The sequence below is a fragment of the Gilliamella sp. B3367 genome (genome assembly GCF_026536825.1).
In the GTDB taxonomy this organism is placed as follows: domain Bacteria; phylum Pseudomonadota; class Gammaproteobacteria; order Enterobacterales; family Orbaceae; genus Gilliamella; species Gilliamella apicola_E.
Genome location: NZ_JAFNNJ010000002.1, coordinates 1 through 57,671, shown reverse-complemented (window position 1 = coordinate 57,671; position 57,671 = coordinate 1). Strand labels below are relative to the sequence as shown.

The 57,671-nt window shown below is 34.9% G+C and carries 54 protein-coding genes; 11 read left to right on the top strand and 43 right to left on the bottom strand.

What is annotated here, in order from left to right; translation table 11 throughout:
- The first annotated feature begins 8 nt into the window (after positions 1-8).
- The gene (locus J3U23_RS03140) at positions 9-1,100 is read left to right on the top strand and encodes a phosphoethanolamine transferase (RefSeq protein WP_267338427.1); all 1,092 of its coding nucleotides are present in this window, start codon (positions 9-11) and stop codon (positions 1,098-1,100) included.
- A gap of 120 nt (positions 1,101-1,220) precedes the next feature.
- On the opposite strand, the gene J3U23_RS03135 is transcribed toward J3U23_RS03140, so the two are convergent.
- The 23 genes from J3U23_RS03135 to J3U23_RS03025 form a co-directional block, all read right to left on the bottom strand.
- Entirely contained in the window at positions 1,221-1,574 is a 354-nt protein-coding gene (locus J3U23_RS03135; protein ID WP_065734494.1) for a PTS glucitol/sorbitol transporter subunit IIA, read from the bottom strand.
- A gap of 18 nt (positions 1,575-1,592) precedes the next feature.
- On the bottom strand, positions 1,593-2,618 hold the full coding sequence (locus J3U23_RS03130) for a PTS glucitol/sorbitol transporter subunit IIB (RefSeq protein WP_267338425.1): 1,026 nt from the start codon (positions 2,616-2,618) through the stop codon (positions 1,593-1,595).
- A 12-nt stretch (positions 2,619-2,630) separates the two neighbouring features.
- Positions 2,631-3,152: a PTS glucitol/sorbitol transporter subunit IIC gene (locus J3U23_RS03125; protein WP_065734496.1), complete on the bottom strand. Its 522-nt coding sequence runs from the start codon at positions 3,150-3,152 to the stop codon at positions 2,631-2,633.
- Positions 3,153-3,197: 45 nt separating this feature from the next.
- Positions 3,198-3,584: a transcriptional regulator GutM gene (locus J3U23_RS03120; RefSeq protein ID WP_267338424.1), complete on the bottom strand. Its 387-nt coding sequence runs from the start codon at positions 3,582-3,584 to the stop codon at positions 3,198-3,200.
- 79 nt (positions 3,585-3,663) lie between these two features.
- Positions 3,664-4,911, bottom strand: a complete 1,248-nt coding sequence (locus J3U23_RS03115) for an NAD(P)H-dependent oxidoreductase (RefSeq protein ID WP_065734498.1) — start codon at positions 4,909-4,911, stop codon at positions 3,664-3,666.
- Between the two features lie 217 nt (positions 4,912-5,128).
- A complete protein-coding gene (locus J3U23_RS03110; protein WP_065734499.1) occupies positions 5,129-6,076 on the bottom strand; it encodes a sugar-binding transcriptional regulator in 948 nt (315 codons plus the stop codon).
- Positions 6,077-6,557: 481 nt separating this feature from the next.
- Positions 6,558-7,508 (bottom strand): transaldolase, encoded by a 951-nt coding sequence (tal, locus tag J3U23_RS03105; protein ID WP_267338422.1) that lies wholly within the window; start codon positions 7,506-7,508, stop codon positions 6,558-6,560.
- Positions 7,509-7,531: 23 nt separating this feature from the next.
- Positions 7,532-8,179, bottom strand: coding sequence for a ribulose-phosphate 3-epimerase (gene rpe / locus J3U23_RS03100; RefSeq protein WP_267330933.1), 648 nt, complete (start codon positions 8,177-8,179; stop codon positions 7,532-7,534).
- A gap of 9 nt (positions 8,180-8,188) precedes the next feature.
- Positions 8,189-10,192, bottom strand: coding sequence for a transketolase (tkt, locus tag J3U23_RS03095; protein ID WP_267338420.1), 2,004 nt, complete (start codon positions 10,190-10,192; stop codon positions 8,189-8,191).
- A gap of 13 nt (positions 10,193-10,205) precedes the next feature.
- The gene (locus J3U23_RS03090; RefSeq protein WP_267338419.1) at positions 10,206-10,883 is read right to left on the bottom strand and encodes a ribulose-phosphate 3-epimerase; all 678 of its coding nucleotides are present in this window, start codon (positions 10,881-10,883) and stop codon (positions 10,206-10,208) included.
- Between the two features lie 7 nt (positions 10,884-10,890).
- Positions 10,891-11,331 carry a ribose 5-phosphate isomerase B gene (rpiB, locus tag J3U23_RS03085; protein WP_267338418.1) on the bottom strand — a complete coding sequence of 147 codons (441 nt, stop codon included), beginning with the start codon at positions 11,329-11,331 and terminating at the stop codon, positions 10,891-10,893.
- 109 nt (positions 11,332-11,440) lie between these two features.
- Positions 11,441-12,472, bottom strand: coding sequence for a zinc-binding dehydrogenase (locus tag J3U23_RS03080; protein WP_065734504.1), 1,032 nt, complete (start codon positions 12,470-12,472; stop codon positions 11,441-11,443).
- A gap of 4 nt (positions 12,473-12,476) precedes the next feature.
- Positions 12,477-13,526 carry a galactitol-1-phosphate 5-dehydrogenase gene (locus J3U23_RS03075; protein ID WP_267338417.1) on the bottom strand — a complete coding sequence of 350 codons (1,050 nt, stop codon included), beginning with the start codon at positions 13,524-13,526 and terminating at the stop codon, positions 12,477-12,479.
- 58 nt (positions 13,527-13,584) lie between these two features.
- The gene (locus J3U23_RS03070) at positions 13,585-14,859 is read right to left on the bottom strand and encodes a PTS galactitol transporter subunit IIC (protein WP_065734506.1); all 1,275 of its coding nucleotides are present in this window, start codon (positions 14,857-14,859) and stop codon (positions 13,585-13,587) included.
- 66 nt (positions 14,860-14,925) lie between these two features.
- Positions 14,926-15,207 carry a PTS sugar transporter subunit IIB gene (locus J3U23_RS03065; protein WP_065734507.1) on the bottom strand — a complete coding sequence of 94 codons (282 nt, stop codon included), beginning with the start codon at positions 15,205-15,207 and terminating at the stop codon, positions 14,926-14,928.
- Positions 15,208-15,227: 20 nt separating this feature from the next.
- Positions 15,228-15,701, bottom strand: a complete 474-nt coding sequence (locus tag J3U23_RS03060; RefSeq protein ID WP_267330931.1) for a PTS sugar transporter subunit IIA — start codon at positions 15,699-15,701, stop codon at positions 15,228-15,230.
- A gap of 5 nt (positions 15,702-15,706) precedes the next feature.
- On the bottom strand, positions 15,707-17,821 hold the full coding sequence (locus J3U23_RS03055; RefSeq protein ID WP_065734509.1) for a BglG family transcription antiterminator: 2,115 nt from the start codon (positions 17,819-17,821) through the stop codon (positions 15,707-15,709).
- A gap of 299 nt (positions 17,822-18,120) precedes the next feature.
- Positions 18,121-20,127, bottom strand: a complete 2,007-nt coding sequence (gene tkt, locus J3U23_RS03050; protein ID WP_267338415.1) for a transketolase — start codon at positions 20,125-20,127, stop codon at positions 18,121-18,123.
- A 115-nt stretch (positions 20,128-20,242) separates the two neighbouring features.
- Positions 20,243-21,193 carry a transaldolase gene (tal, locus tag J3U23_RS03045; RefSeq protein WP_267338414.1) on the bottom strand — a complete coding sequence of 317 codons (951 nt, stop codon included), beginning with the start codon at positions 21,191-21,193 and terminating at the stop codon, positions 20,243-20,245.
- 766 nt (positions 21,194-21,959) lie between these two features.
- Positions 21,960-22,196, bottom strand: a complete 237-nt coding sequence (locus J3U23_RS03040) for a FeoC-like transcriptional regulator (RefSeq protein ID WP_267338413.1) — start codon at positions 22,194-22,196, stop codon at positions 21,960-21,962.
- Between the two features lie 15 nt (positions 22,197-22,211).
- The gene (feoB, locus tag J3U23_RS03035; protein WP_267338412.1) at positions 22,212-24,512 is read right to left on the bottom strand and encodes a Fe(2+) transporter permease subunit FeoB; all 2,301 of its coding nucleotides are present in this window, start codon (positions 24,510-24,512) and stop codon (positions 22,212-22,214) included.
- Positions 24,509-24,787 (bottom strand): FeoA family protein, encoded by a 279-nt coding sequence (locus J3U23_RS03030; protein WP_218060022.1) that lies wholly within the window; start codon positions 24,785-24,787, stop codon positions 24,509-24,511. The genes feoB and J3U23_RS03030 overlap by 4 nt, the downstream gene beginning before the upstream one ends.
- Before the next feature lie 149 nt (positions 24,788-24,936).
- Positions 24,937-25,332: a nitrous oxide-stimulated promoter family protein gene (locus tag J3U23_RS03025; RefSeq protein ID WP_267331391.1), complete on the bottom strand. Its 396-nt coding sequence runs from the start codon at positions 25,330-25,332 to the stop codon at positions 24,937-24,939.
- Positions 25,333-25,383: 51 nt separating this feature from the next.
- Here J3U23_RS03025 and J3U23_RS03020 point away from each other — a divergent pair, with 51 nt between their 5' ends.
- Positions 25,384-26,214 carry a shikimate 5-dehydrogenase gene (locus J3U23_RS03020; RefSeq protein WP_267338410.1) on the top strand — a complete coding sequence of 277 codons (831 nt, stop codon included), beginning with the start codon at positions 25,384-25,386 and terminating at the stop codon, positions 26,212-26,214.
- Between the two features lie 203 nt (positions 26,215-26,417).
- Here the strand turns inward: J3U23_RS03020 and J3U23_RS03015 are convergent, their stop codons facing one another.
- The 6 genes from J3U23_RS03015 to coaE all read right to left on the bottom strand — a co-directional run bounded on the left by J3U23_RS03015 (position 26,418) and on the right by coaE (position 32,184).
- Positions 26,418-27,371 carry a carbohydrate kinase family protein gene (locus tag J3U23_RS03015; protein ID WP_267338408.1) on the bottom strand — a complete coding sequence of 318 codons (954 nt, stop codon included), beginning with the start codon at positions 27,369-27,371 and terminating at the stop codon, positions 26,418-26,420.
- Positions 27,372-27,793: 422 nt separating this feature from the next.
- Positions 27,794-29,551, bottom strand: coding sequence for a 30S ribosomal protein S12 methylthiotransferase accessory factor YcaO (gene ycaO / locus J3U23_RS03010; RefSeq protein WP_267338406.1), 1,758 nt, complete (start codon positions 29,549-29,551; stop codon positions 27,794-27,796).
- 31 nt (positions 29,552-29,582) lie between these two features.
- Entirely contained in the window at positions 29,583-30,602 is a 1,020-nt protein-coding gene (gene tsaD / locus J3U23_RS03005) for a tRNA (adenosine(37)-N6)-threonylcarbamoyltransferase complex transferase subunit TsaD (RefSeq protein WP_267338405.1), read from the bottom strand.
- Positions 30,602-30,814: a DNA gyrase inhibitor YacG gene (gene yacG, locus J3U23_RS03000; RefSeq protein WP_065734517.1), complete on the bottom strand. Its 213-nt coding sequence runs from the start codon at positions 30,812-30,814 to the stop codon at positions 30,602-30,604. Before yacG ends, tsaD begins: the two co-directional genes overlap by 1 nt.
- 25 nt (positions 30,815-30,839) lie before the next feature.
- Entirely contained in the window at positions 30,840-31,577 is a 738-nt protein-coding gene (gene zapD / locus J3U23_RS02995; protein ID WP_065734518.1) for a cell division protein ZapD, read from the bottom strand.
- Positions 31,570-32,184, bottom strand: coding sequence for a dephospho-CoA kinase (gene coaE, locus J3U23_RS02990; RefSeq protein WP_267338404.1), 615 nt, complete (start codon positions 32,182-32,184; stop codon positions 31,570-31,572). The genes zapD and coaE overlap by 8 nt, the downstream gene beginning before the upstream one ends.
- A 323-nt stretch (positions 32,185-32,507) precedes the next feature.
- On the opposite strand from coaE, the gene lexA reads away from it, so the two are divergent.
- Positions 32,508-33,134, top strand: a complete 627-nt coding sequence (lexA, locus tag J3U23_RS02985; RefSeq protein WP_065734520.1) for a transcriptional repressor LexA — start codon at positions 32,508-32,510, stop codon at positions 33,132-33,134.
- A 51-nt stretch (positions 33,135-33,185) separates the two neighbouring features.
- On the top strand, positions 33,186-33,566 hold the full coding sequence (locus J3U23_RS02980; RefSeq protein WP_065734521.1) for a hypothetical protein: 381 nt from the start codon (positions 33,186-33,188) through the stop codon (positions 33,564-33,566).
- Positions 33,567-33,645: 79 nt separating this feature from the next.
- Here J3U23_RS02980 and hisM read toward each other — a convergent pair whose 3' ends face one another.
- From hisM to J3U23_RS02965, 3 genes are read right to left on the bottom strand one after another with little or no spacing between them, the layout of a single operon-like run.
- Complete coding sequence (gene hisM / locus J3U23_RS02975; protein ID WP_267338403.1) at positions 33,646-34,365, bottom strand: histidine ABC transporter permease HisM; 720 nt, start codon at positions 34,363-34,365, stop codon at positions 33,646-33,648.
- Between the two features lie 12 nt (positions 34,366-34,377).
- Positions 34,378-35,061 (bottom strand): ABC transporter permease, encoded by a 684-nt coding sequence (locus J3U23_RS02970; protein WP_065734523.1) that lies wholly within the window; start codon positions 35,059-35,061, stop codon positions 34,378-34,380.
- A 5-nt stretch (positions 35,062-35,066) separates the two neighbouring features.
- Positions 35,067-35,855, bottom strand: a complete 789-nt coding sequence (locus J3U23_RS02965) for a lysine/arginine/ornithine ABC transporter substrate-binding protein (protein WP_267338402.1) — start codon at positions 35,853-35,855, stop codon at positions 35,067-35,069.
- Positions 35,856-36,189: 334 nt separating this feature from the next.
- Here J3U23_RS02965 and yccS point away from each other — a divergent pair, with 334 nt between their 5' ends.
- Positions 36,190-38,280 (top strand): YccS family putative transporter, encoded by a 2,091-nt coding sequence (gene yccS / locus J3U23_RS02960; RefSeq protein ID WP_267338401.1) that lies wholly within the window; start codon positions 36,190-36,192, stop codon positions 38,278-38,280.
- Positions 38,281-38,306: 26 nt separating this feature from the next.
- Here yccS and J3U23_RS02955 read toward each other — a convergent pair whose 3' ends face one another.
- The 4 genes from J3U23_RS02955 to yejK are packed head-to-tail and all read right to left on the bottom strand — an operon-like array spanning position 38,307 to position 41,762.
- Positions 38,307-38,864, bottom strand: a complete 558-nt coding sequence (locus J3U23_RS02955; RefSeq protein ID WP_267338400.1) for a hypothetical protein — start codon at positions 38,862-38,864, stop codon at positions 38,307-38,309.
- 46 nt (positions 38,865-38,910) lie between these two features.
- On the bottom strand, positions 38,911-39,915 hold the full coding sequence (locus J3U23_RS02950) for a hypothetical protein (protein ID WP_267338399.1): 1,005 nt from the start codon (positions 39,913-39,915) through the stop codon (positions 38,911-38,913).
- Positions 39,912-40,754 (bottom strand): deoxyribonuclease IV, encoded by an 843-nt coding sequence (nfo, locus tag J3U23_RS02945; RefSeq protein ID WP_065561737.1) that lies wholly within the window; start codon positions 40,752-40,754, stop codon positions 39,912-39,914. Before nfo ends, J3U23_RS02950 begins: the two co-directional genes overlap by 4 nt.
- 9 nt (positions 40,755-40,763) lie before the next feature.
- Positions 40,764-41,762, bottom strand: coding sequence for a nucleoid-associated protein YejK (yejK, locus tag J3U23_RS02940; protein ID WP_065734527.1), 999 nt, complete (start codon positions 41,760-41,762; stop codon positions 40,764-40,766).
- A gap of 178 nt (positions 41,763-41,940) precedes the next feature.
- Here yejK and J3U23_RS02935 point away from each other — a divergent pair, with 178 nt between their 5' ends.
- Positions 41,941-43,329 carry an MATE family efflux transporter gene (locus tag J3U23_RS02935; RefSeq protein ID WP_267338398.1) on the top strand — a complete coding sequence of 463 codons (1,389 nt, stop codon included), beginning with the start codon at positions 41,941-41,943 and terminating at the stop codon, positions 43,327-43,329.
- Between the two features lie 55 nt (positions 43,330-43,384).
- On the opposite strand, the gene J3U23_RS02930 is transcribed toward J3U23_RS02935, so the two are convergent.
- Together J3U23_RS02930 and J3U23_RS02925 are read right to left on the bottom strand one after the other, a co-directional pair.
- Positions 43,385-44,278: a hypothetical protein gene (locus tag J3U23_RS02930; RefSeq protein WP_267338397.1), complete on the bottom strand. Its 894-nt coding sequence runs from the start codon at positions 44,276-44,278 to the stop codon at positions 43,385-43,387.
- A gap of 392 nt (positions 44,279-44,670) precedes the next feature.
- Positions 44,671-45,537, bottom strand: coding sequence for a YicC/YloC family endoribonuclease (locus tag J3U23_RS02925; RefSeq protein ID WP_065734530.1), 867 nt, complete (start codon positions 45,535-45,537; stop codon positions 44,671-44,673).
- 151 nt (positions 45,538-45,688) lie between these two features.
- Here J3U23_RS02925 and rph point away from each other — a divergent pair, with 151 nt between their 5' ends.
- The 3 genes from rph to J3U23_RS02910 all read left to right on the top strand — a co-directional run bounded on the left by rph (position 45,689) and on the right by J3U23_RS02910 (position 48,325).
- Entirely contained in the window at positions 45,689-46,405 is a 717-nt protein-coding gene (rph, locus tag J3U23_RS02920; protein WP_065561744.1) for a ribonuclease PH, read from the top strand.
- 13 nt (positions 46,406-46,418) lie between these two features.
- Positions 46,419-47,066: an orotate phosphoribosyltransferase gene (gene pyrE, locus J3U23_RS02915; RefSeq protein WP_065561745.1), complete on the top strand. Its 648-nt coding sequence runs from the start codon at positions 46,419-46,421 to the stop codon at positions 47,064-47,066.
- Between the two features lie 146 nt (positions 47,067-47,212).
- Entirely contained in the window at positions 47,213-48,325 is a 1,113-nt protein-coding gene (locus J3U23_RS02910; protein ID WP_267338396.1) for an SIMPL domain-containing protein, read from the top strand.
- A gap of 69 nt (positions 48,326-48,394) precedes the next feature.
- On the opposite strand, the gene J3U23_RS02905 is transcribed toward J3U23_RS02910, so the two are convergent.
- Positions 48,395-49,135, bottom strand: a complete 741-nt coding sequence (locus tag J3U23_RS02905; protein ID WP_267330917.1) for a GntR family transcriptional regulator — start codon at positions 49,133-49,135, stop codon at positions 48,395-48,397.
- A 137-nt stretch (positions 49,136-49,272) separates the two neighbouring features.
- On the opposite strand from J3U23_RS02905, the gene J3U23_RS02900 reads away from it, so the two are divergent.
- Together J3U23_RS02900 and J3U23_RS02895 are read left to right on the top strand one after the other, a co-directional pair.
- Positions 49,273-51,144, top strand: coding sequence for a beta-glucoside-specific PTS transporter subunit IIABC (locus J3U23_RS02900; protein ID WP_267338395.1), 1,872 nt, complete (start codon positions 49,273-49,275; stop codon positions 51,142-51,144).
- Between the two features lie 13 nt (positions 51,145-51,157).
- Positions 51,158-52,594: a 6-phospho-beta-glucosidase gene (locus J3U23_RS02895; protein WP_220224873.1), complete on the top strand. Its 1,437-nt coding sequence runs from the start codon at positions 51,158-51,160 to the stop codon at positions 52,592-52,594.
- 81 nt (positions 52,595-52,675) lie between these two features.
- Here the strand turns inward: J3U23_RS02895 and dinB are convergent, their stop codons facing one another.
- The 4 genes from dinB to J3U23_RS02875 form a co-directional block, all read right to left on the bottom strand.
- Complete coding sequence (dinB, locus tag J3U23_RS02890) at positions 52,676-53,731, bottom strand: DNA polymerase IV (protein WP_065734535.1); 1,056 nt, start codon at positions 53,729-53,731, stop codon at positions 52,676-52,678.
- Positions 53,732-53,804: 73 nt separating this feature from the next.
- Entirely contained in the window at positions 53,805-55,499 is a 1,695-nt protein-coding gene (gene cptA / locus J3U23_RS02885; RefSeq protein ID WP_267338394.1) for a phosphoethanolamine transferase CptA, read from the bottom strand.
- A 313-nt stretch (positions 55,500-55,812) separates the two neighbouring features.
- Complete coding sequence (locus tag J3U23_RS02880; protein WP_267338392.1) at positions 55,813-56,313, bottom strand: hypothetical protein; 501 nt, start codon at positions 56,311-56,313, stop codon at positions 55,813-55,815.
- Positions 56,314-56,505: 192 nt separating this feature from the next.
- Positions 56,506-57,671 (bottom strand): hypothetical protein (locus J3U23_RS02875; protein ID WP_267338391.1); only part of this gene is annotated, 1,166 nt, incomplete at its 5' end.

Below are 57,671 nucleotides of genomic sequence, written 5' to 3'. Positions count from 1 at the left end.
CTTTAATAATGGATAATTTCAAATATCCCGTATTTGAGTTTTGCTTCGATTTATATTCAAGTGCAAAAATATATCAGACTGAAAAGGCTGAACAACTTAGACAAATACAACAACCCAATACAATACCCATTGTTTCTGTCAATCCTAAACATAAAACCTATGTTGTTATCATTGGTGAAAGTGTTCGTAAAGATTACATGAGTGCTTATGGCTTTAAATATGATAATACTCCTTTCACCAATAAAAATGCCTCGGTGATTTGGGACGGATTAATTGTTCCTGCATCAAATACCCAATCTTCAATTCCACATTTAATTAGTCAGTCTAGCTATTTAGATGATAATGAAGTCAATGCTCAATTAAATAATAATATTATTGCTATTGCTAATGATGCTGGATTTGAAACCTATTGGCTATCTAATCAAGGAAAATTAGGTAGAATGGAAATAACTGTACCAAGAATTTCCGCTTATAGTAAAAATATCTTTTACACTAAAAAAGGTGAGTACAATGGTAAATCAACTCGTGGTAAATATGATACTTTACTATTACCAGAATTAGACTCCTTATTATCTAAAAAGCAAGATAAGCCAAAACTTATTATTATGCATTTAATTGGCTCACATCCTCATTTTTGTAAAAGATTACAATTTGATATTCAGTTCGATCTAAAAAACGAAAATATATCTTGTTATGTCAGTAGCATTAAAGAAACCGATGACTTAATAAAATCTACAATTGATATATTGAAAAAACACAATGAAGATTACTCTGTAGTCTACTTTGCCGATCATGGGCTTTCTCACGCTGAGAAATATCAAGATTTAAGGCATAATTGGGAATACCAAAATAGTTATCAAGTGCCATTAATATTTTTTGATTCATCAGAAAAAAATCAAATTAAAATCAATAAACAAATTACCGGATATCAATTCGTATATCTACTAAGTCATTGGATGGGGATTGACTTAAACGTTCACCATGATTATATGCAATATAATCTGATTGATATCCCCGAACAAAAAGATATTCAAATTAAAGATTGGAAAAATAAGTTATATCCATTTGATAATTTGAAGAAAGATCCTAATCCGTATTAAGTATTGATGTTTACTGATTAAGATCAATTCACCATCACTAAATTAATAGTGATGGTTTTTCAAAATTTGTTGAATCAAAAATAATAATTATTGTCTACAAAATGGATAAATTCCTAGCTATTATTCAAAACAAATATCATCACCAATATTTAAATCAGGAAAAACAGCAGGTTCAACTTCTATTGCACCTGGCAAAATGCCATCATCACTTTGTTTAAAATAAATAGAAATATGACCTAATTCTTCAAAGTTTTTATTTGCCTCACTGCCAACCTGTTTAATGGTATATTTATGCTTACCTAACGTAAACTCTTTACCTTCAACCAATGTTTGATTAGGCTTTTTATGAAATTCATGAATAACACAAATTTCACGTAAATCAGGTGTTGCCATTGGACCAAATAGAATGATAACTTTTTCTTCCTTGAATTCTGGAACAATTGAACCGATTTCAGTAATGATACTTTTAGCCATATTTAACCCTTTTTTAGTTTAGTACATTCCAATACTCATAACCCATGCAATAACAACAGCCAATATTCCAGTTATCATACGACTATACAATACTGCGGGTACACCAAATTGAACTGTTTTAGGTTTTGCTTCACCTAAAGATAATCCAACAGGAATAAAATCACATCCAGCCTGAGCATTAATAGCAAATAACGCAGGTAGTGCATACGCAACTGGAATTGCACCAATTGCAATTTGCGAACCAATCAGAACCCCAATCACTTGCGCTATAACTGCTCCTGGTCCAAGAATTGGAGATAAAAATGGTAAGCTACAAATAAATGCAATAACCATCATCCCCCATATTGAACCTGCCAAAGGTGACAATGTTGTAGCTATAATATTACCAATTCCTGTGTAATTAATAATCCCTATAAGCATACTAATAAATGCCATGAAAGGAATAATATTTTTAATTAACATATCTGTCGAATCGCGACCAGCTTGATAAAAAATCCCCATTGCCTTACCAATACCTCGTGATAATTTAATCAACAAGCTTTCCTTTTGATTTTGGGAATGTTCTTTCTTTATTTGTGCATATTTTTCTTTGAATTTTTCGCGATCCAAAACTGGATCTTCAACCGTTTGCTGTTGTTGATCCTGCGAAGATGTCGTCGTTGATTGTTCATTATGACCTTCTGATAACATTATGTTTTGAGGTTTAACGCCTGAAACAAAAACATCTTCAGTAATATGTTTTGCTAGAGGACCAGTTGGCGCAGATGGAATAACATCAATGGTAGGAATTTTTTTCATTGGATAAACACCAATTCGAGCAGTACCACCACAGTCAATAATTGCACACAAAATTTCATCTTCTGGAATTGCATTTTTAAAGCCATCTACAGCCTCACCACCTGACAATTCAGCAATTTTTTGGGCTACTGGATGAATACCACCACCAGTAACAGAAAGTATTTTATGTTTTTCAGCAGTTGGCGTTAAAGAAAAACCTTTTCCCCAGCCACCTTGGCCTTTCTCGATTAAAATTGTTTTATACATCGTGACTCTCCCCTACAGATTTTCTTTACGCATCAAAAATTTAGTAATCATTTCGGTAATAACACCACGCATTAAAATAATAATAACACCAGCTAAAAAGTACCGAACAGAAAGACTCGAAATGTTATAACCCGCATCCATAACACCATTTGCAATACCTAGAAATACAAATAACTCACCTGCGTTTGCATAAGGAAACAAACCGGTCACTGGGTGCAAAAAAGAAACAACCGAATCATAAAAAGCCGGTTTTTGCTCTTCTTTAACAAAGCGACCAAAAGTATAAGCCATTGGGTTAGTTAACATTAAAACTGAAAGTATTGGCATTAAACTGTAACGCAATAACATATTCTTAGCAGAAAATTGAATAGCTTTAGTGACTCTTTGTTCACCAATAAAAGCAATTAAAGAATAAGTAAATGTCAATAGCACAATTAAAAGCGGGACAATTCCAGTCATAAATCCAACAAAGACTTGCCCACCAGCCTGAAACAACCCAATAAAATGGGTTCCAAACCACTCAATATATTCCATTATTATCTCCTTTAAAGTTGTAATAACGCTTTTATTAATGTTTAATCAAATAGGAACTTGAGTTGTTCCCATTTTTATAATTGCTTTTTCTTCAAGAGAGAGTCTTCTAGTTCCACTCTCTTCTTGTAAATTAGTTAAAATTTGTGATAGATAGCACCCATTAAATTTTGGTAAAGGTTTAAATTTGGCAAATACAGATTTTCCTTTTAAAATCTGACAATCCTTAATCATATTATTTTCATCAATTACCATAACCACAATCGCACTTGAACCAAACCATTTACGTTCAATAGCTGTATAAAGATGATAATTTTTAGAATTTGAATATTGTTGAGTTATTTTGTATATATATCTTTGATAATACTTAATTTGCATTAAGCTCAATATAGACTGTAAAACAAAAATAACAGTGGCAATTATTACAATATTCATATTTTTCAACCCTATTAAATCTAGTTAACACATCGCTTTAAAAACTGCTGAGCCTTATTGCTCAGCAGTTCTTATATTTTTAACTAAAGACTTCATCTTGAAGTTTACGTAATTTCCAAACTGTTGTTGTTTCATCTAAAACAACATCATCTTCAGTTAGAAACTTACCATTTGGTATATCTCGTTTAGCAACAACATTACCGCTGATAAGACCAATTGGAATATTTTTGTTTTTCTTCATATCTGCATGTGTTTCAATAACACCACGGACACAAAAACCACCAATACCATCAAGTTTCTCACCTCGTTTAATATTCTTTTTAGCGACCGCAACAGTTTCAGATACAGGAGCGCCACAAGGAACAATGGCGGTATCGTGATTTAAAATCGCTTTAGCAATCGTCATTGGTGTTTCAAGGCTAGCTAAGTGGAAAGGACGATATAAAATATGATGATCCCTATCACCTTTTTTCATCAAGTAATTCAATTCATTACTAACATTTGGATTTTGTCCTTTAACAATAACAAAAATCCCAGGCGCTAAACCATCTACATATTCAACAACGCCAAATTTATTAAGAACGCCACCGTTTTCTTTAAGGTTTAAATCTTTAAGAACAGAATCTAAATCACCTTTAACACCATGCATACCCACTACATCTGGAATAAATCCCATTGCATTAGAAAGTAAATTCATTTCTGCCATCGTTTTCGTACCATCTTGGAATGCAGCTAACATATGAGATGACATATGTTTTGAATCAGCTTCAGCTTGTGCAGTATCAGGGTTTGCCTCGATTTTTAATTTATTATTTTTCCCTTTACCTACAACTAATACTTCCATACCCATTGATTTAGCAAATTCGTACATTTCAAGAGTTGCAGCTGGTTCATCACCATCCGAACCGGTATAGATAAGATCTGCAGCACTAAATAGTTTATGCATCAAAGGACCTATCGTGATATCAATTTCAACATTAAGAAGAACTAAATGTTTTTTGGCCAATAATGTTTCTAAGGCAATTTTTGCACCTACTTCTGGCACCCCAGTAGCATCGACGATTATTTCAACATCTTTTGATTGGATCACTTCTTTAAAATTTTTAGAAACCAGAATACTATTTTTCTTACTAGCACTAGCCTTATAATCTTTCGCTGCTTGTTGTGCAGCTTTTAAATTAATATCACTAATTCCGGTTACACTCATTCCTGGAATGGTTGCTATTTGCGCTATCATTCCTCTTCCCATTTGACCAGCACCTATAACACCAACCTTAATCGGGTTGTCATTTTCTTCTCTTTGTAACAATTGTTTATATATGGTCATTATTATGTTCTCCTTATTAATTTTTTTAATTAAATAGATATACTAACTATTTATCATAAAGATAACATAACAAATCATAACTACAATTAGGAAAGTAACGTTATGTGACTTTTGTCACAATAAATGACATTTGTCACCAATTACAAATTTAGGACATAAAAAAGCCTCTTTTATAAAATAAAGAGGCTTATTAACTAAAATTAATACTATAAAATTATTAATGATTAATATTTAAAACATATTCTGCCATTTTGTCAGTCATAACGATAACATCAATAATCTTAGAATTTAAAGCTGCAACGACCGCTTTTTCTTTATTTTCACCAGAGACAATTGCAACTACTGTTGGAATTTTACGTAAATCATCTAACCCTAAACCTATAATTCTATGATTTATAGGGCTTTTCGATTCATTCCCGTCAGAAGTATAAAAACGTGAATTACAATCCCCTACTACATCGTAATAACGAAACTCCTCAAGATCTTTATTATTAATATAACCAATCTCTTCCATAGTACTATTATGATAAGGATTAGAAATACCTACGATTGCCATATCAACCGTTTTACCTTCATTGAGAACTTCATTTATATATTTATTTTTGCATAAATCTTTTTTCATTGTTTCGTCTTCAACCAGTGCGGGGGCATAAAGGTATTTACATGTACATTGCATCTTCTTCTTAAGATCATAACAAATTTGATTTGAATGTAAGTCTACTTCCTCGGCGCCCATGCCACCAATTAAAGGTACAATAACAAGCTCTTTATGAGTGATATAAGGGAACTCGTTAACGAATTTCCTAATCGTTTTTCCCCATGAAATACCTAAAGTTTTAACTTTCAAAATTCGTTTATTCAATGCGTAAACTGCTTTTTTAGCTAACCAATTGGTAGATTCCTCATAAGATAAATCATGCGTAGCAACAACAATCGCTTCTTCCAATTTGAATTTACTTTCAAGTTTTTGCTCTAATTCAACTGTATATGCTGTTTCATCCTTGATAAAAATTTCGACAATACCTAATTCTTTCGCATCTTGTAATTTTTTAGAAATAATTGATCTCGAAATACCTATCTTCTGAGCTATCTGAGCCTGAGTCCAACCGTATTGGTAATACCAAGTCGCAATCTTGACTAAATCTCGCTTTTCTTCCCATCTCATAAATCACTCCTATAATTAACAATAGTCAGCTAATATAACAAATGTTTTACCCATAGTAACATAAATGGAAAAAAATCATATATTAGGTTATATATTAATCACTAACATCGTTAAATTCACCACAACAAACTTAATTAAAAAATAAGCATAATCAATTTAAATAAACAAATTATTCCTATAACCATAATTTGTAATGAGTTTAATTATATTAAATAAAAACGATACAATGATTCTACCTTTTGAGATATTCTCATATGTCGATATAGATGACTAAATTTAACTTCTCTATAACATTTACATACAAAAGATTTGAAACCCCATTTAAACATGATCATCGATTTCTATTAATTAGTTTAATTATCAACAATGAATTAAGATATATTGATTTAGGCGAGTTATCATTAGAAGTATTAAATTCAGAAAAATTCGCTATAAAGATAGCTTAAATAAAAAGGGGAACTATCTCCCCTTTTATTAATAATTAAAGCAGTGCCCCGATCATATCTTCAAGTTTACCTTGATCGACCGCAAAGGCTCGAATGCCTTCAGCTAATTTCTCAACTGCCATTGCATCACTATTATGTTGCCATCTAAACTCAGCTTCAGTCATTAACGATGGACGCTCTACAATTGTTTGATTCGGATTCAATTTGCGTTCTACTGGCGCATTTGATTGTTGCATTTCCGCTAATAAATTTGGTGAAATGGTCAAACGATCACAACCCGCTAACGCTAATATTTGATCAACTTTACGGAAACTTGCTCCCATCACAATTGTTTTATAACCATGCTGTTTATAATAGTTATAAATATTACGAACAGATACTACGCCCGGATCTTGATCGGCAACATAAGGTTCTATTGGTTTCTTTGCTTGATACCAGTCATAAATACGTCCAACAAATGGTGAGATTAGAAATGCATTAACTTCTGCACAAGCTCGCGCTTGAGCAAAGGAAAATAGTAAAGTTAAATTACAGTTAATACCTTCTTTCTCTAAAACTTCCGCTGCTTTAATTCCTTCCCAAGTTGAAGCGATTTTGATTAGAATTCGCGATTTATCAATGCCTTTTTGTTTATATAAATCGATAATTTTCCGAGCTTTTTCAATACATCCCTGTTTATCAAACGACAATCTAGCATCGACTTCGGTTGAAATTCGACCTGGAACTGTTTTTAGAATTTCGGCGCCTATATTCACCGCAACTTGATCACAAGCATTAATTAATTGTTGTTCTTTACTGCCACCTAGTTTTTTAGCAGTATCAACAGCTGAATCAATTAAAGAACGATATTGAGGAAGTTGAGCTGCTTTTAACACAAGCGATGGATTAGTCGTTGCATCTTCTGGAGAAAACTGTTTAATCGAATCAATATCACCTGTATCGGCAACCACGACAGTTAATTTTTTAAATTCATCTAATTGGCTCATAAAATACCCCTTAAAAATATATCCTATATCGCTCTTAGGCGATTAACTATGTTTGCTCTATCGTTACTTTTGAAGAATGTGGTACCTGCAACTAATATATTCGCACCAGCTGCCTTACATATTTGAGCAGTTTCAATATTAATTCCGCCATCAACTTCAATTAAATAGTTGAGGTTATGCGCTTTTTTCCATTCAGCTAAGTATTGAATATTGATTAGCGTATCGTTAATAAACGACTGACCACCAAATCCAGGATTTACAGTCATTTGTAAAACAAGATCAACTTCACTCAAAACAGTATCTAAACGATGAGCTGGCGTTCCGGGAGTCAATACCACTCCCGCTAAACAACCACATTGTTTAATCTGTTGAATCAATCGATGGATATGTGGTGATGATTCAACATGCACTGAAATAATATCAGCGCCTGCTTGCACAAACTTTTCTATATAATATTCTGGCTGACTTAACATTAAGTGAACATCAATTGGCAACGAGGTTATTTTTTTAATTTGAGCAAGCATGTCATACCCAAATGACAAATTAGGAACAAAATGGCCATCCATGATGTCTAGATGCAAATAATCAGCACCAGATTGTTCTACACTATGAATTTCTTCTTCCAATCGCATATAATTAGCTGCAAGCAAAGAAGGTGCAATATAAACCATTTTAGTCTCCTATTTTTTTACTAATCGTTGGGCATGATGGATGATATTCTCGACCGTAAACCCATAAGCTTTAAACAGATCTTTTGCAGGTGCAGAATCACCAAAATGATCTATACCTATCATGTAGCCATCTTCACCAACAAAATGAGACCAACCAAATGAACATCCAGCCTCAATGGCTAAGCGGGCTTTAACATTACTTGGAAGAATTGATTCTTGATAACTTTTAGCTGTTTTAGCAAAAATTTCCCAACTTGATAAACTAACAACTGATGCATCAATATTTTTTTCACGTAATTTACTTTGAGCCTCAATCGCTAACGAAACTTCAGAACCTGTTGCTATCAAAATAATATCAGGAGTTTGTTCAACAGCAGGAGATACAATATAAGCACCTTTTTTAACACCTTTAGTTACATCTTGCTGTGAATTAGCTAAAATAGGTAAGTCTTGCCTTGATAGCACTAAAGCAATAGGTCCATTTTGATTTTCAATTGCTATTTCCCATGCAGCTCTTGTTTCTTTAGCATCAGCAGGACGAATAACTGTTAAATTCGGCATAGCTCTTAATGAAGCTAAATGCTCAATAGGTTCATGTGTTGGGCCATCTTCTCCAACGGCAACACTATCATGAGTAAATACATACGTAACAGGAAGGTTCATTAATGCCGCCATTCTAATTGCTGGCCGTAAATAATCAGAAAAAACAAAAAAAGTTGCGCCGAAAGATCGTAAACCTCGATGTAAAGCCATTCCGTTTAATATACTACCCATGGCAAATTCACGAACACCGAACCAAATATTTTTATTAGCAGGAAATTTTTTACTATATGCATCACTTGAATCAATAAAGGTTTTATTAGAACAACCTAAATCTGCTGAACCACCAAAAAACTCAGGTAATACATCTGAAATTGCATTAATCATTTTACCTGAAGCAGAACGAGTAGCTATTGGTTTAACTTCATTGAATTCTGGGAAATTTTTTTTCCAATTAGATGGTAAATGACCCGCAATAACTCGCCCAAGTTGTTTTCCTTCATCAGGATAAGATTGACAATATTTTTCATACTGCTTATTCCAATCTATATTATTTTGATCACCTAATTTAGAATATTTTTTTAAATGTTGTTTTACTTCTTTTGGAATATAGAAAGGTTCAACATTTTTACATTGATAAAATTGTTTAGTAGCAAGAGCTTCTTTTTCACCTAAAGGTGAGCCATGACAAGCTGAACTATTACTTTTATTTGGCGCGCCGTAACCAATTGTCGTCTTGACTTCAATTAATGTTGGTTGAGAAGATATCTTAGCTTCTGTTAAAGCTGAATTTATTTGTGATAAATTATTACCATCAGATACCGTTAAAACTTGCCAATTATAAGATTCAAAACGTTTTGCTACGCTTTCACTGAAAGTAATATTCAAATCACCATCTAAACAGATATTGTTTGAATCATATAGTACAATTAATTTACCTAATGATAGGTGTCCCGCTAAAGATGCTGCTTCTGCAGATACCCCTTCCATCAAATCGCCATCACCACAAATTGCATAAGTATAGTGATCAACAATCTGATTATCTGGTTTATTGTACTGAGCAGCTAGATGACTTTCAGCAAGAGCCATACCAACTGCCATTGCTATACCTTGACCTAGTGGACCTGAAGTAGCATCAACACCCGGGGTCCATCCAAATTCAGGATGACCAGGAGTTCGACTATTATGTTGTCTAAATGACTTCAAATCATCTAATGTCACGTCATAACCAAAAAGATGCAATAGACTGTACAGTAATGCTGAACCATGACCAGCTGATAAAACAAAACGGTCACGATTGAACCAATTAGGATTATTTGGATTAAATTTTAAATGATTAGAAAATAGTGAATAAGCCATTGGTGCTGCCCCCATTGGCATTCCTGGATGACCTGAATTTGCTTTTTCAATCATATCAATTGATAGTGTTCTAACTGTATTGACTATCGTTTGTTCTAAATCTTTTTTTAACATGACTAACTCCTTATTATTGATTTTTTAATTCTATTTGCTTTCTAATTTGCATAATCTGCTTTGTGTAATTATTATTATTTTTTTGATTAAAAAGTGCGGAAGTTCCTAAGACAAAAACATCAGGCATACTATTTTCCATTAACTTAATAGTTTGTAGATTAATATTACCGTCCACTTCAATTAGTGGAGGATTTTCTAACTCTTGTAATCTCATTTTTAGCTGAACAATTTTATCTATAGTACTTAGCTGAATTTTTTGTCCTGCAAACCCAGGATTAACTGTCATTAATAAAATCATATCGATATGAGATAAATAGGGTTCTAATAATGAAATTGGTGATAATGGATTAATCGCGATAGAAGGACGGATATTTTGATCACGTAAATAATCAATTATGGAAAATACGTCATCACAAGTCTCTATATGGAAAGAGATATACATTGGTTGAATCGATGCAAACAGTTGGGCATATTTTAACGGAGAAACTGTCGCTAGATGAATATCTAATGGGATCGTAGTGGCTGATTTTACTCTAGCAAGATATTCTGGTCCTAAAGCAAGATTTTTAACATAAACACCATCCATTACATCACAATGTAATAAATCAACCTTGGCATGTTCAAGTTGTGATAGCTCGTGCTTTAAGTTAAGTTGATCGGCACACATTATAGAAGCTGCAATCTGTTTCATAACAACCTCACTTTTTTTCGAGTTCAATAACCATATCAACTCGTTTTTTATGTCGACCCTTTGCAAACTCGCTTGTTAACCAAATATCAACAATATTGAGAGCTAAACCAATACCTAAAACACGTTCACCTAAACAAAGCACATTGCTATCATTATGTTCTCTAGTTGCTTTAGCAGAAAAACAGTCAGAAACCACTGATGCTCGAATTCCTTTTATTTTATTTGCTGCAATCGACATACCAATACCTGTGCCACAACATAAAATACCCAGATCAGCTTTTTTACTTACAATCAACTCAGCTACATTTTTCGCATAAATTGGAAAATCAACACTTTCAAAACTATCACAACCGACATCAATAATTTCATATCCATTGTTTGTTAAATGATTGATTATGGTATCTTTTAAATTTTTTCCACCATGATCACAACCAATTGCAATTTTCATATTATTACCTCATAACTACCTGAAAGTTATTTGAAGCACCTACTTTTAATATTTAAAAGTAGGTGTGTTATCAATTTAAAAAAAAGGCACACATTATCAATACGTTGAATTATGATTTTATTAATACCTTTATTTCAGTACCTTCCATTACTTTTTCAAATCCTTTTCGCCAGTCACGAAGGTCATAAATCTTAGTGATCATCTTTTCAGTATTAATTTTATGTTTTGCTAATAAATCTAATGAGGTAATCCATGAACTAGGTTTTTGAGAACGTGAACCAATATAATTAATTTCACGTTGAATGATAGACTCTTCATCTAATTCATTATTTTTCTTAGCAAATAGTCCAACTTGAACAAAGTCGCCTTTTTTACGAATTAAAGGTAAACCTTGATTTACAGCTGAAATCACACCAGAACAATCAAAAATGCGATCAACACCGATATTATTGGTTATTGATAAAACAAATTTTGTTAAATCTTCTTTTTGTAGATCGATAATGTGATCAACGCCAAGTTCAACGGCTAGCTCTAAACGGGGTTGATCTCGAGTAATACCTGCCAGAATGACTGTTGCACCTTGTGATTTAACGACTTGAGCAAGAAGCAAGCCGATAGGACCGGGACCAAAAATAAGGACAATATCTGTTGGTGATATAGTTGTTTTTTCTAAAGCTGCGTGAACACAACATGCTAAAGGTTCAGTAAGTGCTGCTGATTTATAGCTAATATTGTCATGAAGTACATGGCAACTTTCTTCACGTGACAAAACAAATTCAGCCATACTACCGTTAATTTGAGTACCAATACCTTTACGATTTCCACATAAGTTATAGTCTTTTTTTAGGCAATAAGGACAAGTACCACAAGTCTCATAAGTTGTTTCACTCGTAACACGATCCCCTACTTTAATACTTTTAACATCAGGACCAACAGCTACAACTTCACCAGAAAATTCATGTCCTAATACGACGGGTGTTTTAGGGTTATTATATTCACCTTTAAATGTATGAATATCTGAGCCACAAATACCAGTATAAGCGACTTTAATTTTTACTCTATCTCCATATACTTCAGGTTCGTCAATATCTCTTAATTCCATTTGATCATAACCTGAAGCTGTTTTTACTAATGCTTTCATAATATTATTTCTCCATATAAGGCAAAATGAGAACTTTGTTATAGTCATGTTGACCAGATAAAATCATGTCAAATGCTTCTTTAGTTTCCGCTAGTGGATAACGATGGGATATGAGAGGTTTCAACTTAATACGTTGTTGTCGAATAAGTTCAATGGCTGTCGTCCATGCCTTACCTGGAAAGGGTGCTGAATATGAGTTCCAAAATCCCTTAAGAATCAATTCACGACGAAAGATATTTTCAAATGCTTCTTCATGCAATAACACATCAGAATAAGCAATACCAACATAACCAATTTTTCCACCTTTTCTACTCACTAATAAACACTGTTCTTGTGTCACTCTTGATCCTGCGCATTCCATTACAATATCAGCACCAATACCGTGAGTAATCTCATTAATCCTTCCTTTTAAATCTTCTTTAATCGAATTAAGGGTATAGTGACAACCTAAACTCTTTGCAAAAGATAATTTTTTATCACTAATATCAACAGCAATAACAGTTGTTACACCATTTGTTATCAAACATTGAGCAGTTAACATACCTATAACGCCCATACCAAAAATTACAGCGGTATCACCTAATTGAGGTTGAATACCTAACGTTGCATGAAGTGCAATAGCAAGCGGTTCCAGCATTGCCGCTTCTTCAAAATCAAGATCATCAATAGGAACAACATTATTTGCATTTAAAACAACATTTTCAGCAAAAGCTCCAAAGAAATGAGAACCTAACATTTGATAATGTTCACAAAGAGAATACTTACCTGTTTTACAATTGAAGCATTCATAGCATGGTAAAAATGGGATACCTGCTACTCTTTGCCCAATTGATAATGATTTAACATTTCCACCAATCTCAGTAATAACACCAGAAAACTCATGTCCCATTACTGCTGGTAATGGATACTTCCATTGAGTTTGCATCTTATGAATATCAGATCCACAAATGCCAGCTGCCATAACCTTGACTCTAACATCATCAGCACCACATAATTTAGGATTAACATCTTCTGTATTGATAATCTTGTTTTGATAAAGAACCGCTGCTTTCATATTTTTTCCTTACCACTTAATTCCAACATTTAATTAAAATATAAATACTCATTAACAATTAATTAAAAAACGCTTCCCACAATTGAGAGAATTTAAGAATAATCCAGTTAAAAAAGTTGCCTCCCATATCTAAAGTGCTAAGCTCACTTGCACCTTCAGGGAATTTATAAACACCATCTAACATTGCTGTATGTACTGCACCAAAATCAGTCGCCATCAGTAACGCTAAAGCAATAACAACCGTACCACTAAGAACGGAGTGCAGAATGTTACCGTTACGAGATGCGACAACAAATGAGACATAAAATGGAATAGTAGCTAAATCACCGAATGGCAAAACTTTATTACCAGGAATAACAATCGCTAAAAAAAGTGTTATTGGAACAAGCAATAAACCAGTTGAAATGTTAGCTGGATGTCCGATTGATAATGCTGCGTCTAAACCTATATAAAGTTCACGTCCTTTAAATCGTGATTTCATGTAGTCACGGGCTGCTTCTGAAATTGGAATTAAACCTTCCATAAGAATTTTTACCATCCGTGGCATTAATAACATTACAGCTCCCATAGAAACACCTAGTTTAAATGTTTCACCAATTTCATAACCAGCTAGCAAACCAATGACAATCCCCAATATCAACCCCATAATCATTGGTTCACCAAAAATACCAAATCGTTTTTGAATTGTTTCTGGATCTACATGTAAATCCTTAATAACAGGAATTTTTCCAATTACCCAACCAATTGGTATCCCGACAAAACCAAACGCTGCAGTTGATCCCGTTGGTAATGAGACCCCTTTAAGACCATAGAAATTTTCAACCAGATTTTGGGTTTTATCAGCCATCCATAGACATAACACTTCATAAATAAGTGCACATAAAATCGCAAACCACCAGTTTCCACCTGTGACAATAAAACCTGTTGCACCAGCTGCTATGAAATGCCAATAATTCCAGATATCAACATCTAAAGTTTTTGTCATTTTGAAGAAAATTAAGATAAGATTTGCGACTAAACAGATAGGAATTAAAATAGCCGCAACAGGAGATGCCCAAGAACCGGCTGCAGCACCTGGCCAACCAACATCAATAATCGTTAAACTTAAACCGAATCGTTCAACCATTTGCTGGGCTGCTGGTCCTAAACTTTGTGAAAGTAAACCAATGACAAGATTGATGCCAACAAAACCAATACCAATGATAATTGCCGAACGAATAGCTCGACCCACAGGGACTTTAAAAATAATAGCGATAATAAATATAGCAATTGGTAAAATAACAGTAGGGCCTAAACCAAGTACATATTGCACGCTAGCTAATAATGTATCCATTTTCTATTCCTTGCTCAGTAATATTTAACTTTTAGGTAAATTGACTTACCTAGATACTCAATTTTTTTATTTTAAATAAGACAATATTTCTTCATCTAATGCCTCCTCGTTAATACCACTGATATATGCTGTAGCAATGATGGCAGGGATTTGATACGTGGTTGGTAAAATAGTGGTAGAAACAATAAGATCTGCTTGATGTTGCTGTGAAGCAGCTTCTGCAATTTTTATTTGTTTTACTTCTGCATCAATTTGATGCTCTTTGATTAAACGTTCAACTCTATCTGTTACAACAGTTGAAGTTGCAATTCCTGCGCCGCATGCGACTAATATTTTAAGTTTGCTCATGATTAACTCTCCTAATGATATTATTTATCTTCCAATGAAATATTCTGAAATATTTGAATTATTTCATTATAATTTTTCGCTTTAACTAATTGATTAACATGATTTTTATTTTGTATTACTCTCATAATTTGTTGTAAAACAGTTAATTGACAATGAGGTTGGTTTAAACCAAGAATGAAAATAAGATCGACATTTACCACCTGCTTTTCATTCTCCATTGACTTAAACGAGATAGTTTTTTGTGGAATAATAATTCCGATGAATTGCTCTTTAATGCAATCTGGATCGGTATGTGGAATTGCAATACCGTAACCATTAAGTTGAATTCCAGTTGGAAAACAACTTTCTCGTTCATTAATCTTAGATAAGAAAGAGGTTGTAACTAAATCAAGTTGTAAAGCTTGATCAGAGACCATTTGAAAAAGTTCAATCGTGTTACGACACCGGTTATCCAACCAGATCATTTTTTCTTTTAAGAAATCGATTAAATACATAGAAATTAATTCTCCTGTAATATAATTTGTTGTTTTAATTTGAAATCATTTTGAGATACAAACATTTGTATTTCTTGGTACAGCTGTTCGGAAGTAGTGGTATCATGCAGTTTATTTAATATTGAACGATCATTAGCTAACTCCATTAATTGCAGTAATGCTGTAAAATGTGACCGTCTATCTGTCGCAGCAATAACTACGACAAAATGCAGTTTTCCTAGTTTTTCTGTATAAATACCGTGTTTAATATGTAAAAGACTCATACAGAGTTGATTTGCACCTTTTTCAATTTCAGCATGAGGAATAGCTATTGCTAGTCGAAGAACAATACTTTCACTGATTTCTGGATATCGAGAAATCATTGCATCTACATAAGTTTGCGAAATTAAATTTTCATTTAATAATGGTTGTGCAGCTAAACGGATTGAATCGTGCCAAGTTTCAACACTATCGGTTTTGGTGATATGTGTTAATGTTAAAAGCTCGGCAAGACTTTTTTGAGCTTCTTTTGGGGGTTCCTGCAAATTTGACGTTGATGCTAATGACTCGACGATTGCTCTTTCTAATTTTTTTCTTTCTTGAATAATTGTATATTTATCAATTAATTTCATCAGTTCTTCTACACCGATAATATTGCTTTCAATGTTATATACAGTGCGCATTACTCGACATCTCAAATCATATTGCTCTTTTTCGCTCATGACTTGATTAATAAAGAACATCGTTTTAGAGGTATAAATTGGTATAGTGGTAAAAACCACATCATAAATTACATTGGTTTGCTCAAATTGACGGGCAGACATTGCCGGATAAAACATGATTTCTGGAAAAATAGATCGCAATGTCTTATCCATAATTCGAATAATGGATAAACTACCAGAACAAACAATAACGGCTTTAATAGGAGAATTAAAATTCTCATTTATCTCGATTAAATGACCACCAAAAAACAATGCTATCAGCATACTTTCATTATCAGGAATCTTATTACCAATAACATCTTCTAAGGGTTTTAAAGATTGTTTTACAAAAAAGTGAATAATATTGAACTCACTATCAATTTCATCAAATGCGTCCGTATAATCAGAAGCTAATTTATATTTGATTCGATAATAGGCGGGCTTAATATGTGCATAAAGCTTTTCCAATAAGAGTTCTTTATTTTGTAAAACAACGACAGCATTTTTTTCGAATTCATTAATAATTTTGACTAATGCATCACGTAATTCTTGTTTATATTTATTAGTTGGCTTAGAGGTTTGTAATTGTTCTAAAAGTACGTTCGAAATCAATAATTGAAGGGTAATATAAAATCTTTCTGGTTGAGGGATATTATTTCGATTACCAATAAGGATTTCAGTCGCGTTATATTCTCGTGTATCTGATAATTCTTTATAATCTATTAAAAAATCAGCTGTAATGATCCAATTTTTTTCAATTCGCCTAAAAATTGTTTCTAATATGTAAGGTAAAACCCGCATTTTTTTGTCAATAAAGCGGATTTTTAATTGTTCCTCAACTTGTTCTAAACTTTGACGATGTTTTTTGATGGTGTCTGTATTTATACCAGTGAATTCACTAACAGCTAATTCACCGCAAAAACTGTCCATGATATGTTCAAGTGCATGAATAAAAGCAGTACGAATTCGCCACTCATCACCTTTAATTTGATAACCTTTTTTTCGAAAATAACAAATATCTAATTTATATTTAATTAAAGTATTTTGTGCTAGTTTTAAATCACTTAAAACAGTATTTTTACTTACTGATAAACCAAAAATAAAATGATTGAGTGATAGTTTTTCATTACTCGCAACTAACATTAAGATGATTAAATTAATGCGTTCTTTTTCAGAAGGAATGTAGCGTTGTTTCGCTTTTTCTTGAGGTTTTAAATCTGAAACTAATTGAAATAAATCAGGTTCAACAACAAATTGACCATTTGAACTTCGGTGTATTTTTGGATAAGTTTGCCTTTCTAACCAGCTATTAATTTTATTGAAACTATAATCAATTTGCCTTCTGGTTAAATTCAATCTTGCCTGCAAATCCATGCTAGTTATATTGAGATGAGACAAAATCTCTTTCAGCAATATAGCACTTCGTTCATCTAAATACATGTGTCATCCTCCACATATTTGTTAATAAAAAGTCTAAAGTAGCTTGAAATAAAGTGATAATTGTTTTGGGTCCAATGTGTGGTATTTTGATTGTGCCAAGATGGGAGAAAAATATCTAACCTTATAAAAAATATTAAGTTATAAAAAGAATGTTATAAATTGGTTATGGAGTTATTAGCGACAAAAGTAATAGATAAAGGGGGATTTAAGAATTGGGATCTAAAAAATATAAAATAGAAATATAAAAAAACTTCGCTAAAGTTATTAGCGAAGTTTTATTTTGTTAATGAAACTATGATTTATTTCAATAGACTTTTGGCTTGATTTAAAACATTTTCAACCGTGAAACCAAACTTAGCAAATAGTTGTTCTGCTGGGCCTGATTCACCGAAGGTTGTCATGCCAATGATTTTGCCGTTTAAACCGACATATTTAAACCAATAGTCACTAATACCAGCTTCGATAGCGATGCGAGCTGTTACTGAAGATGGTAATACTGATTCTCTATAAGCTTGATCTTGCTTATCAAATGCATCAGTTGATGGCATTGAAACAACTCTTACTTTTCTACCTGCTTCGGTTAATTTGTGATAAGCCTCAACAGCTAGCTCAACTTCTGAACCTGTTGCAATAAGGATAAGTTCTGGCGTACCGCTACAATCATTTAAGGTATAACCACCACGGTAAACATTAGCTAATTGCTCAGCTGTACGCTCTTGTTGTTTAAGATTTTGTCTTGAGAAGATAAGTGCAGTTGGACCATCTTTTCGTTCAACCGCATATTGCCAAGCAATGGCTGATTCAACCTGGTCACAAGGACGCCAAGTACTTACATTTGGTGTCACGCGTAAGCTTGCCATTTGTTCTACTGGTTGGTGTGTTGGGCCGTCTTCACCCAATCCAATTGAGTCATGAGTATAAACGAATAAAGAACGAATCTTCATTAATGCTGCCATACGTACTGCATTTCTAGCATATTCCATAAACATCAAGAAGGTTGCACCATAAGGAATAAAGCCACCATGTAAAGAAATACCATTCATAATTGCTGACATACCAAACTCACGCACACCATAATGAATATAGTTACCAGCAGGGTTGGCTAAAATTTCTTTAGAACCAGACCACATGGTTAAATTACTTGGCGCTAAGTCAGCAGAACCACCTAAGAATTCAGTTAATACTGGAGCAAATGCTTCAATTGCATTTTGTGACGCTTTACGAGTTGCAATTGTTGCTGGATTTGCTTGTAATTTATTAACAAAATCTTTGGCTGTTTGTTGCCAATTACTTGGTAAGTCGCCATTCATACGGCGTTTAAATTCTTTCGCTAAATCAGGATAAGCTTTAGCATAGGCATCAAAACGAGCATTCCATTCATCTTCACGTTGTTTACCTTTAGCTTTTGCATCCCATGCATCATAATATTCTTTTGGAATTTCAAATGCAGGATGAGACCAACCTAATGCTTTACGTGTTGCTTCAATTTCAGCATCACCAAGAGGAGCCCCGTGACTTTCATGGCTACCGGCTTTATTAGGCGAACCAAAACCGATGACAGTTTTACACATTAATAATGATGGTTTATCAGTTACAGCTTGTGCTTGTTCGATAGCTTCAGCTAACGCTTTCGCATCATGTCCATCAATACCGCGAATCACATGCCATCCATAAGCTTCAAAACGTTTAGCAGTATCATCAGTAAACCAACCTTCAACTTCACCATCGATTGAAATACCATTATCATCGTAAAAAGCGATAAGTTTGCCTAATTTAAGGGTTCCCGCTAAAGAACAAACTTCATGAGAGATCCCTTCCATCATACAGCCATCACCCATAAATACATAAGTATTGTGGTCAACAATTGTATGGCCAGACTTATTAAATTGAGCAGCTAATGTTCTTTCAGCTATTGCCATACCCACTGCATTAGCAATACCTTGACCAAGTGGACCTGTTGTGGTTTCAACACCTGGAACATGACCAAATTCAGGGTGACCTGCTGTTTTAGCATTTAATTGACGAAAGTTTTTTAAATCATCAAGCGTTACGTTATAACCAGTCAAATGTAACAAGCTATAGATTAACATTGACGCATGACCGTTGGATAACACAAATCGGTCACGATCTGCCCAATTTGGATTGGTTGGATTATGTTTTAAAAATCCACGCCAAAGTACTTCAGCCATATCAGCCATCCCCATTGGTGCACCTGGATGACCTGATTTTGCCTTTTGCACGCCATCCATACTTAATGCTCTTATCGCATTTGCTAATTCGCGGTGGGATAGTGTGGTTGCATTCATGATAATGATCTCCAAAAAATATTTAATAATTCATTGATAGTCTGCGATCAGCAGACAAATAAAACAGGTTTGTAACAAAATTAAAAAGGGGAACTATCTCCCCTTTTATTAATAATTAAAGCAGTGCCCCGATCATATCTTCTAGTTTACCTTGATCGACCGCAAAGGCTCGAATTCCTTCAGCTAATTTCTCAACTGCCATTGCATCACTATTATGTTGCCATCTAAACTCAGCTTCAGTCATTAACGATGGACGCTCTACAATTGTTTGATTCGGATTCAATTTGCGTTCTACTGGCGAATTTGATTGTTGCATTTCCGCTAATAAATTTGGTGAAATGGTCAAACGATCACAACCCGCTAACGCTAATATTTGATCAACTTTACGGAAACTTGCTCCCATCACAATTGTTTTATAACCATGCTGTTTATAATAGTTATAAATATTACGAACAGATACTACGCCCGGATCTTGATCGGCAACATAAGGTTCTATTGGTTTCTTTGCTTGATACCAGTCATAAATACGTCCAACAAATGGTGAGATTAGAAATGCATTAACTTCTGCACAAGCTCGCGCTTGAGCAAAGGAAAACAGTAAAGTTAAATTACAGTTAATACCTTCTTTCTCTAAAACTTCCGCTGCTTTAATTCCTTCCCAAGTTGAAGCGATTTTGATTAGAATTCGCGATTTATCAATGCCTTTTTGTTTATATAAATCGATAATTTTCCTAGCTTTTTCAATACATCCCTGTTTATCAAACGACAATCTAGCATCGACTTCGGTTGAAATTCGACCTGGAACTGTTTTTAGAATTTCGGCGCCTATATTCACCGCAACTTGATCACAAGCATTAACTAATTGTTGTTCTTTACTGCCACCTAATTTTTTAGCAGTATCAACAGCTGAATCAATTAAAGAACGATATTGAGGAAGTTGAGCTGCTTTTAACACAAGCGATGGATTCGTCGTTGCATCTTCTGGAGAAAACTGTTTAATCGAATCAATATCACCTGTGTCGGCAACCACGACAGTTAATTTTTTAAATTCATCTAATTGGCTCATACTTCAAATTCCTCTACTACATGTTTTTTAAACATAATTATAATAACATTTATTAAGTAATAAAACGACAGGATAAAGTCGTTTCAGTTCAGGCTATTTTTATCAAAAATAGTATAAAAACAAAGCAAAATTAAAAGTTAGCAAGCTCAAGCAAGCTAAATTTAAGCGTAATTCAACAACTCGTTACTTTAAAACTCATCATAATAAAAAACGTTCTACTTCTTCAGCAAATAGACCACTTTTAAATTATGATTTTTATCTCAGTTGAATCAATTTTTAGCAAATTCAACCCTTTTCCATCCATTGCCATAATGTGATCACTATTTTTCACGGCGGATAATCTATCACGGCATTATACTGTATGTATTTCATGACCTTATTTAAGCAATGTAACCTAAAATACTGTTTTAATATTCTACAATGCTTTGTCTCACTTTACATAAAGCATCATCTGCACCAATAGCTTCATGTTTTATATTTTGTGTTTCATCACACCAAAATGAACATGCGTTCATATTAATATCATTTGTTACTTTGAGGTATAAATAAATTCAATTTTGTGATGTAAGTCTCGAAAAAAGATATTGAATAAAAAATATATTGACCTTTTTATTTAAAAGATAACAAAAATAGGCAAAAATAAGCGGTTAAATTTTTAAAAAAGTGACAGGGTTTAATCAAAGGTTAAAGATTAATACATTTGATACATTTAGTCTATTTAAGGCTGGTTAACCTGATTTAATTAAGATTGTTAAAAGAAGATAAATTACTGAACCCAAACATAATTGGGATAAACGACTAAATTACAACTAATACATGCAGAACACTGCTTACCAGCACAAGTTAATAAATTATTATTTACTAATTTAATGACTCCTTTATTTACCCAAAAATCAAGCATCGGTTCAACGGCGCTTTCAGGCAAACGAAAGTGACGAGCCACATCTAGCAAATTGGCTCGCCCTCGTAATTGAACATAATCTCGGATTGATGTTATCAGCATAAAAATTAAAGTCTATTATTCACAACAAGCCGATTTATTGTGTGAGCGTGGTTTAGGTAACTGATAATGATTAAAGCATGGCAGATTCCCAAGTTTACGCATTACAACAAAAGTCAGAATAATAAATACCCCTATACCAGTTAGCCAATATGGTGCAAATGTTGAATGACCTAATAAACTAAATTGGTAATAAATCGTTGCACATAACCACCCAATAACAAATGTCCAAACTGCGACAAAGATCATCCATTTTAGCCCTACCTCACGATAAATGGTGCCTAATGCTGCTGCACACGGTGTGTATAGTAGAATAAAAATGAGATAAGCAATGGCAGAAGTTGAAGTAATGAAAGAATTGCTTATTTTAGTTATCGTAATTGAATCAACAGATAATTCATCTTGTCGGCTATCTTGATTAACGAGCCCGAGTGGATCGCCAATTGAGTTTGCTAAATCAATAAGATGAGCAGGAATCGTGGAAAAAGCTGACTTAATTCCACCATAAAATGAAAACTCTTCTTGCTCATGATGATCCATTGAATAGAGTGAATTTAAAGTTGCAACCACTGATTCTTTGGCAAAAATTCCGGTAAAAATACCCACGGTAGCTGGCCAATTTTGTTTATCAATCCCCATGGGTGTAAAAGCTGGCGTCACTTTTTGGCCAATAACAGATAGCATAGAGTCATTTGAATTTTCATGCCCAAACGAACCATCAACACCCCATGAGTTTAATATGCTAAGTACTGTCACCATCACTACGATTGCTTTACCTGCTCGTAAAACAAAGCTTTTTAGCCGTTGGCAAGTTATTCGCAACATACTGCGTAAAGTCGGAATACGATAGACCGGCATTTCCATAATAAATGGTGTTAATTCGCCTTGTAGCAAAGTATTTTTTAAGACAAAACCGGTCAGCATCGCCACAAAAATACCAAGTAAATACAACATAAAAACCACAACCGATGCATAATTAGGAAAGAATATCACAGCAAACAATGCATAAACTGGCAAACGTGCACTACAAGACATAAAAGGAATTAGACAAATAGATAAGAGACGATCACGTGGGCTATCTAATGTTCTTGTCCCCATAATAGCTGGCACGCCACAACCAAATCCCATTAACATTGGTACAAAGGCTTTACCGGGTAGTCCGATACATCGCATAAAACGATCTACAATCATCGCAGCTCGAGCTAAATAACCTGAATCTTCCAAAAAAGATAAAACAAAAAACATCGCCGCAATAACTGGAATAAATGTTGATACAGTCGTAATCCCATTACCAAGCCCGTCAGCTAAAATAACCGTTAACCAAGTTGGCGCATGTAGCATATTTAAAAGGTAATTAAAGCCATCAACAAAAATCGTACTAAAAATACCTTCAAAAAAATCAACAAAAACCGAACCAAAATTAATCGCAACCAAAAACATGGCATACATTGCAAACAAAAAGAATGGAATCCCAGTAAAACGTCCTAAAGCTAATTTATCCAATTTTTCAGTAAGATTTAAGCTGGCCTCACGAGGTTTATCGACCACCATTTTGCAAACCATATCAATCGTATCGTAACGTATAGAGGCTAAGGCTACATCAACTTGATAATCAAAATTAATCGATACCAAACGACGACAAGTCTCTAACTTCTCATTTTCAACTAAATCAAATGAGGGATCAGAACCATTAAGCAATGCTTCTATTAATTGCCACCGGTTAAATTGATGGATTTTGCTCGTCACGGGTAATTCATCCAAATAGCGATTAAAGATCACTTTTGAATCCCAATTTAAGGTATCTATTGTCGGTTTTGCTATTTTCAGATCTAGAGTGCTAATTTGTATTTGCTGATAAAATTGTGTTAATCCCGTCTTTTGCGTAGATGAGATAGCCACAACTGGGCAACCTAATAGTTTCGAGAGTTTAGCGATATTTAACTTTTCCCCCATCGCTGTAAGTGCATCAACCATATTAAGCACAATTATCATCGGTACTTGCATATCAATTAGCTGAAAAGTTAAATACAAGCTACGTTGCAAATTGGTTGCATCAATAACATTAACAATCAAACTGTCTTTGTCTGTTAACAAAAACTGACGTGTAATAAATTCATCTTGAGCGGTTGAATCTGACTCAATGGAATAAGTTCCAGGCAAATCAACAACATCATACTGTGTATTTTGATAATCAAATGAGCCTGACTTATGCTCAACCGTCACACCAGGCCAATTACCAACACGCTGCTTTGAGCCAGTTAACAAATTAAATAAAGTGGTTTTACCACAATTGGGATTACCAATTAACGCAATTTTCATGCAACTACCTCAACTTCGATGGCTGCGGCTTCTCGACGACGCAAACAGAGCAAAAAACCGCGAAGGCTTATTTCAATCGGATCACCTAGCGGTGCGATTCGCAATACCTTCAATTTACATCCAGGCGTCATCCCCATAGCTAAAAGTTTGCGACGAAAAGGTAAAGAGTCAGGTAACAGACGTTTAACAACAGCCTCATGCCCTATAGAAAGGTGTTCAAGCGTAAATATCATACTTCCTATCAAATACGGTTGTATTTCAATAAATGGCGACATTTTAAAAGATAATCATTCGCATTTTTAGTGTTTAACTGCGAACAAATCGCAAAGAACATCTAAAATAAGTGAAAACAATTGAATTTATAGGCAAATTAGAAGATAACCCTGACAAAAGTTGATAATTCAAGGCTCAAAAACCCCGCTCCTCAACTTTTTTTGGCATTAGAAAAGCGCTTTTCTACAAATCTCTTCAAAATCGTTTTTAAGTTTTTATTAAGATGCTTGATAGCCATTATAGGGTGATAAATCATCATTCTTGGACCAGAATAACGCATGACTTCTTTTATTCGCTGTTTGTAGTCTTTACGGTAACAATGTTTTAAACAGAGTTCGCAGGTAGTTTTAGACTCGCCAAATCGGCACATAGTCAATCGTTGCATAGCGTACTGTAATAAATCATTACACTCATCGCATAACTGGTTTTTTGAGGTGTGGTGTTTTTGGTGACAATAAAGATATATCATCACTTTTACTGTGTTTTTTTCCTGATTTATTTTGGGGCCAGTGTTGTTTGCAACCATAATTAAATATATATCGGTCAAAAAGATGCTAGAATACTAAATTAATTAGTATGATCACAAGGATTTTGGTTAATGGCAAGAATTATCAACAAAGATACTACTGTTTGTATGTCACTTTCAGCTAGACCAAGTAATTTTGGTACTCGCTTTCATAATTATTTATATGAAAAATTGGATCTAAATTATATCTATAAAGCCTTCACCACCAATAATTTGAAAGATGCAATTTATGGCATTAAAGCATTATCTATTCGTGGTTGTGCAATTTCGATGCCTTATAAGCAAGCTTGTATAGAATTTATTGATGAATTAGATGTATCAGTACAATCCATTCAAGCAGTGAATACGATCGTTAATACCGACCACTATTTAAAAGCGTATAACACCGACTATATTGCTGTAGAAAAACTAATTAAGGCCAATCATATTAACAACAACATGCCATTTGTTTTAAAAGGCAGTGGAGGCATGGCTAATGCGGTAATTGGCGCTTTTTATGATGCTGGTTTTAAACATGGGATTGTATGTGCCCGAAATCAGATTAAAGGCGAAGCTTTAGCTGAGCGTTACAATTATAAATGGGTTAAGGATGAATCAACCATTACGCCAGAACAAGCAAAATTAATTATTAATGTGACCCCTATTGGTATGCAAGGTGGCGTTGAAGCAGATCAACTAGCATTCAGTGAAGCCCTGATTAATCATGCCGATATTGTATTTGATGTGGTCGCCCTACCAATTGAAACACCACTAATTAATTATGCAAAAAAATTAAATAAAACTGTCATTACCGGTGCAGATGTTGTTGTGTTACAAGCCGTTGAACAATTTATTTTGTACACCGGTGTTACGCCTAGCGATGAACTCATCAATCAAGCTGCTGAGTTTGCCAGACAAGGTTAATCTCATTGATAACATAATTTGTAAAGCACACGCTAAAAAATCTCTTGATTCGGACGTTTATTCCTTAATGAAATACAGGTTAAAACGTCCAAACTTACCTAAAATCTGTTTAATAGAAAAACTCGAAGCCCCCTTTTTTACTCCAAAAAAAGTTGAGGAGCGGGGTTTTTGATGTTTGCAAACCTTCTATAAAATATCATTAATTAAAAATAGAGAGTAAAATGCTTACTAAACGTTTTACCTACTCGATTGATATCAACCAAGTTTGGCATAGCGCTTCGCCCTCTTTTTTGCTGGTTAACAGCAGCAACTGATAGATTTGCAAATAATAGGGTCTTTTCTAATGGCCAATCATAACTAATGCCGTAAGCAAAAGCGCCCTGAAAAATGTCACTTTCGGTCATCTTATCAATCGGTTGGTTTTTAAAACCGGGAATAATGATGACTTCTTGACGATCAAGATATGCACTCCCCTTTTCACCCATGCGGATGATGACTTTACCGCTAGTTAAACTACGCAATTTTTTAAATGCGTCTTTAATTGTTTTCTTATCACTAAAGGATTTTATTTTTAAAAATGCACATGCAAATTGTTCAGTTACAATGACATAATCTGCATGTTGAGCTAGGTACAGACTCGAATCAGACAGACTATCTATACTCATAATAACTTTCGTTTTAGGTAAATTCTTGATGATATATTCACTTAATTCGGCTTCATATCCATCCACTAAAATAACAATATTGTAGCCACGAATGGTTTGCATAAAGTGATTGAGTTTATTTTTTTCATCATCAGTTAATTTTGGTGGCGTGGTTAATCGGTGCGATATAATGGTTTGCATTCCGGTTTGTTCATCAATGGTGATTGCTTCTAATGGGGTGATCATGTTTTCTGAAAAAATAAATTGCTCAGTATTCACGCCTGCATCAGTAAGTTCAGAAACAATCTGATTACCATAGGAATCATTATTTAAATGACTAATGTGATAAATAGCTTCGCCCCAAAGTGCGAGCAAATAAGCCGTATTAGCACAAGAACCACCTCCACAACGGACTATATTATCTGGCGGGATAACACCGTTTTTTTCTAAATTAGGTGAAGTAAAACAAACTAGATCTAAACAAGCAAAACCTACGGTAAGAATTGTCATCATTTAGCCTCAATAAATGGATTAATTTAAAAAAACTAAAAATTGAAAATTTTTGACTTAACTTTGTTCGACTTGATTTAAATAATTATGCCAGCGTTCAAACTGCTAGAGAGAAAATGAAAAGCAATAAGGGAATCTACTTATTGCTTTTAGAAAAACGATGCCTCAAAAAGGCTTTATCATATAAAACTATAATATATTATTATAGAACAACCCGTTTAAGGATTCATTTTATGCTAAGTGAATTTTTTAAGTTTAGTAAGCATAAAACTTGAATTTTGTGACATAAGTCTCAAATATAGTCCTTTTATCACTAAATATCAAATTCAAATGTACATAAAATCATCAGCAAAGACGGTTTAGGTTTATCACTGATGATGAATGCTTTCTCTTTAAATAATGATTTATCTTAAAAAACAGCAATTTTACATGGTCTGTTTTAATTTGTTGTAGACCTCTAAAAGTTTTTGATGCATCACAAATTGATCCATTGGATGATTATGCTCATTGCTAATCAAATCAACGAGGCCAAAAAACTGTTTTTTGCCTGTTGCATATTGCCACATTTCGTCAACGCAAGTTTTTCCATACATTTTATTGAATGCATTTTGGTAATCACTAAACTGGTTTTCGCCTCGTTCAATAATAAAATTCACTAAGGTTTGCAAACAACGATAAGCATGGTTACGTTCAGGCGTAAAGATGGATTCGTTCATTTCAACCGTCCAATCGATCCACAATTTTGCTTGCGGTAAATCACCAGCGGCTAATGCCAGCATAGCTTTTAATTCACCAATTCGTAAAGTCAGCCATGCATTATCTTTACCTGTTGCAATGCCAAGCAGTTCACGAACACGAGCAAAATCATCTAAACCTTCATCATCGAACTGTTCAATAATTGCCAGCAACTCTTTTGCTGTTCGCTTTTGATGAGGAAGCGATAAGATCAATTCGCGTAAATGGATCGCCATATTATTGTTTGCGATCAATAGATCTTCAGGTGGATAGATTTCTGACATGCCGACAGCTAAAATACGGCAAGCATAAACCCCAAGATGTTGGTAATCCATGATCAGGACTTCAATTTGATGACGATTAAAAATTGCCATTAAATTGGCAAATTCTTGCTCTGTCGATCCTGAAAAATCCCAATCTACAAATTCATAATCCGGTTTTTCATTAAACAGATCCCACGAGATTAAGCCACTTGAATCAATAAAATGCGTTTCTAAGTTGCTTAAATCAGCAACATCATCATTATCAAAACTTGGTGGTGAAAACACATCCAAATCTTTAAGACTTCGGCCTTGTAAGAGTTCGGTAACGGTTCGCTCAAGCGCCACACCAAAATTAGGGTGTGCACCGAAAGAGGCATAACAAGTACCATTTTGAGGATTAAATAAAACAACACAAATAACGGGGAATTCGCCACCTAATGAGCCATCAAAGCAGTAAATCGGGAAGCCTTCGTTTTCTAGAGCGTCGATTGCAGCTAATACTGCTGGATAACGATTGAGTACTTCGACAGGTATGGTTGGCAGACTGATTGCCTCAGTAATAATTCTATTTTTTGTGTAACGTTCGAATATTTCTGACAGACCTTGTACTCGTGCTTCGTTTGGAGTATTGCCTGCTGACATTCCATTAGAAGCATATAAGTTAGCTATTAAGTTAACCGGTACATAGATGGTTTGACCATCGGATTGTTGTACAAACGGTAAAGCACAAATCCCACGTTCACCATTACTTGACTGTAAATCAATTAAATCAGTAGCAGTTAATTCATGATCCGGATCATAAAACTTGAGTAATTTTGGCGATAATAATCCTTTAGGTAAGCTATTATCTTTCGGTATCGTAAACCATTTTTCAGTTGGATAATGAACAAATTCACTATTGGCAGCTTTTTCACCTAAATAAAAATCAGAAAAAAAGTAATTGGTTGAAAGCCTTTCAAAATACTCACCAAGAGCAGAAGCTAATGCCGCTTTTTTGCTGGCGCCTTTACCGTTGGCAAAACAGAGTGGACATTTAGTATTTTGAATATGTACCGACCATACGTTAGGTACAGGATTAAGCCAAGATGCTTCTTTAACAACTAAGTCAAATTTTTCCAATTGTTGTTGAAAATAGTTAATCGAATCTTCAAGTGCTGCATCTTTACCGGGGATAAATGTTTTCATTAAAAAACCTTTTTAATATAGCTTGAACAATTTATTTATCATTAAGTTCACTTAATGGCCATCTTGGTTTGACTTCTATTGCCAGATCAGCAAATTGTGAGGATTTAAGATGGATCATACCTGCATAAGCAATCATCGCACCATTATCTGTACAAAATTCTAATCTCGGATAATATACCTGCCCTTTTCGCTCAGCCATTAGTTGAGCTAATTTACGACGTAACGTTTTATTGGCGCTAACACCACCAGCGATAACTAAACGATTAAAACCGGTGAGATCTAAAGCTCGACGTGATTTAATTAACAACGTATCGACTAATGCATCTTCAAATGCTCTAGCAATATCCGCTTTGCTTTGCTCGTCAAGGTCTTGCCCTTGTTGATGAATAGTATTTGCTGCGGCCGTTTTTAGACCGGAAAAACTAAAATCTAAACCCGGTCTATCTGTCATCGGTCTTGGAAAATGAAAACGTGACGCATCGCCTTGCTCAGCAAGTTTAGATAATTTAGCGCCACCAGGATAATCCAATCCTAATAATTTTGCTGTTTTATCGAACGCTTCACCTGCAGCATCATCAATCGATTCGCCAAGTAACTCATATTCGCCAACACCAGTAACTTTAATTAATTGAGTATGACCACCGGAAACGAGTAAAGCAACAAAAGGAAACTCGGGCGGATTATCTTCTAACATCGGCGCGAGTAAATGGCCTTCCATATGGTGCACCGCAACCCCAGGCACATTCCAAGCATAAGCAAGCGAGCGACCGATAGAAGCACCAACCATTAATGCACCAATTAACCCAGGCCCAGCGGTATAAGCCACGCCGTCAATATCACTGGGTTTTAAATTTGCTTCTTTCAATGCAGCTTGAATGAGCGGTACCGTCTTACGAATATGATCGCGCGAAGCGAGCTCAGGTACGACGCCACCATAATCAGCATGTAATTTGATTTGTGAATAGAGTTGATTGGCGATAAGACCTTGCTTGTCATCATAAATAGCAATCCCCGTCTCATCGCACGAGGTTTCAATGCCTAAAATCTTCATTAATGTTTACTCATCAGATCAGAAATTTCGTCTTCACTCCAAAGATCTTGTTCAGAAAGTTCTTTATCAGCGATGCGATGTTCTTCTGTGGCCCAATCGCCTAAATCAATCAATTGGCAACGTTTACTACAAAACGGACGATATGGACTTTTTTCAGACCATTCAACATCTTTTTGGCAGGTAGGGCATTTTACAATGGTATTTTTATTCATTTAAACGCTCTTAAATTCTATTGGACTAACAACATGCAAGTTCAAATTCGATTGCATCAATATTGTTATTATCGCCAGCATAAAGGGGTAAAAAACGAATACTATAACGAGACATGTGACCGGATACTTGAGGATAAACATTTTTATCCAAAGCAACACGAATTCGAATCAAACTCACATCACCATTGGTTTCTTGGAAGAAATTGTTGGTACAAGTGAAAAGACTAAATTCGCCTAATTGTCGAATAAATTGTAAACAAGCTTTCAAAGGCTCATCAAGTACCGCAATATGTTTTAACCACTCATCAACTTGTGAATTGCGTTTTTCTTGTGTTTGATTTAACCATAAATGAAATGATGGTAAATCAAAACTACAACATCCACCTGGGATCATCAAACGCTGACGAATTGCCGTAATAAAACGGTCATCTTTCAAAGCTTGTCCTAAGCGTAAACTCGAATTAAACTTTGTTAAAAAAAGATCATATTTTTTAAGCATATCGCCAAGTAACTCTTTGTCTACACCATCAAGTTCAATCCAAGATAGTATTTTCTGTTTTTGAGCTTCGATCTCTTTAATTAAATCGCCTTTAACATCATTACGCTCAACGATTTCTAATAACTCTGATAATGCATGAAAAAACAATAATGCATTATTTTGTGAGAAATGGCGATGTAAATGTAATTGTTTAAGTAAAAACTCGATCCGTAACCAAGTACGCATTCTTTCATTTAATGGATGTTCGAAAATTATGTTATTCATAGCTATTCTTAACTTTTAAGTTATGTAGATATTGCTTATGCAAGTTATCTACTTGAATTTTCAGTGACTCTAAATCACCATCATTCACAATAATATCATCGGCAAAGGCTAAACGATCGGTCAAACAAACCTGTGTTGCAACCATTTTTTTTGCCAATGACTCACTAATTCTATCTCGATTAATCAGGCGTTCTAATTGTAACGCTTCTGGAATATCAATCATCAAAACGCGATCAGCCAACTGGTGTAAATTGTTCTCAATTAATAAAGGCACCACCCATATCACATAAGGTTTGGTTTGCTGAGCAAACTGTTTTTGCGTCTCTTGTGCAATAATCGGGTGCAATAAATTATTTAACCATAACCGTTCATGATCATTGTTAAAAATGATCTCTCTTAATTGACTACGGTCTAATTCACCATTTTCTAACAAGATTTCTTGGCTAAAATGTTTAGTAATTTGCTCCAAAGCAGGCGTACCTACTTCAACCACTTGGCGAGCAATAATGTCAGCATCAATAATTGGAACGCCTAATTGAGCAAATAGATGGGCAATGGTACTTTTACCACTTGCAATGCCTCCACTAAGGGCAACAATATAAGACATAAATCAAATTCCAACTAAAATGACTATATTAAGGGATTATATCATACAACTGGGCAACAGAATATATCGCATCTATCCCTAAAATAATTTTAATAATTGCCCGCAAAAGGCCCCACATAAAACATTTAAATCATCTTTGTCAGAATATCATCAATAACGCATTTTGATGAAAAAATGCCACCATATTTTGTGATTTAGATCAAAAATAATACTTTTTGTGGATTTTTTAATGTCCAATATCAAAAAAATTAGATAAAACAGTTGTTTTGTTCGTATAGCTGTATATAATCACATGTATCTGTATATAAAAACAGGAATAAACCATGAGACCATTAACCGAACGCCAACAACAAATTTATGATTTAATTAAAGAAAACATTCAAACAACCGGTATGCCACCGACTCGAGCTGAAATTGCCCAAAAATTAGGATTTCGATCCGCCAATGCAGCTGAAGAACATTTAAAAGCATTAGCTAAAAAAGGGGCGATTGAGATGATAGCTGGCTCATCTCGTGGAATTCGTTTATTACTTGAACAACCAGATGACGCATCCGATTTTGAAGGCATCCCTTTAATTGGTAAAGTAGCTGCTGGCTCACCAATTTTGGCACAAGAACATATCGAAAGCCATTATCAAATGTCACCAGCATTATTCAAACCACAAGCTGACTTTTTATTGAGAGTACAAGGCATGTCAATGAAGGATATTGGTATTTTAGATGGTGATTTACTTGCCGTTCACAAAACTCAAGATGTAAAAAACGGCCAAGTGGTTGTTGCTCGCATTGATGATGAGGTCACCGTAAAACGATTATCGCAAAAAGGAAGACATGTAAAACTTCTAGCGGAAAATCCTGAATTTGCGCCAATCGATGTTGATTTAGAGCAACAAAATTTTGCCATTGAAGGTATCGCGGTTGGTATTATTCGTAATGGTTCATGGATGTAATCTTAAAGTTAGTATAAAATATCCAATAATTGTTGCTTAGGAGATAACAATATGTGGTTATTTTGGGTATATGAATTTTTAGGATTTGTTGGCGTTATATTATTAGTCTTCGCTTACTGTCGTATTCGTAAGCAAGGATTTTGGTCTTTTTTGTGGCACAATTTAAAATGGATTTCGATTGCCGTAGTTTGTGTTTGGTTACTAATAGCACTCATTTGTCGAAATGATTTATACAGCGCTGCAAAATGTTATTTCCGAGGTGAAAGTATGCACGCTAACACCAAATATTCTATTTTTTGGAGTGAGTGCCAGATCGAAACTTCAAACGGTAACTTTTTACCAATTGACCGCACCCGAGCACTGCCTGGCGCCAAAGATGGTGGTGATAGTCATGGTGACGGAGTGCCTGCTGATGATTTAATCATCAATTAAATTGGTTGATTCTAAAAACAGGCAATGCAAAACGTTGCCTGTTTTTTTATTTGGTAAAATTCTATTTGATTGACTTTATTTATACCACTTTTTCATTAACCCGCATGTAAGCTAAGCAATGTTTTTCAAGTTGTTTAAAGCCAAAAATCAGAACAAAACTCACACACAAATAGATCACCGCTGCAATCCCAAAGGCATGAAATGGTTGATAGGTTTCAGCATAAATATCACGGGCAATCTTCATCACATCTTGAACCGTCACAGTAAAAGCTAATGCGGTTGAGTGCAACATAAAAATCACTTCATTGCTATAAGCAGGCAATGCAATTCGAAAAGCTCTTGGTAAAATAATATAGCGATACAATTGCCAGCGATTAAAACCAAGTGCGGTAGCGGCCTGAATTTCACCACTTGGTACATTACGAATCGCACCAGCAAAAACCTCAGTAGTGTACGCGCAAGTATTGAGTGTAAAAGCTAAAATAGTACAATTTAATCCACTTTGGAAAAAGTCACTTAAATACTTATGTTCGCTAACAAAACTCAATGTATATATGCCGGTATAGATAATCAATAACTGCACATAAAGTGGCGTCCCACGAAAAACATAAGTAAACAAACAAATCGGCCATTTAATGAAGACATGGTTAGCATTTCGCCCCACCGCTAACACTAATGCTAAAATCCCACCCAATGACACAGACAAAATCAAGATCCAAAGCGTCATTGCCAGACCTGTAATATGGTAGCCATCCGACCATAATAGAGCTTTCCAGTAATCTTGAATGATTTCTAACATAATATGGCTCGATTATAATTTTGCTTTAGTGACACCGGCGGAATAATGTTTCTCAAGCCACCATAAAACAACATTAGATATAGAAGTAAAAAATAGATAAAACGCTCCGGCTAGTAAGGCAAAAAATAGCGGTTGATAGGTTGCCTCGCCAGCGGTTTTGGTTGCTTTTACTAGATCGAACAATCCTAATAATGATACAAGTGCCGTGGCTTTTAAAATGACTAACCAATTATTAGCAACTCCGGGAAGAGCATAACGCATCATCAAAGGAAATCGTACATAGATAAAAACTTGACGCTTATTTAAGCCTAATGCAGTAGCAGCATCAATTAATGTTTTGGGAACCGATTGAAAAGCACCGCGGAAGGTTTCGGTAAAATAAGCACCGTAGATAAATCCTAAGGTTATAATACCTGCCACAAAAGGATTGATTTCGATCATATCAGCTTCAAAAAAATCAGTAATGCTGTTTAACAAAAATTGCAAACCGAAAAAGATCAGCATCATCAAAACTAAATCAGGCACACCGCGAATTAATGAGGTATAAGCCTGACAAAGTAGTTGCAAAATAGGCTTTTGAGATAATTTGCCAAGAGCACAAACTACCCCCATCATTATGGCAAGAATTAGCGAACAAATCGCTAATTCAATTGTAACTAGTGCACCTTGTAATATTAATGAACTATAGCCTTGCATATAATTTATTTTTTATTGCCATAAACGCTAAAATCAAAATACTTATCATTGATTTTCTTATAGGTACCATCATTTAAAATTTCAACAAGTGCCTGATTAAACGCTTCACGTAGCTCATCATCCTTTTTACGGAATCCTAGCCCAACACCAACATCAAAATAGCCTTTATCACTAAGCACATCACCAGCGAACGCAAAGTCTTTACCTTGAGGCTGTTTTAAAAAGGCATAGCTACCAGTAACCTCATCTTGCAATGCCGCATCTAAACGCCCCGCTGCTAAATCCGAAAACACTTGTAACTGATTTTGATATGGCACAATCACTACACCATTTGGGCGCCACTTATCATTAGCAAAATGCTCTTGAGAAGTCCCCTGCTCAACGCCAACCCGCTTACCTTTTAATGACTCAATGGTTGGTAACAAATCAGAGCCTTTTTTTGCGATTAAGCGAGAATTAGTAATAAAAATTTCGTCGGAAAAAGCTATCTGTTTTTTACGTTTTTCCGTCATCATCAATGAAGAGGATATCATGTCGATTTTGCGTGACAATAAAGAGGGAATTAACGCATCAAAATCAGTAGTTTGAAACTCACATTTGATCTTAGCTTTTTCACAAAGTGCTTTGGTGATTTCGATATTAAAGCCACTGATTTCACCATTTTTATCAATAAAATCAAACGGCGCGTAGGATGTATCCGACCCAATTTTAATCGATTCAGGCACTTTGGCTTGAATTGTCCAAGCACAAGTTAACAACATCGCTACCGAGGCAATTTTAAATAGACGCTTCATGATTTAATCCTATAAAATTTTTGAACGCATAATATAGCGTGTTATTAAATGAATTAATAATAAAAAAAAATTATTAACATGCGGGTGAAAATTGAGTAAAAGTTATAATTAACATTGTTAAAAGGCGAATTTTTAGGCCTCAAAAACCCCGTTCCTCAACTTTTTTTGCTTAAAAAGTATATCTTTCATTACTTTTAAGTCTGATTTGATATTAATAAATTTACTTTCGCTAATTATATAGTATGCTTTGCATTATGATGTTAACTCATTTCAAACACTAAATAACGTGCATTCTTTTATCTTATCTTTGCGTAAAGTTTTTTATAGCAGTAATTTGCTATTTAGTATTCGTATGCTGGTTAGTTTGACTGGCTCTACGCTCGTGCCTTGGTATTTTGGTTCAGTTTCATTGGTGATTCCACTCACTTTAGGCGTGGTTGCCGCAGGCCTGACAGAGATTGATACCCGGTTGCTCAGTCGCTGTATTAATATTTTACTTACGTTAGTTTGTTTTGCGATTGCAACGTTTTCGGTCGAGTTGTTGTTTAATTTTCCTTTGTTATTTATTGTTGGATTAGTTAGCTCGACGTTTATGTTTATTATGCTTGGTACGCTTGGACAACGATATGGCGTGATTGCTTTTGGTTCGTTATTGATTGCTGCGTATACCATGCTGGGCCACAATCTGTTTGATGATAACTATACTCTGCCTTGCTTTCTACTATTGGGTGCACTTTGGTATAACATTGTTTCATTAATTGAATCTATAGTACAACCGATTCGTACAACTCAGCAGACATTAGCAAATTGCTTCTTGAAATTATCACTTTATCTTGATGCCAAAGCAGCGATGTTTGATCCTGATGAAACTGATGGCTTTAGACGACAAACGCTTGAATTGACAGAATGCAACACTCAAGTGATTAATGCGTTTAATGATACCAAGCGTTCGCTATTTAATCGTTTAAAAGGCTTTCGTGGACAATCTTATATTAGAAAGATGCTTAGTTATTATTTTGTTGCTCAAGATATTCACGAACGAGCAAGTTCGTCTCATGGTGATTATCAAGCGCTCAGTGAACACTTTAAGCATAGCGATCTGTTATTTCGTTTTGCAAGAATTTTGAATTTACAAGCTAAAGCTTGTGCCAAATTAGCGGTATCGATTAAATTAAATCAAACTTATCACCATGATCCGCTGTTTGCTCGTTATTTTGCTTATTTAGAAGAGGCAATCATACAATATCAACAGCATCCTAATGCCAATATGTTATTTATTAAATCGTTGCAAAATCTCTATCAAAATTTGCAAGCCATCGATTTATTATTGGCCAATATTGATACCGAGCAACACTTATCTAAAATACAAGAAGATAATCAGTTGATTGATGAGGAACTAACTCGCTTTCATGATATATTTTCACGAATTAAGCAAAATTTAACTTTGAAATCATCATTATTTCGCCATGCTATTCGTATGAGTCTAGTGCTTTTTGTGGGTTATATGGTGATTTTCTTCTCTCATCTTTCACATGGCTATTGGATTATTTTAACCAGTTTATTTGTTTGCCAACCTAACTATTCCACCACTAAATACCGCTTAAAATTGCGAGTAATCGGGACAATTTTAGGGATCATCATCGGGATTCCGTTAACCTATTTATTTCCAAGTATTGAAGCACAATTAGTGTTGATTATTTTGACCGGCTGGTTATTTTTTCTATTTAAGAATTCGCAATATGCCTATGCGACTGCTTTCATTACTTTATTAGTATTTTTTAGTTTTAGCTTGATCGGTGAAAGTAGTATTTCGGTGGCAATATCACGTATTATAGCAACGTTAATTGGATGCTTTATTGCATGGTTTGCGGTCAGTTTTATCTGGCCTGATTGGAAGTTTAGAAACTTACCTAAATTACTTGATCGAGTCTGCCATGATGATAGTCACTATTTGGCGCTAATTGGTAGTCAATACGTATCAGGTAAAACTAATGATCCTAAATACCGTGTTGCACGGCGAGCTGCACATGATAGTAACGCCGATTTATCTTCACTTATCAGCTTAATGACCAAAGAGCCTCATGTAAAACCCGATCTGATTGAGCAAGGTTTCCGATTATTAACACTTAATCATACATTTATCAGTTACTTGTCAACCTTAGGAGCGCATCGTGATAAAAACATCTCGCCCCACACGCTTGAACTATTTGATAATGTTTCGCTTTATATTATTACCATTTTGAGCAATAAGAAGATCGACTCTGAATATCTTCCTTTAAAGAAAATGGTGGATGATCATCTTGAGATTGTGTCCGATGATGATAAAGATAATGATTTGCTGGTCATGCAACAGTTAGCTTTGATTTTGGATATTCTTCCGGAAATCATCGATTTAATTACCTCAATTGAAGAAAAAACTAATTGACCAGCATGCTTATTAATTTAACTTCGTTATTGAATAAATGGGTTTTGTTCACCAATGTAGACTAAGGGTTGTTCGAAGTTGTTAACTTTATCTGCATCAATTTCAAAACCATATAAATAATCTGATTCGAAATATGGACCTTGGTTTTGATTCGGTTTAATCACCGCTGATATTTTGAGATCTTTAATATCAAATGATACTGATTGCTTAGTGGCTTTGTCATAAATAAATATTGACGAATTTGGTAAACCTATTTTGCCAAGAAAAATGTCGTGGTATCTGCCGTCAATTGAATAATAGGGTTTTGAATATTGTGCATTGACAGGATCTGAGTGAGTTCGTTCTTCATCTGGTATCAAAAAGAAAGCCTCAATTGATTTATCGCCATGAGCAAGTAAATCATCTGTCACAGAAACAAATGCAAATCGCTTTTTATCTTTTATATAATCAATAAACGTTAGTTGATGAAGATTTACTTTTTCAGTGGATGGTGAATGATTCACTGTTTTTGGATGCACTGATGTTTGAGAATAAGCACCAAAGCTTAATAAAGAAATAATAGATACAATTAGTATTTTTTTCATTGTTTACCTACTCCTTAAGTACATATCCACAAAATTAATCTGAATTTTATCTTGATCTATGATCTTCCTGTCGATAATCAGATTTTATATCTAAACGTTTAAATGTATATAATGGATCAATATAATAAATATATGAATATGGAAATATCATTGATTCAAATCCAAATGCCACTAAAGGTTGATTTTTAAACAATTTGCCAGTCCATTTGTCTTTATTCATTTCATTAAAATCTTTGTCAGTTAGACTTCCAATCCTTGAACTTTCAGTATGGGAATATTCAAAATAAGTAAAAATGTTTTTTTCATTATCAGCTATTACCAATTTCCTATGATAGGTCCCAGTAAAGTTGTCATGCTTAATTATTTCATCTTGAAGATAGTAATTTAATTCATTTAATTGAGCTAAATAGCTTTGAGTAATACTATTTTGAACAGAAGTATCGTTATTTTTCGAGACGTTTGGAAAATCTTGATTGTCAATTTTTTGCCAGTCTATTCGCGTTAGTTGTTGCATAGCAAACGGACTTTCCTTACCGATATAAACAAATGTATTTTTAGGGTTTAAGTTGGGTAATTGCTTAAGGTTCAGTTTAAAACCAAATTGATAACTCTTCTCATCATGATGTGGTGCTTTACCGATACTATAAATATTTATGATTGCAAAAGCTTCTAATTTGCGAATAGGGTAAGTAAATAATCGATTATGTTCGTAATCATAAAGATAGAAATTATCGTCTTCAGATATTCCAGCTTCTTTCAAAAAACGTTGTCGATAGATTTTTGTTAATTTATAGCTATCTTTCTTATAATTACCTATTTCATCTGGAATTAAGTGTGGAACGATTCGAGTATTTCCATTTTCATCATATGAGTTAAAATTAATTTTTTCTGATACTGAAGTAAAATAGAAAATGGGGTTGTCTTTTTTCTCAACGATAAAAATATCTAAGTCTTTTATAGTGTTATCTGAATGATTTTGTATTTCCTCGTTAGCATTTACAAAACAACTCAGTAATAATAATATTAATAACTTTATTTTTATTATTTTCATTTTTCCTGCTCTTTTAACCACGCTATTTCTTGTTTCCAAAGATCCGGATCGACAGTTTCGAGGATGAGAGGAATTTCATCGATTCGCGAGTCTTGCATGATAAATTTAAATGCCGTTTCGCCGATGGTTCCTTTGCCTAAGCTATCATGACGATCAACATGGCTTGCCAATTCACTTTTAGCATCGTTTAAGTGCATACCTCGTAAGTATTTAAAGCCAACAATTTTTTCAAATTCGTCAAAGGTCTCTTTACAGGCTTTTTCAGTACGTAAGTCATAACCGGCAGCAAACGCATGACAGGTATCAATACAGACACCAACACGACTTTTATCTTCTATTTTATCGATGATTTGTGCAAGATGTTCAAATTTATAACCAAGATTAGACCCTTGCCCTGCGGTGTTTTCTATCACTGCAACAACATTTTTAGTTTTATCTAAAGTGATATTTATCGACTCGGAAATACGCGCCAAACACTCATCCACCGAAATTTTTTGTAGGTGACTACCAGGATGAAAGTTGAGTAAAGTTAACCCTAGCTGTTCACAGCGTTGCATTTCGTCTAAAAAAGCTGTTCGGGATTTATCGAGTTGCTCACTATCAGGGCTACCTAAATTGATAAGGTAACTATCATGCGGTAGGATTTGTTTACTAGTAAATCCATATCGTTCACAGCGTTTTTTGAAACTATCAATCACTGCTGATTCAAGCGGTTTTGCATGCCACTGGCGTTGATTTTTAGTAAATAAAGCAAAAGCCGTTGCACCAATTTGATAAGCATTAATTGGAGCATTATCGACACCACCAGAAGCACTCACATGAGCACCAATATATTTCATAATTTTTTCCTAGTTTGAGCCACTGTTTCGTTGAAGTTGGTCACGTAAATTAGGTGGAACACCTTTAATCACAAGTGAGTCAGTTTGCGGGTCCCATTTGATTCGTTCGCCTAATAGATCAGAATCAAAGCTTAAGGTTAATCCACCACCGCTACCGGAGAATTTTTTAAGTTGGCGTAGTGCACTACGATCAACGGGGAAAGTGTCCTCCAGATCATATTCACTATTTTTGACAAATTCCATAAAATTATTCTCGTCAGTCGCTGGCAATTCGTTAGCAAGATTTTTCAGTTCAATCTCTTCACCTGCTTGTAATTGCGCTTGGCAATAATTATAAACATTTTCACGGGCATTATTCTTGTTGTCAAATTGCATTTCTTGGCAATAGTCATCAACCGCTTTAACAAGTGTTTTATTTTGCGCTTTAGCATCTAATCCTTCACTCGCACCTAAATAATCCATAAAGAAGTCAGAAACCTTACGCCCTACTCGTCCTTTTAGGAAAGTTAGGTAACGTTTTGAGTCAGGAGCCGTTTCCCATTCGGTTATATCTATACGAGCAATGATGTCGGCATGGTCAATATCTAAATACTGGGTTTCTGATATATTGAGTTGTTCGTTGACTAACATACTTAAACAGCTATTTAATACAGCAATAATAAGATACTCAACAGCTAGATATCGATAATGGCAAAAAATAACGGTGCCACCTTCAGCAAATGGATATTTGGCCAGTTCATTACGTAATTGTTTGGTAGATTCTTGACTAAAATTAAGGAAGTCTTGATTACCTAAACGTAATTCTTTAAGCGACTGTTCAAAAAGGCTTTCACTATTAAATAGTCCATAAGCTTTACTTTTGTTGTTATAAACGCGGTTTATATCTTCAATCAAGTTGGTTACCGCTTGTTCATTGTTCAGTAGTGAGTCACGAAGTTGTAATTCGATTTCCGTATCGCTTTTTCTTATTAATTTATGTAAAACAACGTTTTCTATTTGTACACTCATGAAAATTCCTATTACGCTAGACGATTTGATAATCGACTATTTTATCAAAGCACTAAAAAAGTGCTATCATCAATTTTTATCTCTGTTAAACTAGTTATGATTATTCAAGTCAATTTTATACTTTTACGTATATTCTAAAATTCTTAGCAACTTTAACTTTTTTTCAATGTGAATAAAAATGACAAACTCACGCGATATTTATGATGATTTTAAACATAAAAAAATTAGCCTAATATTTTGGCAATATGCGCTACCATCAATTATTGGGACAACAGTAAATACGCTTTACAATATTATTGATGGAATTTTTATTGGTCATTGGATCGGTCGCGAAGCGTTAAGTGGCGCTGGTATTATTTTGCCTGTAATGAATCTTGCTGCCGGCATTGGTATGTTGGTCGGTATTGGTTCGGCAAGCCGTATTTCGATATTTTTGGGTCGAGGCGAGATTGATAAAGCCGAAAGAGTAGCAGGCACATCGTTTATGTTAACTGCCGTGCTTAGCGGTATTACTTTAGCATTATTACTTTATTTTATTGATCCGGTTTTACACTTTATCGGTTCAAGCCCCACTAATCATATTTATGCACGAGAATTTTTAGAGGTATTTTTACCGGGTAGTATTTTTATCACACTAACATTTAATTACAACAACATGATGCGCGCCAGTGGTTATCCTTTCAAAGCCATGGTAACGATGTTTATCAGTGTGATTGCTAATATTATTCTCGCACCAATTTTCATTATTGCTTTAGGTTGGGGAATGCGTGGCGCAGCGTTTGCAACTACGCTATCGATGTTTATTAGCTTTTTGTTTGTAATGCAACACTTTATCAGCAAAAACAGCAATATTAAATTATATCGTCGCAACTTCAAGCTCGATTTTACTTATGTTAAATCTATTTTATCGATTGGTATGTCACCGTTTGCCATGCAGGTGGCTGCGTCGGTTGTTGTAGTATTTATCAACTGGCAGTTAACCCATTATGCACCAATATCACATGTTTCAAGTGATGATGCAATTGCCGGCTATTCTAACGCTAACCGATTAATTACACTGATTATTATGATTGTTATTGGCGTAAACCAAGGTATGCAACCGATTATTGGTTATAACTACGGTTCCAAAAATTATGCTCGGGTTAAGGAAACGTTTATTTATGCGGTTAAAATTGCCACCGTCATTACTAGCGTTGGTTTTATATTAGGTTGTTTTATTCCTGATGTGCTGGTTAGAGCATTTAGCTCTGATGTTGATTTAATAGAAATATCTGCAATTGCACTACGTTATACTACATTTTCTTTTGCGTTTGTTGGGTTCCAAATGGTAACTACCAGTTTCTTCCAATGTATTGGTATGGCAAAAATTTCTATTTTGTTAAGCCTTTCAAGACAAATTTTAATCTTGTTACCAACACTTTATATTCTTCCATTATTCTTTGATTTAGATGGTGTATGGGCAGCATCACCAACTGCTGATTTGTTATCGACGGGGATCGCTTATGCTGCGTTATATTGGTACTTTAAATCAATTAAAAATCGACACTATCCTAAAAATCACCCTTAAAAAAAGGGACATCTGTCCCTTTTATCTTTCTTATTCATTTATCTTTTTTACCAATTTATATTTCTTTTTCAAATAATGCATCGGTTTTGTTATCGATATAGGCATCTTGGACTATAAATCCATCACTAACACCTTTTAATTCATACTCTTTTTTGTCTTTTTTCAATAATTTCTTCTCTATGGTAAGAATGCTTTTCTGACGACATTTTGGGCATTGGCAATATTGATATTCTAATACATCGATATTTCCTGCTGATTGATCGACTTGGTTAAGTATTCCTTTTATATCAGTATAAAAAGTTGTTTGCGATAATGCATCGGCATAACTACCAGTTAAATTGGCTGAAAGTTTAGTTTCTAGGCTTTCATTACTTGATGAGAAGAATTGATATTTTTTATACCATGCTTGGCAATCTTCACAATAATAATCATCAATATGAAATGAAACGATTAATGGATAGAAGAAAACAAGTAATTCAATTAAATAAACAACACCCAACATTAAACCAGAAATGTGACTTGTATTCGATTTTCTGGTGATGGATATTTCACGGTATGGAAGAATTTCATCAAACATGATGTCAACGACAGTGAATGGTGAAAAAAACAGTTCAATATAATCTGTAAAATCACCCGAAAAAAGGCCTACTTCAAATCCACATACACTTGAGTAGTAAGCAAATAAACAGATAAAGAATGCCATAAAAAAATTAACCATGGTATTTCTTACTTTTGCTGCTTTTGCAAGAAATGAAGCAAGATAGGCTAACGTCAATCCCATTACAACGACTAAACCAATATCAATTATGACAAACGGAGAATAATAAGAGATGATTGAATAGATAATGCCCAAAGCAATTGCGACAAAAATACCTATTAAAGTAAAGATAATGGTTAAAAGCGGATTAAATTTTTGTGACAACTGATAATGACTAACTGTAGAGCTCATTGTTTTATTCCTTATTATTCCTTAAAAATTATAATACTAATAAAAAAACTTCTAGCTATGTTTAAATGATAATTGTCAATTTTTGTTATTTTTTCCAATAACTAGGACTGAGTTATTAATTTGACTGGTGCATTTTAAACATGCTCTATGAAAAGTAAAGTTTATTAGACTAGATAAAAGTAAAGATTTTTATTTTTTAATTAAAAATAATCTTTGAAAAAGCAATTCATAATATCTTGATATAAAAAAGGGGCATTGCGCCCCTATTGTTAATTTAATCTACATTGATTGTTTTTTAGAGTAAATAATAAATCAGTCTGTTAATCGATATAAACATTTAAGACTATATTGAGTGAAGGACTTTGCCGATGACAAAATACTTGCTCATTAAATTACTCGATATTTTGTACTTGCTCTCGAATCTGCTCAATCAATACTTTAAGTTCAATCGCACTTGCAGTTACATCCGCATTAATTGATTTTGAAGCGATGGTATTTGATTCACGATTAAATTCTTGCATCATAAAATCAAGTCGGCGCCCTACTGCTTCGTTTTTCTTTAAGATTGCATAAGTTTCTTTGACATGAGTCATTAATCGATCTAACTCTTCAGCCACATCAATTTTTTGTGCAACCATCACAATTTCTTGTTCAAGACGTGAGCTATCTAGTTCAATATTGGCTTCGTCTAGTTTGCTTTTTAAACGCTCTTTCTGCCAATCTAAGATTTGTGGCATCCAATCTCGAATTTTATTAACTTCGAGAGTTATTGCGTCTAAGCGCTGAGTAATTAATTCGCTTAAGGCTTTACCTTCACGTTCACGAACAGTGATAAATTCATCGATTGTCTTTTCAAGTAAAGCTAAAATTTCTTGCGAAATTGCATCTAAATTTTGTTCTTTACTCGACATCACTCCCGGCCAACGTAACACATCAAGCGGATTGATTGGACCGGTTTGGTATTCACGTTTAATCCAATCACCTGCATTTAATATCTGTTTAGCCAGCTCAATATTTAATGATAACTCTTGGTTCTGAGTAGCGGGATCAAGTTCGAAGCGTAAGTTACATTCAATCTTTCCGCGAGTTAATCGAGCACGAAGACGCTCACGAACGATCGGCTCAAGTGAGCGAAACTGTTCTGGTAAACGAATATAGGTTTCTAAGTAGCGTTGATTGACCGAACGCAACTCCCAAGACGCATTACCCCATGATTGGTTCAACTCTTTTCTCGCATACGCGGTCATACTAGAAATCATAATAGGTTCCTAAATTTATAAAAAACTTAGTGTGCATTGTATCACAAATTCTGTATAATGTGCCCTTAGCTTAGGCTAAACATCGACGCTTTCTTGTTGATGTCCCCCTAAAAAATTAATTCGAAGATAAAATAAACTGCTGGAGAATTGCATGCGCCCGTCTGGTCGATCTGCGGAACAAGTCCGCCCAATCAAAATAACCCGTCATTACACTAAGCATGCAGAAGGTTCTGTATTAGTCGAATTTGGTGAAACCAAAGTACTTTGTAATGCAACAATTGATGAATCTGTACCCCGCTTTTTAAAAGGTCAAAATCAAGGTTGGATCACTGCTGAATATGGCATGTTACCTCGCGCAACAAATTCAAGAACACAACGAGAAGCTGCAAAAGGCAAACAAACTGGCCGAACAATGGAAATCCAACGCCTAATTGCCCGTTCACTGCGTGCGATGGTTGACCTTGAATTATTAGGTGAATACACCATTACCCTTGATTGTGACGTTATTCAAGCCGATGGTGGCACAAGAACTGCATCGATTACCGGAGCTTGTGTTGCACTCGTTGATGCAATAAACACATTAATTTCTAATGGAAAAATCAAAGAAAATCCAATTAAATCTTTAGTGGCTGCCGTATCGGTAGGCATTGTAAACGGTGAAGCTCTATGCGACTTAGAATACATTGAAGATTCTAATGCTGAAACCGATATGAATGTCGTTATGACAGATGATGGTCGTATCATAGAGGTTCAAGGCACTGCCGAGGGTGAACCATTTAGTCATGAAGAATTATTAACCCTATTAGAACTAGCAAAAAATGGCATAAAAACTATTACAGAAGCACAAAAACAAGCTTTAAAAGATTAATTGGAGAGGATCGATGAAATCATATAAAAGTGAATTTATAGAATTTGCTTTAGATAGGCAAGCATTAAAATTTGGCGAGTTTACTTTAAAATCAGGTCGAAAAAGCCCTTACTTTTTTAATGCAGGACTATTTAATACCGGTAAAGATTTAGCGTTATTAGGTCGTTTTTATGCCGCTGCATTGATCGATGCAGATTTACAATATGATGTTATCTTTGGTCCAGCCTACAAAGGCATTCCAATCGTTTCATCAACAGTGGTTGCCCTATCTGAACACCACAATGTTGATGTTCCTTACTGCTTTAACCGAAAGGAAGCGAAAGACCATGGTGAAGGTGGTAATCTAGTAGGTAGTTCAATATATCAACAACGCGTTATGTTAGTTGATGATGTAATTACCGCTGGTACAGCAATTCGTGAATCAATGCGAATTTTGGAAGACAATCAATCTAAACTTGCTGGCGTATTGATTTGCTTAGATCGTCAAGAAAAAGGCCGAGGTGATTTATCTGCTATTCAAGAAATCAAACAGACTTATCATTGTGATGTAATTTCAATTATTACTTTAGATGATTTGATCCAATACCTCTACCAAGATCCATCACGCAAAGACCAAGTCACCCAAGTCGAAGCCTATCGTGCTGAATATGGAATAAAATAATAAAGCGTCGTAAGACGCTTTTTTATATTCATAAAGTTTTACAATTTTTTTACAACTTTCCAATTAGATTAATTATAATCATCTTATCTTTCTACATTGAACCTACTTTACTAGCCCATTTCACTAGACTGAATAAAGGAAATAAAATGAAAAAAACCTTATTATTAATCCTATTAATGAATATGAGTACCATCTTTCCATCTCACGCCCAAAATAATGCGTTAAACGTTAGCAATAATTATTTAGAACTACAGCAATTAAAATATGGAAAGAACCTTATCCCTGTTGGAGAAATCACCTCCAAAATTACTGATAACATTATATTAAAACCCGATACAGTTGAATTTTATGTAACCTTAGAAACAGAGGGTGAAACATCAACGGAAGCTTCTAATCTTAATGTCGAAACAATGAAGAAGTTAAAAACTTATTTAAATACACTTAATATTACCGACGATAATTTAGTTACCACCGACTACAAAAACAGTGTTAGAACTGTGACGAAACCAGATAGTAAAAACAATACCACTTATGCAGCTATTCTTAATGTTGTATTAACGATTGATAATAATGATAGCTTCATCAATCTTAATAAAATACTTGATAAATATGGTATAAACAACATTTATCAGATTGACGATAAAAATTTGACTAACTACTATGAATTCTCCATTGCTACAACCAGTAATAGAGAAAGTAGAGCAAAGGATGATCTGTACAAAGACTTTAACAATATCGCTAACGAATTAAAAAAGATAGGCTTAACGAACGTATCAATTAAAAAATATATGGTACGCGAAATGGAGGCTAAAGAAATTGAAGAAAAACACTATTTCGTCAATAACACACTAAAAATAAAAATAAATAAATTAGATCTTATTGGTAAAATTATTGCTAAAGCGCAAGAATTAAAGATGCAAGTCAACAATAACATCTCTTATAGTGTTTCGCCTGAAGCAATTCAAGCTGCGCTAAACGAGCATGAAACCCTTTTACTAAACAAATTGAGCGCTAAAGTTGAACGATTATTGGATAAACAGTATGTACTAGGCGCACCAATTACACTATCACTCGACTCAAGAGATTTTGATAGAACATATTCATCATATAGCAACGCCAAAAGTGAAAATCGTTATCTAGCTATGGATAGGAGTGCCGATGATCCTATGGATGTAGATATCTATACCCCACCAGAATATGAAGTCACATTAACTTTATCAGGTACATTCGAAACACTTAAAAAAGTTGAACAAAAGTAGTAGCTGTTAAATTGATAAAATTTCATTTAGTTAGTAATCTATTTTATTAACTAAATGAAATACCTTCGACTATTTTGAATGACTTTGTACATAGAATTTTGCATTGTCGTAATGATAGATAATTCTTGAAAAATCGAAAGGTTCGCCTGCTGTAGTATAAAAAATCTCTTCAACACATAAAGCGGGATCGCCAGGTTTTAATCCTAAATAAGGGGCGATCTCCTCATCTAATTTTATCGCTTTGAAATATTTATCAGAAAAACCAATATTGATTTTACAAATCTCTTTAACGTAACTAAAAATTGAGTTTTCGGCAATTTCCCGATTAAGGTAAGAGATGATCTTTTTACGATAATAAGATTGCTCAAAACCATAAACCTTGCCTTCAACCAAACGTAATCGTTTTATATAATAGACTTCTTCACCATCTTCACACTGTAAGTTCTCTTTTACTTTGGCATTAGGCTGAATAACGTCAACATTAAATACTTGTGAAGCGCCTGGTAAATCATTTAGGTCAACACTAAAACCATGACTCTCTAAAAAATTCAGATAACCCCTTTTTTTGGGTTGCCTAACAAAAATACCACTGCCTTGAATTTGATAGATCACACCGTGCCTTTCAAGGCGATTAAGTGCTTTGATAATGGTGGTACGACTAACTTGATATTGTTGAATTAATCCTTCGATATTAGGCAATTGTGTATCTTTAGGCAGATTTTGTTGATAAATCGACTGTTGAATTTTCTTTGCCACATCTTGGTATTTTAACATTAATCGTTCTTTGATATTGGTATAAATGATTGACATTCTATACTTATCCTTAATTAAATAAATCAAAATTGCTAGAAAACGCGATCTAGATCACAAACAATAAAATTGGTCATTAACAATTTTCAATTTAAGGATAAGATATGCTCTCTTACCTGTTAAAAGGAGCTTAATTGATGTCATCTAAAATTAGAGATTATAATAAATTAGCAGTTGATATATTAAATGAGTTAGGCGGCGAAAATAATATTGTTTCTGTCGCGCGTTGTGCAACTCGTTTGCGTGTCGTTACTCAAACCACCCCAGCGGAAGCGAAAGAGAAAATCGCCAGTTTGCCGGGTGTTATCACCGTGGTTGAAAAAGGTGGACAAATTCAAGTTGTTATCGGCACAAATGTAGACAAAGTCTATAATGCATTTACGCAATTAATGAGTGGAAACAATAAAGTTGATGTAAATAGCAAAAGTAGTATGTTAAATCGTGTTATCGCCACAATGTCAGCTGTTTTTGCTCCCTTCGTTTATGTTTTAGCGGGAGCAGGTATATTACAAGGGATCTTAATTTTAATTAAGCTTGTCTATCCAGAATTTGAACAAACTGGCACTTGCCAAGTATTTAGCTTTATCTCTTGGGCGCCATTTACCTTTTTACCTATCTTTATTGCCATTACTGCATCGCAACATTTCCGTTGCAACATCTATATTGCAGTAGCATGTTGTGCAGCGCTACTATCACCAACATGGGCAGAAATTGCAACATCAATAAAAAATGGGGGAACATTTGACTTATTTGGTTTACCGTTATCTGAAACCACCTATATGTCAACCGTATTACCACCACTATTTTTAGTATGGTTACTCTCTTATTTAGAGCGTTTCTTAGAACCTCGCTTACACAGCATTATTAAACCATTAGTCATGCCATTAATCTGCTTAGTGATTATGGTTCCATTAACCTTATTAGTAATTGGACCAATTACAGCTGGTGCAGCGCACTACCTTGCAAGCGGATACAACTGGATTGTAAACCTTGCGCCATGGGTCGCGGGTGCGATTATCGGGGCATTTTGGCAAGTTCTGGTTATATTTGGTGTGCATTGGGGTATTACACCAGTTATTATCGAAAACATTAACCAATATGGTAAAGACTCTTTCCAAGCCTACCAAACTATCGCGGTAATTGGTCAAGTCGGTGCAGCATTAGGATTCTATATCAAAACTCGCTCAAAAGAGATGAAAGGTGTATCAATCTCAGCCTTTATTACGGGTCTATTTGGTATCACAGAGCCAGCTATTTATGGGGTTAACTTACGCTTTAAAACACCATTTATTTATGGCTGTATTTGTGCTGCAATTGGTGGGATGGTCGCTGGTATCTTTACGCCTTACTACTACACCTATGCAGCATTACCTGGACCACTAACTATTGTTAATGCAATTAATCCAGAACATTATGGATCAATCATCGGCGTAGCACTGGGTTCAGCAATAGCACTATTTGGGCCAGTGATTTTAATGCAAATTTTTGGTACTAATGAAAAAGCACAAAGTGATGAAAAAATTGAAAACGACACCCCAAAAGTCGTTCTTGATAAAGTTAACATCACTAGCCCAATGATCGGTAAAGCATTACCACTAAGCGAAGTACCAGATCCCGCTTTTGCACAAAAATTAATGGGTGAAGGTATTGCTATCGAACCAACAGATAACCATGTTTATGCACCATTTGATGGCGTAGTTAGTGCGGTATTTGAAAGTTCAAAACATGCTATCGGTTTAGTCCTAGATAACGGCGTAGAATTATTAATTCACGTTGGAATAGATACCGTTAATTTAACTAATAACGAATTTAGTTATCACATCAGTATGGGGCAACAAGTTAAAAAAGGTGATTTGCTAATCAGCTTTGATCCACAAGCGGTCAAACAAGCGGGTTATCCATTAATTACACCAATTATTATTGTTAATACAGATCAATACCAATTGATCACATTAACTGAAAATAAAGACGTGAATCTTGACGATATCATATTCGAAATTAAGCAATAACAAGGAATCAAAAATGACTAAAAAACCATTTTTATGGGGCGGTGCATTAGCTGCTCACCAATTCGAAGGCGGCTGGAATGAAGGGGGCAAAGGACCAAGCGTGGTTGATGTCATGACCGCTGGCGCACATGGTGTTGCAAGACAAATCACTCAAGATATCGAAGCAGGCAAATTTTACCCAAATCATACAGCAATTGATTTCTATCATCATTATAAAGAAGACATCAAATTATTTGCTGAACTTGGGCTAAAATGCCTTCGTACTTCAATTGCTTGGACTCGAATTTTCCCTAAAGGCGATGAGCTAGAGCCAAATGAAGCAGGCCTACAATTTTACGATGACGTATTTGATGAACTCATTGCGAATGGAATTGAACCGGTTATTACCCTTTCACATTTTGAAATCCCATTACACATTGCTCGTCAATATGGTGGTTTTCGTAATCGTAAAACCGTAGAGTTTTTTGAACGTTTTGCTATAAGTTGTTTTGAACGTTATAAAAACAAAGTTAAATATTGGATGACTTTTAACGAAATCAACAACCAAATGGACACCAGTAACCCAATCTTCTTCTGGACCAACTCAGGTGTACAAGTTAAACCTGGTGAAAATCCACAAGAAGTGCTTTACCAAGTTGCGCATTACGAATTATTAGCCAGTGCTAAAGCGGTTATTGCTGGTAAAAAAATCAACCCTAACTTTGAAATTGGTTGTATGATTTCTCACGTGCCAATTTACCCATACTCATGTAACCCTGAAGACATGATGGCATCAGAAATTGCTATGCATCAACGCTTCTTCTTCCCTGATGTACATGTTCGTGGATATTATCCATCATACGCATTAAAAGAGTTTGAACGCGAAGGCTACAAACTTGATATTACAGAAGAAGACTTAGCTTGTTTAAAACAAGGTACGGTTGATTACATCGGCTTTAGTTACTACATGTCAACTGTCGTAAAAGCAGATGTTAAAAACGACAACCGTGACAACATCGTCAATGGTGCATTACCAAATGCAGTTGAAAATCCATACATTAAAAGCAGTGACTGGGGTTGGCCGATCGACCCAGAAGGATTACGTTACACACTTAATCGCTTATACGATCGTTATCAACTACCACTATTTATTGTTGAAAATGGTTTTGGCGCGATTGATGAACTTGAGCACGACAACCAAATTCACGATAAACCACGAATCGAATACCTCGGCGCGCATATTAAAGCGATGCAAAAAGCGATGGATTACGACGGTGTTGATGTGATTGGTTATACCGCTTGGGGGATTATCGACGTCGTTTCATTCACCACTGGCGAAATGAAAAAACGTTATGGCGTAATTTATGTTGATCGTGACAACGAAGGTAACGGTAGCATGAAACGCTATAAAAAAGAGTCATTCGAATGGTATAAAAATGTGATTAAGACCAATGGTCAAAGCTTAAAATAATCATCTAATAATATAAAGGATCTGATTTGCGAATTAAAATCAGATCCTTTAACCCATCTCATCTAATCAACACATCATCAATCAAAACTTAAAAATAAGTTGCTTTTCAACTTGTGGATCAATCAACGTCACATGAAAACCAATTAACCTAACACCCCGATCATTGCGCCTTTCTAGCCAAACTTTATGAGCTTGTTCAATCAAATCAGCTTTATCCAACTTAGACCAAACATGCTCTTGAGTCGTAAGCTGAAAATCATCAAACTTAAATTTCACACCTTGGCGAGCAATAGAGAGATCGGAGCGGACTTTACTTAAACGCTTCTCCAACTCCTCAAATAGCGGATCAAATTGCGCTAAACACTCATCCCAACTGTGAATATCATCAACCAACGTGCGCTCTACCCCAACTGACTTGCGTTGCCTATCATTACAGACTTCGCGTTCATCAATCCCTTGGCAACGTTCATATAAAATACGTCCAAACTTACCAAACTGATTAAGTAACTTAGTCAAATCATAATTAACCACATCTTTACAGGTATAAAGCCCCAACTCTGCTAGCTTCTTCTCGGTCACTTTACCCACACCGGGGATCTTCTTCAGTGGAAGTTGCTCAATAAATCCTTCAACCTGATCGGGTGTAATCACATATTGCCCATTTGGCTTATTCATATCAGATGCGATTTTAGCTAAAAACTTAAGTGGTGCCACACCTGCTGACGCGGTTAATTCAAGCTCGTTATAGATTGCTTGTCGAATATCTTGGGCGATTAACGTAGCAGAACCATGACAGAGCTTACAATCCGTCACATCCAAATAAGCCTCATCAAGCGAAAGCGTCTCAATGGCTTGAGTATAACGCTTAAATATTTGATGGATTTGATTGGAAACCTCTTTATAGACAGCATGACGACCAGGAATGACCTTAATATTAGGGCACAGCTTAATTGCCTGTGCCATTGACATCGCACTATGCACACCATATTGACGAGCAATATAATTCGCAGTTGCCACCACACCACGCTTACGTGGATCGCCTCCTACGGCGATCGGCACATTGCGATAACGTGGATTATCTCGCATTTCGACAGCTGCATAAAAACAATCCATATCGACATGAATAATTTTTCGCATAATGAAGGTATTAGTATATAGAAAATAACTGTATAAATATACAATACCATACCTTTACTTTATCTGTAAATCACTATTTAGCGAGCTGATCGAAATCGGTTAACCCCTCCTTACCATGAGGATCACCAATCCATCGAGTTGGCTGTGCAAATTTTTCATTCACAATACTTTTTTCGGGTTGATAATCATCGAAGCTTAACCCAGCCAAATCAGACCAAGTATGAATCAAATCCTGAGTACTAAATTTTCGATTCACATAAGACTCAAAATGATTATTAGGATGACTCACTAACCACTTAGGCGATTGCCAAAGCATAAAAGGAACCGTATACATAGCTTTAGTTGGCGCCTTCTCATTACGCCCTAAAACATCATGCGGAGCCGTTTGATAAACTTCCTCACCATGATCGGAAAAATACAAAATAAAACCATTTGGATCACTATTCTTAAATAGCTTAAACAGCTCAGTAGTAACAAAATCATTAAACGCGACCGCATTATCATAACTGTTATAAACTTTTAACTTATCATTATCCAAATCAAAATTTACGCCAGTCTTATCTTTAAAACGCTGATACTCCTCACCTTCCGGATAGCGCAGCTCATATTTCATATGCGTACCGAGCAGATGAATAACAATAAATTTCTTTTCAGCAGGATCATCTAGCACATTCTTAAACGGCTCAAAAACCGACGAATCATATTGTCTGGAACTCTGATTACGATCATTATTCATATAAAACTGCTCATCAGCTTGCTTAGAGAACATCGTCAACATCGTATTGCGCTTAGTCATCGTTTGTTGATTGGTAATCCAAAAAGTCTTATAGCCGGCCTGTTTCATCAAATGAATTAAAGATGGCTTAGAAAGATATAAATCAGGATGTTGCTCATCGGCCAAAGTTAGCGCTTGTTGTAAAATCTCGATCGTATAAGGTCTTGATGAAACAACATCATTAAAAGCAAGAAAATCAGGATTATCTTTTTTAAATTGCTCGATTAACGGCGTCGTATCACGCTCATAACCATAAATCCCCATACGGCTACGAGTCGTTGACTCACCAATCACCAGCACTAACGTTCTTGGAGTATTTCCATTGGCATCAGTTAAATTTTCGAATTTAGGCAAGGTTTCGAGATGATTTAAGATTTTTTCCATATTAGAAAGCTGAGAACGATAAGCAATATAACTACTGAGCAATTGCCATGGAACCGTCGTTTCCATCCGACTTAACAGATGCTGGGTAGCGCGCTCAAACGAAGTCTTCTTAATCGCCACACTAATAAACAAAGGCATCAACGCATAAACCACAATGATTATCGACACTAACCATTTAGTCATATTTTTTACATAAACCGGTTTAACCTTAAACCACAAAAACACCCCAACCAAAATATAAATCAACAGCACGGCGACGAGTTTAATACTAAGGTACTGGGAAATAAATTCATGTGACTCATTATAATTCGACTCTGCCATCACAAAAAAAACACTCTGCGAAAACTCCTGTCGATATATCGTAAAATAACCAATCGAAATTAGTGACAACCCACCGACGATAATGCCATAAACGGTAGCAAATTTTTTGGTAATATTAGGAAAAAAGAGAATAGGCACCAGCCAAATCATACTATAAATTATCGAGTCACGAAGCCCAATAAAATTAGCATGTCCTGACAATGCAATGTAAAGTTGTAATGCACAAGAAAAGTAACAGAAATACAAAATAGCATAAACCAACGAGCGCCAACTAAAATTTCTATCCAAATTTTGCTCCAATAATTACAAATAAAAGTGCAACTAAACTAACAAAAACAGATTAACAAAACCTTAAGATGGAACTAATAAAGATTATTTATTGATTGATTATGATGAAAGGGATTCAAAAACCCCGTTCCTCAACTTTTTTTGATGCAAAAAACGGCTACTAAAAAACACAGTTTAAGGCCGAATTATTTATTTAGACAACATTGCAGAATTTTAAACCCCAACCCCCCCACTCCTCAACTTTTTTTCGATAAAAAACTAAAAAAACCACCCTAGTTGGGGTGGATGATTTATTTTCAACATCACTCTGCTATTAATGCAATTCGCTAAAATAATTCTTCAACGCCTGTATAAACGCACTATCTACCATAGCAGGGTATTTATTTGCCTGCCATGATTGTAAAAATAATAGATGCTGAACCGTTAAGGGTTTATTCATATCGTGGAATTCGTTTAACTGTTCGTTTACTTCTTGAGATGTTGTGAGAAGGGATTGTGGTGTTTTTTGCTTCGGTATTTGGCAATGCTTTTGGTACCATAATTCATAGCCACTTAAATCATAATCACCCAATAACTCATAACCCGTTAAATTAGGGCTGGCATTAGGATAGCGTTTAGTAATAGAACGGGTAGGAAATCCACCGCAAATAATAATTTCATCAATTTTTTTTATATACTTTGCCGTCACCTTTAAGTTAAAACCCAATAATTGCTCAACCACATATAATGATTGATTATAAAGCTTTAAAAAATTACCTTCGGCTATAAACTGAACCGGCCTTTTACTTAACGCTATTTTTTCTTCAATATTCATTTTATATTACTCCTTTAATATCAATATTTTTAACCACCACCTCGGTGCCCAGCATTTTTGCCGCTTAGCCACAAAATCGCTTTTTATGGCTAAACGACGTTGACTCTTCGAGTCAGCTTGCTTTTAATCACCTAATACTATTTTTTATCACCCCCACCCCCGCCCTAAGGATTAAGGACGAAGGAATAAGAACTAAGGATGGGCACAAAGCCCATTGACTACTGAACTGTTGATGGAGTATGAATTTATATCACCATTGCCTGAATTCACGATAAACTGCTCAGTACCATTATACGGGTCACTAGTCCAGTTCCCCCAAGATACAAAACTGGCTCCGGAGTAGTTGCGCATATTAAGCCACTCCGCGAAAAAGCCAGCACCTATATGAGGCATAAAATGATTCCTCGGCGAGGAAGGGGTGGCGCTGACAGCGCCTTGACAAGTTAAACCTGTATTACGACAAGATGCGTTGGTTAAATCCTTTACCTTAGGTACTCGATAACCAATACGACGACACCAAGATAATGTATTAGGATAAGTGTCATTCTTAAAACCTCGGTTGACGAACCACTGCTTCAAAGTAAAACCATATTTGACGACTGGAGTACCATTACTATCACGACCGACCAACTCGAAAGTCTGAGGCAAAGTAGGTTTCGAAATAGGACCAGGATTGGATGAACTTTGCTGGGATGTGGTAGCGTAAGGACCAGTTAAAGTAACGCGAACGCTTGTAGCAGTAGAATTAGACATAGTAGCTGTGATACCACCCAGAGAAACTGCAGACCAAGACAATGGCTGACTAACACCACTAATGAGTAAATCAAAGTACAGTTTGTTAGCACCAGTTGTAGGAAAGTTTCTACCGTAAAGTGACGGGTCTGTTTCTTGAGTGAGAAAACCCTTAGCAGAGTCCCAAATTGAAGCTGGAGAAGCTATACCACCAACCAAATGAGGTCTGGCAAAACAAACCACCGGCCCAGCCTTAGGATTGACGTAATAAATCTCACTACGGGCACTGAAAGTACTACGATTAGGAAATCCGTAACGAGTAGATAATGTACCGTCAGTACTAGATAACGTAACCTTATAAGGTGAATTACAAGTCGTTAACACGGAATTACGTGATACAGATTGACCGTTTTTATCGACGATAGATAAACTTAAACGACCAGTAGCACTAACGCCAGAATCTCCATCATCATCCCCCCAATAATTATTAGGAGGACCAATAAGTGTACTTAAATCGACTGAATTAGTATCAGTAGGAACGAACATACGAATATCAGCAAAACTCTGACCCTCAACCGGCAAGACGATTGGGGTTGTAGATGATGAATTGTTAGAAGGCGTGTAAT

What these genes read in the sequence shown, in the direction of transcription:
- J3U23_RS03075 (WP_267338417.1), bottom strand. Translation starts at nt 13,526, where the DNA reads ATGAAAGCAGCGGTTCTTTATCAAAACAAGATTATCAATACAGAAGAT.
- J3U23_RS03015 (WP_267338408.1), bottom strand. Translation starts at nt 27,371, where the DNA reads ATGATGACAATTCTTACCGTAGGTTTTGCTTGTTTAGATCTAGTTTGT.
- J3U23_RS03080 (WP_065734504.1), bottom strand. Translation starts at nt 12,472, where the DNA reads ATGAAAGCATTAGTAAAAACAGCTTCAGGTTATGATCAAATGGAATTA.
- tkt (WP_267338420.1), bottom strand. Translation starts at nt 10,192, where the DNA reads ATGTTAAAAAAAGATTTAGAACAAACGATAGTCAATACAGTTAGAACA.
- J3U23_RS03140 (WP_267338427.1), top strand. Translation starts at nt 9, where the DNA reads ATGGATAATTTCAAATATCCCGTATTTGAGTTTTGCTTCGATTTATAT.
- J3U23_RS02935 (WP_267338398.1), top strand. Translation starts at nt 41,941, where the DNA reads ATGACAAACTCACGCGATATTTATGATGATTTTAAACATAAAAAAATT.
- tal (WP_267338422.1), bottom strand. Translation starts at nt 7,508, where the DNA reads ATGAGCCAATTAGATGAATTTAAAAAATTAACTGTCGTGGTTGCCGAT.
- J3U23_RS02955 (WP_267338400.1), bottom strand. Translation starts at nt 38,864, where the DNA reads ATGAAAAAAATACTAATTGTATCTATTATTTCTTTATTAAGCTTTGGT.
- J3U23_RS02970 (WP_065734523.1), bottom strand. Translation starts at nt 35,061, where the DNA reads ATGCAAGGCTATAGTTCATTAATATTACAAGGTGCACTAGTTACAATT.
- J3U23_RS02925 (WP_065734530.1), bottom strand. Translation starts at nt 45,537, where the DNA reads ATGATTTCTAGTATGACCGCGTATGCGAGAAAAGAGTTGAACCAATCA.
- J3U23_RS02910 (WP_267338396.1), top strand. Translation starts at nt 47,213, where the DNA reads ATGAAAAAAACCTTATTATTAATCCTATTAATGAATATGAGTACCATC.
- J3U23_RS02905 (WP_267330917.1), bottom strand. Translation starts at nt 49,135, where the DNA reads ATGTCAATCATTTATACCAATATCAAAGAACGATTAATGTTAAAATAC.
- tal (WP_267338414.1), bottom strand. Translation starts at nt 21,193, where the DNA reads ATGAGCCAATTAGATGAATTTAAAAAATTAACTGTCGTGGTTGCCGAC.
- coaE (WP_267338404.1), bottom strand. Translation starts at nt 32,184, where the DNA reads ATGTCTTATATTGTTGCCCTTAGTGGAGGCATTGCAAGTGGTAAAAGT.
- J3U23_RS02930 (WP_267338397.1), bottom strand. Translation starts at nt 44,278, where the DNA reads ATGAGCTCTACAGTTAGTCATTATCAGTTGTCACAAAAATTTAATCCG.
- J3U23_RS03130 (WP_267338425.1), bottom strand. Translation starts at nt 2,618, where the DNA reads ATGTATAAAACAATTTTAATCGAGAAAGGCCAAGGTGGCTGGGGAAAA.
- J3U23_RS03030 (WP_218060022.1), bottom strand. Translation starts at nt 24,787, where the DNA reads ATGTCGCCATTTATTGAAATACAACCGTATTTGATAGGAAGTATGATA.
- J3U23_RS02880 (WP_267338392.1), bottom strand. Translation starts at nt 56,313, where the DNA reads ATGAATATTGAAGAAAAAATAGCGTTAAGTAAAAGGCCGGTTCAGTTT.
- J3U23_RS03065 (WP_065734507.1), bottom strand. Translation starts at nt 15,207, where the DNA reads ATGAGCAAACTTAAAATATTAGTCGCATGCGGCGCAGGAATTGCAACT.
- J3U23_RS03055 (WP_065734509.1), bottom strand. Translation starts at nt 17,821, where the DNA reads ATGTATTTAGATGAACGAAGTGCTATATTGCTGAAAGAGATTTTGTCT.
- ycaO (WP_267338406.1), bottom strand. Translation starts at nt 29,551, where the DNA reads ATGAAAACATTTATCCCCGGTAAAGATGCAGCACTTGAAGATTCGATT.
- pyrE (WP_065561745.1), top strand. Translation starts at nt 46,419, where the DNA reads ATGAAATCATATAAAAGTGAATTTATAGAATTTGCTTTAGATAGGCAA.
- J3U23_RS03115 (WP_065734498.1), bottom strand. Translation starts at nt 4,911, where the DNA reads ATGACCATATATAAACAATTGTTACAAAGAGAAGAAAATGACAACCCG.
- J3U23_RS02900 (WP_267338395.1), top strand. Translation starts at nt 49,273, where the DNA reads ATGTCATCTAAAATTAGAGATTATAATAAATTAGCAGTTGATATATTA.
- tsaD (WP_267338405.1), bottom strand. Translation starts at nt 30,602, where the DNA reads ATGAAGATTTTAGGCATTGAAACCTCGTGCGATGAGACGGGGATTGCT.
- dinB (WP_065734535.1), bottom strand. Translation starts at nt 53,731, where the DNA reads ATGCGAAAAATTATTCATGTCGATATGGATTGTTTTTATGCAGCTGTC.
- feoB (WP_267338412.1), bottom strand. Translation starts at nt 24,512, where the DNA reads ATGAAAATTGCGTTAATTGGTAATCCCAATTGTGGTAAAACCACTTTA.
- J3U23_RS03110 (WP_065734499.1), bottom strand. Translation starts at nt 6,076, where the DNA reads ATGAGATGGGAAGAAAAGCGAGATTTAGTCAAGATTGCGACTTGGTAT.
- nfo (WP_065561737.1), bottom strand. Translation starts at nt 40,754, where the DNA reads ATGAAATATATTGGTGCTCATGTGAGTGCTTCTGGTGGTGTCGATAAT.
- J3U23_RS03120 (WP_267338424.1), bottom strand. Translation starts at nt 3,584, where the DNA reads ATGAATATTGTAATAATTGCCACTGTTATTTTTGTTTTACAGTCTATA.
- J3U23_RS03090 (WP_267338419.1), bottom strand. Translation starts at nt 10,883, where the DNA reads ATGAAACAGATTGCAGCTTCTATAATGTGTGCCGATCAACTTAACTTA.
- J3U23_RS02895 (WP_220224873.1), top strand. Translation starts at nt 51,158, where the DNA reads ATGACTAAAAAACCATTTTTATGGGGCGGTGCATTAGCTGCTCACCAA.
- tkt (WP_267338415.1), bottom strand. Translation starts at nt 20,127, where the DNA reads ATGAATGCAACCACACTATCCCACCGCGAATTAGCAAATGCGATAAGA.
- rpiB (WP_267338418.1), bottom strand. Translation starts at nt 11,331, where the DNA reads ATGAAAATTGCAATTGGTTGTGATCATGGTGGAAAAAATTTAAAAGAT.
- lexA (WP_065734520.1), top strand. Translation starts at nt 32,508, where the DNA reads ATGAGACCATTAACCGAACGCCAACAACAAATTTATGATTTAATTAAA.
- rpe (WP_267330933.1), bottom strand. Translation starts at nt 8,179, where the DNA reads ATGGTTTATATTGCACCTTCTTTGCTTGCAGCTAATTATATGCGATTG.
- J3U23_RS02980 (WP_065734521.1), top strand. Translation starts at nt 33,186, where the DNA reads ATGTGGTTATTTTGGGTATATGAATTTTTAGGATTTGTTGGCGTTATA.
- zapD (WP_065734518.1), bottom strand. Translation starts at nt 31,577, where the DNA reads ATGAATAACATAATTTTCGAACATCCATTAAATGAAAGAATGCGTACT.
- J3U23_RS02965 (WP_267338402.1), bottom strand. Translation starts at nt 35,855, where the DNA reads ATGAAGCGTCTATTTAAAATTGCCTCGGTAGCGATGTTGTTAACTTGT.
- J3U23_RS03125 (WP_065734496.1), bottom strand. Translation starts at nt 3,152, where the DNA reads ATGGAATATATTGAGTGGTTTGGAACCCATTTTATTGGGTTGTTTCAG.
- yejK (WP_065734527.1), bottom strand. Translation starts at nt 41,762, where the DNA reads ATGAGTGTACAAATAGAAAACGTTGTTTTACATAAATTAATAAGAAAA.
- yacG (WP_065734517.1), bottom strand. Translation starts at nt 30,814, where the DNA reads ATGAATAAAAATACCATTGTAAAATGCCCTACCTGCCAAAAAGATGTT.
- J3U23_RS03060 (WP_267330931.1), bottom strand. Translation starts at nt 15,701, where the DNA reads ATGTATTTAATCGATTTCTTAAAAGAAAAAATGATCTGGTTGGATAAC.
- J3U23_RS03040 (WP_267338413.1), bottom strand. Translation starts at nt 22,196, where the DNA reads ATGCTGATAACATCAATCCGAGATTATGTTCAATTACGAGGGCGAGCC.
- J3U23_RS03135 (WP_065734494.1), bottom strand. Translation starts at nt 1,574, where the DNA reads ATGGCTAAAAGTATCATTACTGAAATCGGTTCAATTGTTCCAGAATTC.
- J3U23_RS02950 (WP_267338399.1), bottom strand. Translation starts at nt 39,915, where the DNA reads ATGAAAATAATAAAAATAAAGTTATTAATATTATTATTACTGAGTTGT.
- J3U23_RS03070 (WP_065734506.1), bottom strand. Translation starts at nt 14,859, where the DNA reads ATGGATACATTATTAGCTAGCGTGCAATATGTACTTGGTTTAGGCCCT.
- rph (WP_065561744.1), top strand. Translation starts at nt 45,689, where the DNA reads ATGCGCCCGTCTGGTCGATCTGCGGAACAAGTCCGCCCAATCAAAATA.
- hisM (WP_267338403.1), bottom strand. Translation starts at nt 34,365, where the DNA reads ATGTTAGAAATCATTCAAGATTACTGGAAAGCTCTATTATGGTCGGAT.
- J3U23_RS03020 (WP_267338410.1), top strand. Translation starts at nt 25,384, where the DNA reads ATGGCAAGAATTATCAACAAAGATACTACTGTTTGTATGTCACTTTCA.